The following is a 55,267-nucleotide window of genomic DNA, read 5'->3' as shown; positions in this document are numbered from 1 at the left end:
ATTGTTTTGGCGACTTTATTTGTTACTTTTCCGTTTATTGCCCGTGAGTTGATTCCTTTAATGCAAGCACAAGGCGACAGCGAAGAAGAGGCGGGGCTTAGTTTGGGGACGAATGGCTGGCAAGTGTTTTGGCACATTACCTTACCCAATATCAAATGGGCGTTATTGTACGGCATTATTTTAACCAATGCTCGGGCAATGGGCGAGTTTGGGGCGGTGTCGGTGGTGTCTGGGCATATTCGTGGGCAAACCAATACAATGCCACTTTTGATTGAAGTGGCTTATAACGATTATGCGTTTACTACCGCTTTTGCAATGAGTAGTTTATTAGCGTTATTGGCACTGGTTACTTTGGCAATTCAAACTTTGATGACCAAAAAGACCAAAAGTTAATATTTTTTAATTCTCAACAAATCCAAAACTTAATCGGAATTTGTAGGGGCGAATTAACTTAATACCAATTTTATCATTTTATGAATAAACTTTTTAATTTAAAAACTTAGTGAAAAAATATGAGCATTGACATTATTCAAATTAACAAACGCTTTAATCAATTTGTCGCCCTTGACAATATCAATATCAGCGTCCCCACAGGCAAATTAACCACGCTACTTGGGCCTTCTGGTTGTGGTAAAACGACTTTATTGCGTATCATTGCAGGGCTTGAAATTGCCGATAGTGGGCAAATTTTGTTTGACGGACAAGATGTAACCAATGTGCCTGTGCAAAAACGGGGGATCGGTTTTGTGTTTCAAAGTTATGCCCTGTTTCGCCACAAAACCGTTGCCCAAAACATTGCTTTTGGCTTGGAATTACAAAAAAAGGACAAGGCAAGCATTGAAAAACGGGTCAAAGAACTACTAGAAATGGTGCAACTGCCTGCCACTTATGGCAAATATCCGCACGAATTGTCAGGCGGACAACGCCAACGCATTGCTTTGGCACGGGCGATTGCAACTAGCCCCAAGCTACTTTTGCTTGATGAGCCGTTTGGGGCGTTGGACGCTAAGGTGCGAAAGGAACTGCGTGGTTCTTTAAAAGACATTCAGCACGAGCTTGGTGTCACCAGCATTATGGTAACGCACGATCAAGAAGAAGCGGCAGCGATTAGCGATGAAATTGTGGTGATGAATCACGGCGTGGTGGAGCAGGTTGGCACGCCTGTTGAGCTGGTGCGTAATCCGCAAAGTGCGTTTGTGAAAGAATTTTTGGAGATTGGGGCGGAAGATTGGCAGATTTAGTGATTATTAAATCATAAAATCGCCTCGTTTTAATTAGTTAAAACCGCTTATTCTAATTATGAATAAGCGGTTTTTTAATAAAATTGGCATTATTCATGTTAAATTATGGAATAACCTAATTCCATGTGTTTTTTTATGAAAAAATAGAATAATAAAAACCAAAAACAATATTTCATCAAGTTATTGTCATTTCCTATAATACATTTACCAACCCATTGCAAGGAAATAAAAATGACTCTAACCGTTACCCCCATTAAGCCTACCATTGGTGCGACCGTCTCTGGCGTGGATTTAAACCAGCTCACAGACAGCGATAACCAAGCGATTAAAGACGCTCTATTAAAGCACCAAGTGCTATTTTTTAAAGGGCAAAATCTGACCAGCGAGTCGCAAGTCGCCCTTGCCCGCACCTTTGGCGAACTGCACATTCACCCTGTGTTCCCCACCGTGCCTGATGTCAAAGAAGTGATTGTCCTTGACAGCCACCAAACCGACCTACGAGACAACGAGCTTTGGCACACCGATGTTACTTTTAGCAAAACGCCCCCGCTTGGCTGTGTCCTTCGTGCGGTCAAAATCCCACCTGTTGGGGGCGACACCTTGTGGGCGAGCCTAAGCTCAGCATTTGACGCCTTAGACGATGACACCAAAGACTTTTTGCGGGGCAAAACCGCCACCCACGACATTCGCCTATCCTTCCCTGCCGAACGCTTTGGACAAAGTCAGGCAGACGATGAAAAATTGCAAAAAGCCATTGCCAATAATCCACCCTTATCACACCCTGTCGTCCGCACCCACCCTGAGACGGGCAAAGAGTGCTTATTTGTTACCGAAGGCTTTACCAGCCACATTGACGGACTTAGTGAGAACGAAAGCCGTGAACTTTTGGACAAATTGTTCGCCCACAGTATCAAAGATGACTTTGTCGTCCGCCACAAATGGGCGGAAGGCGATGTGGTAATTTGGGACAATAGGGCGACTCAGCATAAGGCATTATTTGATTATGGCGATGCTCATCGTATTATGCACCGTGCAACGGTGATTGGCGATGAGCCGTTTTATAAAGAAAAAGTTGCATAAACAAAAACGCATGATTGTTTAAAAATGCCACTCATAACAGGGTGGTATTTTTACTTTTAAAATTCATTAAATTTTATGGTGGATTTTAATTAAATTATTTATGAATATTTTGCATAACCATGATAAAAACGGTTATTTATATATATACTAAAATTCAATTATAATTAAAAAATATTCAATAGTTAATGAGAGGTCAGCAAAATGCCAACCGATAATTTAATAGATAATCCATCAAATTATCCAAAAATGAAACGCCAATTACAAGCTCGACATTTGCAATTACTTTCTATTGGTGGGGTCATTGGAGCGGGATTTTTTCTTGGGGCAGGTAAAACAATCAGTCTTGCAGGTACTTCGGTATTAATTGTATATTCTTTGGTTGGGTTGTTTGTGTTTTTTGTCATGAGAGCGATGGGGGAATTATTGTTATCCAATTCAAATTTTCGCTCATTTATTGACGTGATTGAGCATTATTTAGGGAGATTGCCTGCATTTGTGGTGGGGTGGAGTTATTGGCTGTGCTGGCTCATTATCGCCATTGCCAATACAGTTGCCATTACTGGCTATGTGCAGTTTTGGTACCCTGATGTACCACTTTGGTTGCCTGCAACTTTTAATATCTGCTTAATTGTTTTTATTAACTGTCTTGCGGTCAAATGGTTTGGGGAGGCAGAAAGTTGGCTAACGTTAATTAAAGTGTTTACCATGATTGCCATTATTGTTACGGGCATAATTTTGGTGATTGCAGGCATAAAAGTTGGCGAAAATCCAGCAAGTATCACTCATTTATTTAAACCTGAAAATTTTATGCCACAAGGATTGGCTGGATTTTTTGCGGCATTTCAATTAGCGGTGCAGGCTAATGCAGGGGCAGAACTTGTTGGTACGGCAACCGCAGAAACTGACAATCCACAAAAGAATTTACCCAAAGCCATCAATCAAATCCCATTGCGAGTAGCGTTGTTTTTTGTAGGGGCATTGGCGGTGATTTTAATGACCATTCCACTGGGCGACATTAAAGTTGGGGTCAGTCCTTTTGTGCAGTTATTTGGATTATTGGGTTTTGGAGCGATTGCTGGCGTGATTAACTTTGTGGCATTATCGGCAGGCATTTCAAGTGCCAATAGCGGTCTATATTCATCGGCGAGAATGGCTTATGGTTTATCCATGCAAAAAAACGCCCCAAAAATACTAAGCAAATTAAATAAATTTGGTGTACCCATTAATGGCGTGATTTATTCATCGCTATATTTATCATTATCGTTTTTGTTATTATATGGTACAGATAGTGTGATGCAGGCTTTTGTATTCATTAGTACGGTATCATCGGTTTGTTTTTTATTAATTTGGGGATTGATTTTAATCACTTATCTTAAATACCGAAAAACAGCACCACAATTACACCAATCCTCAATTTATAAAATGCCTTTTGGTCAAGTGTTGTCTGTTTTAACCATCATTTTCTTTATTTGGGTTTTATATTTATTTTCCCAAAGTGAGGACACATTAAGAGGATTGCAGTTTGTTCCTGTGTGGGTGGCGATTTTGTGTGGTGTGTATTGGACTTTGTTTAAAAATAAGTAATGTAAAATGTAACATTGTCATTTTAATCACCATATTAAAATGACAATAATTTTTATTTTTATCGCATTTATCATCAAAATATGCTATGATTGTCCAAATATCAAAAGGTCAATTTCATGCTCACCCTCCACCATCTCAACCATTCTCGTTCTTTTCGTATTTTATGGTTATTGTGTGAATTAAAGGCTCGTTATGGTACGCCCTTTCAAGTCATTTCGCATAACCGCAACAAAAACCACCTTGCCCCCGATGAAATGCAGTCCATTCATCCGATGGGTAAAGCCCCCATTTTGGTGGACGAAGCTCGTGGGAAAACCTTAGTAGAATCAGGTTTTATCATTGAATATTTATTAAAATATTATGACACCGACCAGTATTTTTTGCCAAGCGATGAGCATTGGGAGGATTATGCGTTTTGGCTACATTTTGGCGAAAGTACGATGATGCCCCCCTTGGTAATGCGTCTTGTCATGAGTAAAGTCGCCACCAAATCCCCCCTTATCGTTCGCCCTGTCGCCAAAGCCATCGCTGATAAGGTAGAAAACTTAATGATTAAGGGCAATATCGCCCAAAGTTTTGGCGTATTGGACAATCATGTAAAAGACGAAGAATGGCTTGCAGGGGATTTTACAGGGGCGGACATTCAAGTTTATTTTGCGGTAAAAGCCCTACAAAGTCGGGGCGGTATTGATGCTTGGGCGAATGTGGAGCGGTGGCTCAATCGCTGTGAAGCTCGGACAGCCTTTAAAGAGGCGACAAAAAAGGGTGGAAGGTTATTTTCTTAGCTTAGGATGGGTGCTGACTGGCGGAGTAACGTGAGTTGGTTTTGGTTAATTAATCATGCATTTAAAAAAAATTATCGCAAAAATAAAATTTAACTCATTGAAAAATATATGTTTTTTTTAAAATTGAATTTTTTTCAACCAACTTTTAAAAAACTTCAATTTTTTTCATGTTAAAAATGTGATTTAATATATCCATCTTAAACAGAAGGAGAGATGTTCTCATGACTGCAAACTTCAAATGCAAAGTGCATACGCTGGATTTTAACGAAAATTATGAACCCGCCCAAAGCACTCGCCTAACCACCAACTTTGCCAACTTAGCTCGTGGCGAAAACCGCAAACAAAATTTATTAAATGCCATTGCGATGATTAACAACCGCTTTAATGATTTGGCACGTTGGGACAATCCAAATGCCGACCGCTATTCGGTCAAATTGGAAATTGTCTCCATTGATATTGACGTGGCAGGCAAGGGCGAATATTTTTCTGGTCTTGAATGGTTAAAAACTTATATTATTGATAATAAAACTGGCAAAAAAATTGACGGCATTATTGGTAATAGTTTTTCGTCATTTGTCCGTGATTATGATTTTAGTGTATTATTGCTTGATTATAATAAAGACAAACCAGAATTTACTGTACCAAAAGGCTATGGCGATTTGCACGGTAAATTATACAAATATTTGCTTGATTCGCCAGAATACAAAGCTCGTAATGAAAAGCCACCTGTATTATGCCTAAGTGTGGCGACCACTCGCACTTATCATCGCACCACCAACACCCACCCCATTTTAGGCGTGGAATATGTGCAAAATGATTATTCATTGACTGATGAATATTTTGCCAAAATGGGCTTAAAAGTGCGTTACTTTATGCCACAAGGTTCGGTTGCCCCTTATGCGTTTTATTATGATGAAACGGCAGATTTGTTAAACGATTATACCAATTTGGAACTTATCGGTACCATTGCAACTATGGAAGCTTTCCAAAAGATTTATCGTCCAGAGATTTATAATGCCAATTCGGTGGCAGGTCAAACTTATAAGGGTAGTTTGACTTATGATGATTATTCGCTAACTCGTGTTGAATATGACCGTGTTGAGCGTACTGAACTTGCTATCAAACAAGGCAAACTTACCCAAGAGCAATTTATTAAACCATACCAAGATATTTTAACCGCTTGGGTAAATGAATAATAGATTGCATTCATAAAATCAGCCGATGATAATAAGCTCGGCTGATTTAATTTTAGGACAAATTATATTTATTAAATTTAAAAAATATCTGTTAATTTTTAAATTTTTTGGATATAATAAGTAAGAATTTTAACATTAAATTTTCTATAAATAAATTTTTAAAACTTTTGTAGAAAATATTTTAAATTGGAATAAATTATGAGCAACATTTTACTTCCCACTTCTACCGCGGGCAGTTTGCCAAAACCGTCTTGGCTTGCCGAACCTGAAAAGTTATGGTCGCCTTGGAAATTTGAAGGCGAAGAATTATTACAAGCCAAACAAGATGCTCTTTTGGTCTCGCTTGCCGAGCAAGTGAATGCAGGTATTGACATTGTCAGTGACGGTGAGCAGACCCGTCAGCATTTTGTAACGACTTTTATTGAGCATTTGGACGGGGTGGACTTTAACAAACGAGAAACCGTCCGTATTCGCAACCGCTATGATGCGTCCGTGCCAAGCGTGGTAGGCGATGTCTCTCGTCCAAAATCAGTATTTGTGGACGATGCCAAATTTTTGCGTGGGCATACGGATAAACTCATCAAATGGGCGTTGCCTGGCCCGATGACAATGATTGACACGCTTTATGACGGACATTACAAAAGCCGTGAGAAGCTGGCGTGGGAATTTGCCAAAATTTTGAATGAAGAAGCCAAAGAACTAGAAGCGGTTGGCGTGGACATTATCCAGTTTGATGAGCCTGCCTTTAATGTGTTTTTTGATGAGCTAAACGATTGGGGTATTGCCGCCTTAGAGCGTGCGGTAGAAGGGTTAAAATGCCAAACCGCCGTACATATTTGCTATGGCTATGGCATTAAGGCAAATACTGATTGGAAACAAACGCTTGGCTCAGAGTGGCGTCAATACGAAGAGAGTTTCCCGCTCCTACAAAAATCCAAAATTGACATCATTTCGCTAGAATGCCAAAACTCCAAAGTGCCAATGGATTTGATTGAGCTGGTGCGTGGCAAAAAAGTCATGCTTGGGGCGATTGATGTGGCGACCAATGAAATCGAAACGCCAGAGCAAGTGGCGGACACTTTGCGTAAAGCACTCAAATTCGTGGACGCTGAAAATCTCTACCCTTGCACCAACTGCGGTATGGCTCCGCTATCTCGCACCGTGGCTCGCGGCAAATTGAATGCTCTTGCACAAGGAGCGAGCATTTTGCGTGCAGAACTTGGCAAATAATTGGGGCGGATATGGTAGAAATACAAGCGTTTAAGGACGCAATGGCACAGCTTGCCACCGCCGTCCACGTCGTAACCACCGATGGCGAGCATGGTCGTTATGGCTTTACCGCCTCTGCGGTGTGTAGCGTAACCGACTCACCGCCCACGCTTTTGGTATGTATGAATGCAGGCATTCGTTTTTATGACAATTTTGTCAAAAATGGCGTGCTTGCGGTCAATACACTAACCGCTGAGCAGTCCGAACTGTCCAATGCCTTTGCGTCGCCACTCACTTCCGAAGAGCGTTTTGCCAAAGCAAGCTGGACGACTTTGACGACAGGTTCGCCAATGCTAAGCAATGCCTTGATTGGCTTTGATTGTAAGATCTCAGACATTAAACAAGTCGGCACGCACGCCATTTTGATTTGTGAGATTGTCGGTATTCGTCAGGGTAATGATGAAAAGGCGTTGATTTATCGCAATCGTGGGTATCATAGTGTTTGATTGTTGGCGATTAAAGAATAAAACTCAGCTAAGGCTGGGTTTTGTTTTTTATTAAATCAACTTCCAAAAATCTGTAATGTTCTTTTTTTTGTTTTTGCCTTATGATATTAAATAATGGTGTAAACATCTATTTTAAAATAATTACCCAGTGGAAAGTCATGATGATTTTGTTTAAAAATTGGTAAAAATAAAAAAATACTGGTTGCGATGGGGAAAATTCTTGTGAAAAGCATTAGTGCAACTGTCAAATTTATCAAATATTGCAAGTCTATCATTCGATGATGGTCATTCATTATCCAGTGAGAATTCCTCAGAATACAAACTCCAATTAAGCTTAGTGCGACACGCCTGATAAAAATCCACGTCCAAAGGGTGCAGTAGGGTAAATGACTTGTCGTGTTTGGTAATAAGCAGGGTTTGGTTGCTGTCAAGGGGGACACTTGCTTCGCCATCGGCACTAACCATCGGTTGTGTGCGGTTGTCTTTGTGCACCTTGATGGCGATTTTGCTGGTGCCTGATACCACAATCGGTCGGCTAGATAGGGTGTGTGGGTGCATGGGAGCAAGGCAAATGGCATCAAGACTGGGATGAATGATAGGACCGCCAGCTGATAAGGAGTAGGCGGTCGAGCCTGTGGGTGTAGCAACAATCAATCCATCGGCGTGTTGTCGATACACATCGATGTCGTCAATTTGTAATTTAAAATCAATGGTATGCACAGATTTGCCAGCGTGTAGCACGACATCATTTAGGGCGTAGCTTTCGTGAAAAACGTGAGGGCTGCCATCGTGAGTATGACCGAGTATTTGCATTTTTAATAAAAAACGCTTATCGGCGTGAAATTCGCCCAAAAAAATCTCTGACAGCTCTACTTCTAGTTGGTCGGGATTGACATCGGCCAAAAACCCCAAGCGTCCACGATTGACACCGAGTACAGGCACGCCAGTTCCTGCCAGTAGTGACCCTGCTTGCAGGATAGAACCGTCGCCACCCACCACAATCATCAAATCACAATGCTCGCCCATGCGACTTCTGGGAATAACTTTAATGGTATCGCTGGCTTGGTCGGAATGTATATGCACCCCCTCAATACTGGCTGTACTGGTGTCAATGACAATGTCCAGTCCCCAGCGTAGTAGTAGGGCGATGAGGTCGTTTAGGGTGGTAATGATGCTTTTTTTGCCAGCACGCCCCATCAGCCCAATGCGTTTAAAGTGGCTTTTTTGGGGATTGAAGGGAACAGAGGAGATGATTGCTTGCGTCATGACTGGCGACAAATCCTGTGAGTTTTAAAGCATTCATGATACATAAAGTTGGTACGAACCGCAAGTAAAAAAACATCATGATAATAAATGATTGTTGGGACTTCATCACAAAATAAAATATGTCTGAGCAAAAATGTGATGATTTGTAAAGTTCTTAAAAAATACTTGATTTTTTTGGTGGGTTATAGTAAAAAGTCATGCTATATTTAACGAATTAACTAAGGAATACTATGGCAAATCCTATCGTAAGTCGTACCGAGCTAATGACGGGCGGTGTTCCCATGACGGTCGCTGGCGTGATAAAAAAGACGGCACTACTGCTCGGTCTTTCTGCGACGGCTGGTTTTGGGTTGTTTTTTTATGCTTTGCTTAGTGGCATGTCGGCAGGGGCTTTAATTGGGCTGTTTGTTGTGGCGATGCTTGCTACAATGGGCATTGGCTTGACGTGTGCCTTTAAGCCTCATTTGTCTAAGGCTCTTGCTGTGCCGTATGCTCTTTTGGAGGGCGTGGTTTTGGGCGTGGCTTCGGCATTTGCTTTTTATAAAGCGCCTAGTGTGCCATTACTGGCTCTGTCGGCGACCTTTGTTACGGCTGCGGTCATGCTGACGTTATACGTTACAGGTATTATCAAGGTTACGCAGAAGTTTCGCTCGTTGGTGGTGTCAGCTTCCATTGCTATTTTTGTGGTGTATGCTATTCAATGGATTATGAGACTGGTTTTTGGCAGTACCATTCCTTATTTATTCGATGGTGGCATGATTGCCATTGGGTTTAGTGTTTTTACCACGCTGATTGCTTCATTCTTTTTACTGATTGATTTTAAAAACATCGAAGATGGCGTGATGTATGGCGTAAACCAAGATTTTGAATGGAATTACGGCATTGGCGTACTTGCCACATTAGTGTGGATGTACATTGAGTTTTTGCGTTTGATTGGTTATCTGCAAGAATAATTCAAACACTTTGAGTGCTTATCTGTGATAATGCGTATGTGTTTGGTGCTGGCATGTGGGCTATTGACTGCGTGCCAGTTTTTGCCGTCTGTATCGCACTTGCCAAAAAGTGAGTTTTTAACCCAAAAAACTCAAAGCATACACCAGACCATCGACACTCATTCTGATGGCGTGTCAGGTTATTATACGCTTGCCACTGGGGCAGATGCACTCGCCTCTCGCAGTATATTAACGGATATGGCAAAGCACACCATTGATGTGCAGTATTATATTTGGCAGGACGATGAAGTGGGGCATCTTATGCTTCAAAGCCTATGGCAAGCGGCAGAGCGTGGCGTGTTGATTCGACTACTACTTGATGATTTAAATGGCAGCACCGCTTTGGATAAACATCTAAGTGCCTTTGCCAAACACCCAAACATCGCTGTGCGTGTGGTAAATCCTTTTACCTATCGTCGTTATAAGCCCATCAACTACCTCACTTCTCTTAGACGCATCAATATCCGCATGCATAACAAAAGCATGACCTTTGATAATCATACCAGCATCATCGGCGGTAGGAATATTGGTGATGAATACCTAAATAATTATCAAGATTTTCGTTTTATTGACTTAGATGTATTGCTCACAGGCGATGTGGTGGACGAAATTACCCAAAGCTTTAATGAATATTGGCAGTCTGCTCATGCTTATGACATTGAGGCTTTGTCGTCTTATGATGAGGGGGTGTTTGATGGCGAGCATGACACGACACGTCATCGTGAGCTGATGAATGGCAGTACCATCGTGGAGGCATTATCCCATCAAAACGTACCATACCGATTTGTGGCAATGAAGTTTTTGGTGGACGATGCCTCCAAACTGCATAAAAACAAAAAACGCCACAACAAACAAGGCTATCTGGTAAACCAACTGCGTGAGGAACTGGCTACGCCCAAAAAGCGTCTTAGTATCATCTCGCCTTATTTCGCCCCCACCAAAGAGGGTGTGCAAGCCTTGATGGCACTTGCCAATGATGGGGTTAGCATTAGCGTTTTAACCAACTCACTGGCGTCCACAGATGTCAAGATAGTGCATGCAGGCTATGGACATTGGCGAGAGGCGTTGTTGTCGGCAGGGATTAGGCTCTATGAACTAAATGCAGCCCAAACCCCTCCTCTGACAAGCAGTTTGCACGCCAAAGCCTTCGCCGTAGATGATGACAAGGTCTTTATTGGCTCGTACAACATCGACCCACGCTCTGCCAATATCAATACCGAGCTTGGCGTGGTTATTTACGATAAAGACTTGGCGTATCAACTTCATCACGCATTGGGCAATACCAGCGAGAGTGATGATGGACTGCTACGTCATGCTTATAGAGTGCATTTGGTGGACGGCAAACTACAATGGCACACACTCCAAGATGGCAGACTGGTCATTTTGGAGCGCGAGCCTAACACCAGCACCCTAAAAAAACTTAGCATTGATGTTGCCAGCCTACTTCCCATTGATGGATTTTTATAAGATTTTTGATGATTGCCTTGCCTTGATTTATTCTGTGAAAATTCTGCCATCTATATAAATAATACTTATGTCAAATACCTCCTCGCCCACGCACTATATTCGCCTAACCGTGATGACAACACTCATCAGTATGATGGCGTTTTTTGATTATGCACTTGTTTTTTATTTTAAAGAGCTGATTGTTCAAAACTTTTTTGGGGGTCGCCATTTGGCGTGGCTATCATTCATTCAGACGGTGGGGCTGTTTTTGGGGGCGTACATTGCCAATCCTGTGGGGGGATTTTTATTGGGGCAGTATGGCGACCTTTATGGGCGAAAAGCGGTCATGTTTTTGAGTTTGCTGGGGTTGACGGTATTTACGCTCATCATTGCGTTTTTGCCAGTATATGCAGACATTGGTGTGGTAGCACCGATTTTGTTTTTGATGGCACGCTTTGGACAGGGGTTGGCGTTTGGCGGTCAAATTCCTTCGGCGTTAGTACTGGTTACTGAGCAGTTGCCTAAGCGACATGTGGGTTTTGGTTGTGGTATTGTGGTGGCTGGGATTTTGGTAAGCGTGCTTTCCTTAAAGATGCTTACTGCGTTTTTTGAAAATTATCTTAGTCATGCTGTCATGTTGGATTATGGTTGGCGGATACCGTTTTTGGTGGGTGGCGTGCTGTCGGCGGGGCTTTTGATTTTATTTAAATTTTTTCAAAGATTGCCTATTTCTGCACATTCATACGCCCAAGAAGAATACGCCCAACATTCTGTCAATTTAAACGGTCTGACATCTAGACAAATACAGGATTTGGTGGAAAATAACATTTTTTATGATAATAATGTCAAACCGCCCATCAGTCAAATTATCAACAAAAACCACCTTGCCAGTATTGTGTTGGCGGTGGCGACCTCGTGGATAATGCTGAGTATTTTTGTGGTTATTGCCATGATTTTGCCAGATTTATTAAACGTTGGTTTTGTGGTTTCTGAGAGTATTTTAATCTTTGGATCGGGGATTAGTATATTTTTTATGATAATTGGTAGTTTGTTTTATGGATATTTGGTTGATAGGGTAAATGCTGGTAAAGTGATGATTGTTGGTGGGGTTTTGCTGATTTTTCAGACTTCACTATTTTTTGTAAAATTAAAATTTGGTAGCAATCTTATGCTACTTTGGTTTGCCTTACTTGGATTTTCTGGTGGTTTTATTGCTGCACTACCCACAATATTGATTCGTTTATTTCCAAGTAGAATTCGCCTGACAAGCATTGCCCTGACGCACAGCACGACTTATGTGCTGGTATCTGGTGGATTGCCAGCCATGTTGGGCTTTGCGACATTTTATTTTCCACTTGCCCCTGCACTTTATTTGCTGTGGGTGGGTCTAATGGCGATATTTTTAAGTTTTTATATTTATTATATCCCCAAAAACCATGATAATGACGAAAAATAAAAATGCCTCAAATTTTAATTTAGGTAGAAATTTCCATGCTATTTTGATGTTGCATTAATTTTTTGTATAAAAACAAACCAAACACCGCATTTAAAATACCTGTAATCAGAAATAAATGTGGAATGGATAATTGAAATACCGCCAAAATAACAATAGAGAAAATAGCAGAGCTTACCATAAACAGAGCATTGAAGATGTTATTGACCCCAACGATACGAGAGCGATGATTGATGGGGGAATAGGCTTGCATGCAGGCGTATAATGGTACGATATAAATACCGCCAGAAAGCCCTAATAAAAATAAATCAGCAAATACTCTGATACTGCCATCAATATTGATAAGTTGACTGATGTTATATGTCGTGCCATCGCTGGTGGCAGGGATATGAATGCCATTTAAGGATAAATACAAATCAATAGCAAAAATACTCAAACCAATCATGCCAATGGGTAGAAGTTTTAGGCTGATTTGATTTTTGGTAAGAGTCTTACAAAGTAGCGAGCCAATGGCTGTGCCTACCGAAAATAGGGTTAATAACAAAATAACCACAGATTCATTGCCATGTAAAATCACTTTACTAAATTCTGGGGTTTGGGTTAGAAATGTCGCCCCATAAAACCAAAACCAGCTGTTTCCCAAAATAATAAAGTACAATAATGGCAGGCTGTATAGATATTTAATCAGATTAAAGCTGGTTTGAAATATATTATAATTAATATTTAGATTGGGTGCATGCGGTGGTACGGTTGGTAAAAAGCAAGAGGCGATAAATCCCAAAACTGCAATCATCAATGTAATAAACGCAATCCACATCAAGGAATTATCCAGTTGGGTTAGTACACCTGCAAGCATCATGCCTGTTAAAATAGCAAGACTTGTACCCGTTTGAAATAATCCATTGGCACCCACCAGCTCATCTTTATGCATGACCTCTGGCAAATAGGCGTATTTAATCGGTCCAAAAAAAGTCGAATGTGTCCCCATTAAAAATAGCGCCACAAATAATAGCGTATAAACCTCAAAAATAAATCCAACTGCCGATAGCGTCATAATGATGATTTCAAGTAACTTAATGCCACGTGTCAGCCGTGATTTTTCGTATTTATCTGCAATTTGTCCTGCTAATGCCGAAAATAAAAAATAAGGCAAAATAAACAGCATGGCAGCAAGGTTGTTTAATAAACTCACTGATGCACCGATTTTGGCGGCAGCAGTATAAGTGAGTACTAAAATGAGTGCTTGCTTAAAGACGTTGTCATTAAACGCACCCAAAAACTGCGTGGCAAACATGGCACCAAATCGGCGTGTCTTAAATAAGGAGAATTGAGAGGACATGATAAAAGTAATGTTTTGAATTTTGATTATGATAGCAGTATTTGGTAAAAATGGCAAAAAACAATGGGAATATTTTTAAAAGATTTGTATAATAAGCGTGATTTTGAGTGAGTACTGTGATTTGTTATGTCTCAATTTGCCAAAACTGCGTTATCTTTGTGCTTGATGTCTGCGATGGGGGCTAGTACGCCTTTGTTCGCTGACGAGGCGATAACATATACACAATCGACTAACTTAGATGATTGGCAGGATATGACCGCCTCTGGCATGTCCACCATAGAGCGAATCGAGCAAAAATTAGAACAGGCTGATACAGATGGTTATTTTTATCAGGTTGCTGATGTAGAATACGATGACACTAGCCGAGAAGATGAATTTGCTAAGATTGAGCAGGGAAACATCGCCATCATCGATGGGGGGCAGACCCCAACAGGGCTTGATGAGGTGGCGTTGTCTAGCTTGCCTACTTATGAGCAGATGGTCGCCAAAATCGACGATGGGCAGGTTCAGACGCTTGATGTTGATGATTATTTACCAGATTATCAGTATGAAGAACAGCCTGTGCCAACTTCCACCAATCATGTGGTGGACGAGCTTAAACAGCCCAATCTTTTTAGGCGTGCGTATAATCATTTATTTAATGACGGCATGGCAGCTAGCGAGCGTCTAAAAGTGAATTTTTATCAAGGTGGTGAGCGATTAGACTGGGATACGGCGGTTAGCGACCTAGATGGGTTTGCAAAACTTCGTGCCAAGATGGAGCAAAAACAACAACAAAACCTCAAAGCGACCGACAACACCGAAAAAATCCCAAAATCCCTCCTAAATACCGAGCCTTTTGCCAACATTCGCAGCGCATTGCAAGAAATCGAAGCAGATAGCGTACTTGATTTTCGTGAGTCTGTGGCACGTCTTAGGCAGACGGTGCTTAGTGCAGCGAGGGCGGTTGGTTATTATGACATTAGTTTTAGCATTGAAAGAGAGGCGGCGGGGGAGATAAACCTTGTCATGCACGATGTGGGCAAGCCTGTGATGGTGGATATGTCGGTCATTGATGTGCGTGGACAGGGTGCTGACAATCTAGTATATACCAATGCCGTAGTAAATGCACCGCTTGGACAAGGAGGGGTTTTTCATCATGGCAAATACGAGGCGAATAAAAGCCTTATTGATGAGACTAGTGGCGAGCATGGCTATTTTGATGGGCGGTGGCTCAACCATTCGGTAGATGTGGTCTTGCCTGATAACGTGGCAGATGTGAGTTTGGTCTATGACACAGGCGAGCAGTATTTATTTGATGAAGTGGTGTTTTTTACCATTGACCCTGATACACGCCAACTGACCGCTGACCCTGATAAATTGCCTGTCAAGCCTGAGGTGTTGCGTAAATTGGTTACGTTTAATATGGGAGATGCTTATAATCGCACCGCTGTGCGTAACCTTAGTAACAACCTTTTGGCAACAGGGTATTTTAATGCGGTAAATACCGAAGTTGTATTCCCCAGTCAAAACGAAGAACGTATCACGTTTGAGAGCTTGCCTAGCGAGGCGGATACCGGCATGGCGGAGGTGGTGGATTTGGGAGAGGGCGTGGTTGCCACAATTGACCCTATTGATTTTACCACAAGTGAGTTAATCAGCGATAAGCTCTCGCTTGTCAAACAAAAAGCCGAACAGCTATACCAAGCCCCAGATGACCGCTTGCTTGTGGTGGATAGTAGTGCCAAATCAAAAAGCATTTTGGGGCGTATCTCCGATGCGGTTAGTAGTGTCGCCAAGATGATACTGCCTGATGAGTCAGGCGATGTGTTGCCAACTCTGGCAGACGGCGAAGAACCACCTGTGTTGGCAGGACGCAAGTTGGGCGAGGAGGTTTATCAGGATAAAAAAGTACCATTGTACATTTTTGTGCTGTCCGATAAACCAAGAGATGCCCAAATCGGTGTGGGTTGGGGGTCTGATAATGGGGCGAGACTTTTAACCAAAGTGGAGCATCATCTGCTTAATCGTGATGGCATGCAAGCAGGCATAGATACTAGCATCTCCCAAAAAACCAAAGGGGCGGAGGTATACATCACACGTCCGATGTCGCACCCATTAAATGACAAGTTAAAAGCCTCGCTGAGGTATTCTGACGAAAAAATCAATCAAGGCATTGGTAATTTTAAGCTATCTAGCCAGACCTTAGAGACGGGGATAAGCCGTAATATCATCAAAGAAAATGGCTGGAATCGCACTTATTCACTTCGTTATCGCTTGGATAAGCTCCAAACCCAAGCACCACGTGAGACATGGCAGGACTTGCCTGTCAAATTTGAAAGTGGTCGTCCCACCCAAGAGGCATTGCTTTTGGGCTATGCCATGAATAAAATCAAGGCAGATAACCTAGCAAACCCCATGCGAGGCTACCGCCAGTACTATTCTTTGGAGCTTGCCAAAGAAGGATTACTGACCGATACCAACATGGCGATTTTGCGAGCGGGGCTAAGTGGCGTGTACAGTTTTGGCGATAACGCCTATGGCAAAAATCGCAAACATCAGCTGATTGGTAGCATCAATATGGGCTATTTGTGGGCAGATGATTTTGGTGATGTGCCTTATAAACTGCGGTTTTTTGCAGGGGGCGACCAAAGCATTCGTGGCTACAATCACGACAGTCTATCACCTTTATCTGATAAGGGCTATTTGATGGGCGGTCAGGCTTTGGCGGTGGCAAGTGCTGAGTACAACTACGAGGTGTTGGAGGGGCTTAGGCTTGCTTTGTTTTCTGATGTGGGTAATGCCTATGATGAGAATTTTAAAAACGACACCAAAATCGGTGCAGGCGTGGGCGTGCGTTATGCCTCTCCTGTGGGGCAAGTGCGACTTGATGTGGCGACTGGCATTAATGAGCCTGATACTTCCATTAAGTTGCACTTTTTTATTGGTTCGCCATTTCGCTAATCATAAATTGAAAATCGGTGTGGAATGTGGTTTAATGTACCGCTTTGATAAATTTAAGATATACCTTATGATTGTCCAAAGACCTCAGATGTTTTAAGTCTGCTACTATCCTTAAACACATTCCAAACACACATAAAAAGACAGCTTTATCATGACAAATCAGCCACATAATCATCATGACGATGTCGCCAAAGCTGGTGGCAACGAGGCAGATTTGCCCTTAAATCCTCCTCAATCCACAAGGTTTGCACCACTAAGACGGTTTGTGCTTGGCGTGTTTTTGATGTTTGTGGTGGTGTTTTTGGGTGTGTGGGGCTTTATTGCCAGTGAAGCAGGTACGAGGTTTGTATTAGAAAAAATCATTAAAAGCACAGGCGTTACGCTAACTTATCAAGATGGCACACTTTATCGTGGCGTACAGGTTGCTGATGTTGTCATCGCACCAAATGAAGACATGCAGATTTTGGTGAATCATGCTGACATACAGCTTGGCTGGCGTTCGCTATTGGCAGGGCAGGTTCATTTATCAAAAGCTCACATTGACCGTCTTGATATTATCAACGAAAAACCACCTACGGACAGCCCTTTTGAGTACCCCACATTAAATATCCCCATGACGCTTCGCCTACAAAATATTAGGGCAAATGTCGTCAGCTACCAACAAATAGACCAAGAAGCCTTTTATTTATATGACATTGCCCTAGCAGACGGTAAGTGGTCAAAAACCCACGCAGAAGTCTCTGGGGTGTCGCTAGATGTCAATCGCATGGTGTCAATCAGCGGAGCTGATGGTAAGATTGATTTGCAGGGGGATTATCCGCTTAATGTTACCGCTGCCGTCCAAATCCCTGTCATTGAAAAGGCGTATTTTGATGTCTTGCACGCCAAAGCCTATGGCACTTTAAAACGCACCTATGGCACGGTTATTAGTCAATACAATAAACATGATATACATGGCGAGTTTAGCGTGCAAAGTTTGGATAAAGGCGTACCATTTAGTGCTAAGTTGTACGTGCCAAATGCAGTTTTGCCATATGCCAATGAGCAAAATATGACCATCACAGATGGGGTTATTACGGCTGATGGCGTGGTTTCACGGATTGAACTGCGTGTCAATACCGATTTGACAGGAAAATACATACCGACTGGTCGGTATTATGGTCGAGGTATCATCACTCATGATGGCATGGAGGTGGTGTCATTGACTGCTGATACTGCCAGCGGTCAGCTATATGCTCATGGGGATATGGATTGGTCTGATGAATTTGTACTGCACGCCAAAGCGGTGGGGGAGGGCGTTCATGTGCGTGATTTTATGCCTCGTGAGTACCGTGAATATCAAGCCTATTTGCCGCAGACGCTGACGGGTGCGTTGGATTTTCGTTATTTTTATTTGGATAAAGATAAAAACGAGACACGTTTAGAATTTGATTTGACCCAAAAAGACGGCGAACGTGTTTTGGCAGACCTATCCCAACATCAAGGAAAATCTCACGCCCCTTGGCATATTAATGCCAATTGGCAAAACCTTGTGCGAGAGGGTGTGCCTCATTTGGATGGTATTAACAGTCCGCATGGGTCGGCAAGCATCATCTTAGATAAGCAGACACGCATCGATGCTAAGGCAAATATTGATAAGCTCTCCACCGCCCCTAGTGGTGACTATCAGGTGCAGATGGTGGTTGATGGTCATAGAATTCATATTAATGATTTTGGTTATCAAGGCAAGATGGGTGATTTGTCAGGCAAGGGGCAAATTGACCTTGCTCATGCAAAAGAACCATTAACTTGGCAATTTGATGTGAGTAGTACAGGTGTTTTAACCAAGGATTATTTGAATGCGCCGATTGAGCTGATTGAAGGAAATGCACTGCTGACAGGGCGAATGCTAACCCAGACAACCCCCCAAAACCGCCAAAAACAACTCCACGACATTGAGGTGGTGCGTTCTGATTTGACAGCGACCCTAAGCAATGCACAAACCTCCAATACCATTTCTCTAAACGGACAAGCAAAAACCAAAGTTACCTTGCTTGATGCTGCATTAGATGGTTTTGAGATGAGTGTGCGTGGCAAGCTTAGGCAGGATTTTTTACCCAAACTTGGCGTCAGTGATGTGAATCTTGTGATGGGGGGCGATACCAACCATGTGGACATTAAGACACTTTCCTTGCATTCGCCCAATGGTAGATTGACAGGCGAAGGTAAGGTGGGCTTTGCTGGTGGAATTGACTGGGATATTGATGCCAATCTTGATGGACTAGATACGGTCATTTTTAGTGATAATCATGCCTTGCTTGCAAAAATCTCTGGCGACATCAAAAGCGTGGGTGCTTACAAAGATGATAAACTTACCAACATGACTGCCAACTTTAATGGCAAGGTGTCGCACGCCAAACTTCCAGAGGGTACACTGGTACTTGATTTGGCGGGAGAAAATCAACGATTTAAGCTTCACAACCTGACTTATGCTGGCACAACATCCGATGAACCTTCGTCTCTGTCTGTGTCAGGTCATCTTGATGCTCAACAAATGGCGTGGGATTTGGTGGCACAGACTAAGCATTTTGACTTGGGTGGGCTTGTGCAGGGCATGGACAGTGATTTGACGGGTAATTTTGCTACTGTGGGTGCGTGGGGAGATGATGTTCAGCAAGTTGCCATTAATGAGCTTGATATGTCAGGTCATCTGCGTGGACAAAAGGTGCTTGCCACAGGGTCGCTGTCAGCGAAGTTTAGTTTGCCGAAAGATTTTAGGGGGTATTTACACGGTCTAAAAAATACACCTGAGAGTTTTGATTTGCAAAGTTTGACGGATTTTCAAAAACAGCTTGATAAAAACACCCAAAAAACACGTCAATTTATCCATGAATTAAACGCCAATCGCGTGCAATTTCGCTTAGGCGATAACATCATGAACATGCATGGCACCGAAAAAAATCTAACCACCACCCTAAATTTGACAGATTTAAGCCAAATCATGCCAACCACACGTGGTGCTATCAAGGGGGGGTTGGTTTTGGTTGATGACCGTAGAGCACTGCCGACAATCTATGTGGACATTAATGCCAATGACGTGCGTACGGCAGATATCATCCTGCAAAAGGCAAATGTGGTGGGTAAAGTGGTTAATCTGGGAAATTCGCCCAGTCAGTTTCTTGTGGAAGTCTCTGATGTCATTGCGATGGGGCGTGTACTAAAATCAGCAAGGGTTGATTTTAAGGGTACTCAAAGTCAGCATGAACTTGCCATTACCACCAAAAATACCAATGTTGAAGTACGTGCCAAAGTAGCGGGGGGCTTTGACGAGAGGTTGGGGGTGTATGAGGGGGTGCTTGGCGAGGGTCGTATGGAGACACGTTTTGGGCTACTTTCCCAAAGACAGCCTACGCAGTTTAGTGTGGGCTTGGACAAAAGCCTAAAAATAGCACCGCACTGCTGGCAAACCACCCAAACTCGCATCAGCGATGTGGGAGTGGTGTGCTTGAACGATACATTCACTTATTTGCCCGATGAAAAAATACACGCCGATGTGGTTGTTCAAAACCTAGATACAGCCGTGCTATCTCCCGCCTTACCTACAGGTATTTTTTGGCGTTCCAAACTAAATGGTAAAGCCAAAGTCAGCCACAAAAAGGGCAATGCCTATCCTCAAATCCAAGCAGTATTGTATTCAGATAATGGGCGAGTTGGTTTATATGCCGATGACACAGGCTATGTGGAAGTGCCCTATGAGAGGGTTTCGCTCATCGCCCAAAGCACGCCAGCAGGTCTAAAACTTCGTGCCGATGTGGCAGGTGTTATCGGAGAGGGGTATGTTGATGTGATCGTCAATCCTTTTAAAGAAGATAAGCCTATATCAGGGGCAATGGTGGCAACCGATATTGATTTGTCTGTACTTAGACCGTTTTTGCCAAGTTTTAGTGCTTTATCGGGTATGGCGACCCTGCAAGGGGGGTTGGGGGGTACGCTTAGTCGCCCACTATTTTATGGCAATGCCGAGATGACAAATGGGCGAGTGGCTGTTAGGGGTGTACCGATGGATTTAACCAACATTGAGCTAGATGCTACCATTTCTGGCACGCAAGCGGATTTGGTGGGTCGCTTTATGGGAGGGCAAGGCACGGGTAAACTGACAGGTAAAATAGACTGGCAAAATGAACTTCAAGCTAAATTTGATATTTCTGCCAATGACTTAGCCATCAGTTCACCGCCAGTGATGGTTGCTCAAATCAGTCCTGAGGTTGAGGTGGTGGTCAAACCACTATCACGTTATGTGGACATCAAAGGTGTGCTTGCCGTTCCTAGTGCCATCATTCGTCCGCCACAAGCACAAGATGATGTAGTGGCAGAGTCTACTGATGTTTCGGTGCTTGACCGTGGTATGCTTGGCGATGCCTCAAAGGTTTTATCGGCATCTGCCCCATGGAGCATCAATGCAAATATTGGACTGGATTTGGGTGATGATGTGGTGTTTCGTGGTTTTGGGGCAAAGGTGCCATTGGCTGGGGCATTGTTTCTTACCCAAAGCGGGCAGGGTAGCATGCAGGCTCGTGGTGTGATACAGGTGTCTGAGCGCACCAAAATCGATGGTGTGGGACAAAATCTAGAAATTAACTACGCCCAAATCCGCTTTAATGGCGACCTGCTAAATCCACGCCTATCCATGGAGGCTCAAAAAGAAGTGGAGGGTCAAACGGTGGGGCTACGTATTAAGGGCGTGGCAAGCTCGCCAGAGATTAGCGTTTTTAATAATGCGGGACTGACCGAGCAACAAGCGATGAATGCCATTGTAACGGGTCGATTGGATCCCTCTGCGGATAGTCAAATCTCCGAGCAGGGTTTTCGCTCGCAGGTTGCTAACAATCTTGCAGCAGCAGGTCTAAGTCTAGGACTGTCAGGCACTCGTTCACTAACCAATCAAATTGGTAGTGCGTTGGGTCTAGAAAGTTTGACGGTAGATGCCTCCGGCAACTCAAATGACACGCATGTCAATATCACAGGTTATATTACGCCTGATTTGTACATTCGCTATGGGGTGGGTGTGTTTAACGCCAAAACTGAGCTGTCTATGCGGTATCAGCTCACTCGACGTGTGTATGTTGAGGCGGTATCAGCCACCGAAAAAATGGTGGATATGATTTATCGTTGGAAGTTTTGATGTGTGGTGCGATGCAACATTTGCCATAAAACCGAAGCGAAGTCTTAATAAACTCACCAAAAACAAAAGCACCCATATTAGGTGCTTTTTTGTGACGACGGGTTATTTGGTTAAAATTAAGCGGTTATTGCGAGTCAAACGCAAGCGGTACTCCTCTCCTTGATGTTCGATGCGGACTTCCTTAGTCAGGGCAAATAGGTTTTGTGAGTGCAAAGTTGGCAAGCGAGTTGCTTCACGGTTGCTAAAATAACGGGCAATGGTCATGGTCATGACGATATTCCTTGTGTTTGGACGGGATGCGGATATTTTTCCGAGCCGTCTAGCTGATAATAAATATTGGCTAAAAATGATAATTTTATGTAAATATAAAAAAATTACAAACAATAAAAATTATCATTTGATAATATGATAACAAATTTTATAAAGATTGCAAATATAAATTGCAAAATTTGGCAAAATTTACGTATTTTCAGACCAAAGGTATTTTTATGACGACAAAATCAACAAATACCCCCAAAATCGTCCCTGTGGCGGTGGCAGTCCTTCGCTATGGCGAACTTTTTTTGTTGGCGACACGCCTAGACCACCAACATCAAGGCGGTAAATTAGAATTTGTGGGCGGTAAAATCGAGCAGGGTGAAACCCCCAATCATGCCCTAATCCGAGAAGTGGGCGAGGAATTGGGGCTTGATATTTCTCACAATGTGGCAACCAAACTTGGGCGGATTGGTCATGATTATGGCGATAAAATCGTGCGGTTATTTGTCTATCAAATTTGGCTGAATGATGAGCAATATCTTGATTTTAAAGATAAAAAAGTAGGTAATGACGGTCAGCACATTGGTTTTTATGATAAGGGGATTTTAAGTCAAACTGAGCGTTTTCCCACCGCCAATGCCCCCATTTTAAACTGGCTTGCCTTGCCGTCTGTCATCACCATCAGTCGTCCATTGAGTGAATTTGAAAAACAAACCGACTGGTTGGATTTTTATTTATCTTTGCCCAAAGGACGTACGCTGATGGTGCGTACACAGGCAGACCACCAAACCAATGCCAAACTTATCCATACTTTGTCATCACAAAGAGCTGATTTAAGGTTGGTGGTGTCTTTACAAGACATTGTTGATAATTCCAGCATCACGGCGGTGCGATTGACCCAAAATGAGCTGATGACACTAGATTTATCATCGCAAACCTTACCTAATTTGCCAGTCATTGCCAGTTGTCATGATGAAAAAAGTATCCAAAAAATCAACGCATTGGCAAAAATTCACCCCGTCATGGCGGTGATGATTTCGCCTGTTTTGCCTACCCAAACGCACCCAAATGCACCACATTTGGGGTGGGAGGATTTTGCTCATTTGGCAGAAATTGCGGACGCGCCTGTGATTGCATTGGGTGGACTTAGTCCGTCTGATGTGGAGACAGCATACCAACATGGGGCGGTGGCGGTGGCAGGGATACGGGCGTTTTTGTGATGATAAGGGTGGTTGGTGAATATTTATTTATTTAAAAAATGGATATATTTTTTAATTTAATATAACTTGTCAAGACGTCTAATTTATTTTAAAATCTAGCCGTTTTATGGCTATTATTCCATCTTTTTATAAAAGGACATTACCATGAGTATCTATCAAAACCATCTTGCCAAACGTCAAGCAAGCGAAGCCGTTGCCACCGAGCTACTGGTTGCCCTTGCTAAATTATCTGCCCAAAACGTGAATGTCTTGTTTTTTGGCGAGCGTGTTTCTTTGTCGGTATCGGACATCTTGGCAAAGCATGCCAAAGCAGGGCTTGATGTGGCACAGACCTTGGCACTTGCCAAAGAGTTGACTGTGGCTAATACCACCGTTGATTTGGGTCAGGCAGTCAAAGCAGGCAAAAAAGCCAGCGATTTTGCCAGCGGTGCAGAAGTCCCTGCCACCGATGTGGTGCTCTATGGCTTTGGTCGTATTGGACGAATTTTGGCTCGCTTGCTCATGAGCCGTCCTGCCAGCGATAAGGGCTTACAGCTTAAAGCCATTGTCGTGCGTCCAGCAGGCGAAGGCGACCTTGCCAAGCGTGGTTCACTCTTAGAGCGTGATAGCGTGCATGGTTGGTTTGATGGTTCGGTGGAAATTGATAGTGCCAATAGTGGTATTATTGTCAACGGTCGTTTTATCAAGTTTATCTATGCCTCTGACCCATCGGAAGTGGACTACACCGCTCATGGTATTGATAACGCCATCGTGATTGACAATACTGGCAAATGGAAAGATGAAGCAGGACTTGGCAAGCATTTGGCAAGCAAAGGCGTGAAAAAAGTACTACTGACCGCCCCTGCCAAAGGCGACATCAAAAACGTGGTCTATGGTGTCAACCACGATACCATCGGTACGGACACCATCGTGTCAGCAGCAAGCTGTACCACCAACGCCATCACGCCAACACTTAAAGTCTTGCATGACACTTATGGTATTGAGAGTGGACACATGGAAACCGTCCACGCCTTTACCAACGACCAAAACTTGGTGGACAACCATCACAAATCCGACCGTCGTGGACGTGCTGCACCACTCAACATGGTCATGACTTCCACAGGGGCAGCCTCTGCGGTATCCAAAGCTATTCCTGAGCTCAAAGGCAAATTGACGGGTAATGCCATTCGTGTGCCAACACCGAACGTGTCATTGGCAATTTTGAATCTTAACTTTGAAAAAGCAGTGGGTTCAGCCGATGAGTTGAATGCCTTTATCAAAGCCAAATCACAAAGTATCGAGTGGCAAGAGCAAATTGACTACTCAGACAGTCCAGAAGCCGTTTCTACCGACTTTTTAGGTTCTGAAAAAGTGGCGATTTTTGATGCCAAAGCGACCATTGCTAGCGACAACCGTGCCACCCTTTATGTGTGGTATGATAACGAAATGGGGTATAGCACCCAAGTCATCAGAGTGGCGGAAGTGATGGCGAGTAACTGATTGACTGTTCGGGGTGCGTTCATTTGTGATTAAAACCAAGTAAATCATAGATTTTAAAGGAGTTAGCCTCAAATTACGCACCTGAACCCCTAACCTATTAAACCTTATAGGGGTTGTTTGGAGTATTTTGTTATAGCTGTGTTGGTTATTAGATGGGTTGCTTGCTGGCAATCTAACTAGGAGCTGACACAGCTTTGTTGTATTTGACTGTTTTCTGGTAAATGTCGCTTTTCTGCTTTGTCAAATTTTGCTATTAGATGTGCTACTACCCCTATATTTAGTGTTTCGTACAAAGCAATGATTTTGGCTTTTATTTGGCAGGCTTTTCTGTTATTTATTTGCTTTACTGATTGAGCCTTTATGCTACTTTTTAAATGGCGTGCTGATATTGATAAAAATTTAGAGAGTTTTTTGGTTGAACTTTAAACGAAAGACAGTATTTTCCCATGTGTTGATGGTAAATCATTGAGGTTTATTAATAGCACCCTACTCAGATTGGCTTGTAAGGCAATGGCATTATTGATTTTACTTTTTGGTATTATAAATTCTTGGGGTGCAAAATAGTGATGCCCGCCGCGAAAAATCTCGCTCATTTTTGCAATAAATCCCTTCATTAACTTCTTGCACTGGGTGCAACACCCTTTCATTTGTGGCTTAGGTAGGGTCAGATAATTTCTTTTATATTCCTACCTAACAACCAAATAATTCACAAACCCCATATTGTCCACATAGCTGACCGCACGAAAGCCCAATGTATCAGCTATTCTACCCCTTAACCGCCAAATTTCGCTGTCATACTCATTTTCATCACCAAAATATTCACCCCAATTTCTGATGTCCAGCTCAAAGTAACCACTCCGCCTGCCAAAGGCGAAAAAGCAGGACTTTTAACCATTGTCTTGGTGGGTACTTTGCAGGGTCATGCCTGATTTTGACCGATAAACCGATAAAAGCCGTCCTTTGGGGCGGTTTTTTATGCTATTGGCTAAATTTTATTGTTTTGCAAAATTCTCATCAATTCATCTTTGCCCATCATATTGATTAATGCTTGTAAGATGTCGCTTGGTTTTTCACGATATACGCCCTTGTAATGCGTTGTGTCCTTACCTCTTGCCAAGTCATCAATAATCCGCCCACGTCTGCATAAGTTCGCACCGCTTGGTGTACAAATCCGCTCGCATATAGGGATTATCCCCCTTGACTTGGTGTCCCAACATCATTTCTGTAATCAAATCGCTATAATCCAGCTCACCCATCAGAATGCTTTTGGCAGATGACCGAAATCCGTGCGACTGGTGTAATCCGCCGTAGCCCAAGCGTTTTAGGGCGGTGGAGGTCGCTCCATCTGATATATAGCCGTCTTTGGTGTCTTTGGCGAACACATGAGGTAAATGCCCTGTGAGTTCGTGCTGTTTTTGTAAAATTTTGATGACTTGACGGGATAGAGGGACGGTCATTTTTTCAACCATTTTTATCCCGCTATTACTTTGCCCCTTGATGGGGATAAGTTCCCATTTGCCGTTGTCCAAGTCTAAATCCACCCACTTCATCGCCCGAATATCGCCATTTCGCACAGCGGTGTAGGCAAGCAGTAGCATATTATGACGAGTGTGGCTGTCCATCGTATTATCATCAAAAATATCTTTGAGTAAGTGTGCAAATTCGGACGGCTTTACTAATGCTTTGCGATTACCGTATTTAACAACGGTAAGTACATGGCTAGTTTTGGCGTTGGCGATGTCGCTCATCGGATTTTGCTTGCAATAGCCGTGCAAGGTTGCCCACGCAAAAATGTCAATCAAATGCCCCCTGCACCTGTCTGCCATATCACTAGGTTTGGTGGGGTCGTTGCGTTGGCGGTGGGTGCGTTCTATGTCTTGCAATAAGTCTATCAAGTCGGCGGTGGTGATTTTGTCAATGGGCGTTTGCCCAAAACGTTCGTTAAATAAATTGAGGCGGTATTGTCGCCTTTTTGCTGTATTGTCTTTCCAGTTTTGTTTGTCTGCCCACGCCGCACAAATCCAACCAAAGGTGTTTTTTGCTAAGCGTTTTCGTTCTTTTTTCAATTGTCTGAAATGGGTTTTGGGGTCAATGTATTGAGCAAGTAACTTATGACAGTCTTGGCAAGCCTTGCGAGCGTCTGCAAGCGATAGGGTGGGGTAATCGCCCAATTTGTGCATTTGCGATTTTTGGTTGATGGGGTGCTTGTATTGCAAGTACCAGTATTTGCCCCCAGTCGGGGTGATGTTCAAGATAAGTCCACCGCCGTCATACAGGCGATAGAGTTTATCTTTGGGCTTGGCTTTGTCTATTTGAGTGCTTGTAAGGGGTAGGGTTTGGCGAGCCATAGAACAGCCTTTTCAATTAACAGTATGCAAAAATCTCATACTGTTAATTGTACTGTCATTATTTGCGGATTGCAACGAACTTTTGCGAACGAAAACGGAAAAATAAGGCATTAAAAAACCCCCTAAAATATTGATTTTTAGGGGTTTTGTGAACTTCCACGAACGTAAGCGGAAAAATAGATGGTACCAGTGGTCGGACTCGAACCGACACGCTTATTAGGCAACGGATTTTGAATCCGTCGTGTCTACCAATTTCACCACACTGGCATGAGTGGTTAGCATTGTTGCTTGCTATGGGTGCATATTATAGCTGATTTTAAAATTTAGTCAAGGGGTTTTTGCAATTTTTTTTAAATTTATGCTTTTTAAAATAAGCTTTGTTTGGCACGACTTAACTGAAAGCCTTTGCCTGCTTTGTTTACGCACCGCATGCCTACCTGCTGACTGGTGCAAGTCCAGCCCTTACCGTTGATGGACTTGCCGTAATGCAAGGTGGTAACTGGCTCATCATCATTTGAACCATCTGCACCGCATACTCGGCGAGCTTTGCTAGCACCGCTTTCAATAATGTAAGCACAACCATCATTGACGCCTTGATTGGTTTCAAAAATAAAGCACCCAACGCTACCGTTTCCACCTTCGCAATAAATATTACCAGATGGGCTTTGAAAGTACACTTGATTGGCGAGAGCTGAGAGTGGCAATAGGGCAAAAGTTACTATTGTTAAAAATTTCATCATATCATTATTCCGTGTTGCGTAAAACGTAAGTATGGGGACAAGCATCGTGCTGTCCCCATATGTTTTATTTATTCGCTAAGAACAACCAAGTATCCAACACTGTATCAGGGTTTAGCGATACTGAGCTGATGCCTTGTTCCATGAGCCATTTGGCAAGGTCTGGGTGGTCGGACGGCCCTTGACCGCAGATACCGACATACTTACCTTGCTTGCGGCACGCCTCAATCGCCATACCAAGCAGTTTTTTGACCGCAGGGTCTCGCTCATCAAATAGATGCGAGACAATACCACTATCACGGTCAAGACCAAGCGTCAATTGCGTTAGGTCGTTTGAGCCAATGGAGAAACCATCAAAGTATTGCAAAAATTCATCAGCCAAGAGAGCGTTGGTTGGCAATTCGCACATCATGATGATTTCTAAATCATTTTGTCCACGCTTTAAGCCATTTTTTTCAAGCAGTTCAATAACCGCTTTTGCCTCGCCTGTGGTACGCACAAAAGGAATCATAATTTTGACATTGGTCAGTCCCATGTCATCTCGGACATACTTCAACGCACGGCATTCAAGCTCAAAGCAATCACGGAAATTTTCCGAAATATAACGGCTCGCCCCACGGAAACCTAGCATGGGGTTTTCCTCGTGCGGTTCGTAGAGCTTACCACCGATGAGGTTGGCGTATTCATTGGATTTAAAATCACTCATGCGCACGATGACAGGCTTATCACGGAACGCCACCGCAAGGGTAGAAATACCTTCGATGAGTTTGTTGATATAAAATTCCACAGGCGAGTTATAACCTGCGATTCGTTCAAAGACTTGGGCTTTGGTTTCTTGGGGCAGGGTATCAACATTGAGTAGGGCTTTGGGGTGTACGCCAATCATGCGGTTAATGATAAATTCAAGGCGAGCCAAGCCCACGCCTTCGTTTGGAATTTGAGCAAAGTCAAAGGCGCGGTCAGGATTACCCACGTTCATCATCACTTTAAAGCCAAGCTCTGGCATGGTGGCGACAGAATTTTTTTGCACCTCAAAATCCAAAATGCCATCATAAATAAAGCCTGTATCGCCCTCAGCACAGGAGACGGTAACTTCTTGGCCGTCTGTGAGCAGTTCGGTGGCATTACCACAACCCACAATCGCAGGCACGCCAAGCTCACGAGCGATAATCGCCGCATGGCAGGTACGACCACCACGATTGGTAATGATGGCACTGGCTCGTTTCATCACAGGTTCCCAGTCTGGGTCGGTCATGTCGGACACCAGCACATCGCCCTCTTCTACCTTGCTCATTTCATTTAGATTGGTAACGATACGCACTTTGCCCGCTCCCACACGCTGACCAATAGAGCGACCCTCACAAAGGACTTTTGCTCCTTTACTATTGATGACATAACGCTCCATGCTGGTTTTGTCTTGGCGGGATTTGACCGTTTCTGGGCGAGCTTGGACGATAAAGAGTTCGCCTGTGTCGCCGTCTTTTGCCCATTCGATGTCCATCGGACAGCCGTAGTGTTTTTCGATGATGAGGGCTTGTTTGGCAAGACGAGTCAACTCATCGGTGGTCAGAGCAAACTGATTGCGGTCGGCTTTATCGACATCGACAATCTTGGTGGAGCGTTTGGTGCTACCTTCATCGCCATAGACCATTTTGATGTGTTTTGAACCAAGATTACGGCGAACCACCGCAGGGCGATTTTCGGCAAGGAGTTTTTTGGACAAATAAAATTCATCGGGATTGACCGCCCCTTGCACCACCATTTCGCCCAAACCGTAGCTTGCGGTGATAAATACCACTTCATTAAAGCCACTCTCAGTATCAAGCGTAAACATCACACCAGAGGTGCCCGTCTCTGAGCGTACCATTCGCTGAATGCCCGCTGAGAGTGCCACGCCTGCGTGTTCAAAGCCTTTATGAACACGATAGGCAATCGCACGGTCATTGTACAGACTGGCAAAGACTTCTTTAATGGCAATCAGCACATTGTCAATGCCACGAATGTTGAGGAATGTCTCTTGTTGACCTGCAAAAGACGCATCAGGCAAGTCCTCAGCAGTCGCAGACGAACGCACCGCCACCGCCACGTCTTGACCGCCTGTCAGCTCAGCATAAGCAGTGCGGATTTCATCTTCTAGGTCTTTGGGGAGTTCTTGGTCAACAACCCAGCCACGTACCTTAGCACCAACTTCGGCTAATTTTTCGACATCGTCCACATCAAGCCCTTTAAGCTCGGCATTGATTTTGTCAAGCAGTCCTGTTTCATTCAAAAAGCGGTTGAATGCTTCTGCGGTAGTCGCAAAACCATTTGGCACGGACACGCCCACATTTGCCAAATTACTAATCATCTCGCCAAGAGATGAGTTTTTACCACCGACAATCTCTACATCATGTTTGCCAAGTTTGCTAAATGGAATGACTTGTGCCATAAAACACCCTTATTAATGTGAAAAATTTGCTAAATTATAACGGCTAATTTACCAATACTCAATTTTATTTTATAAAAAAATGGGTATATTTTTTAAATAAATACACCCATTTTGCAATACTCAAAAATATAAACCGCTGTTGTGAGGTTATTTCGCTCTTTCAATGCGGATAAAACCCCTGCCTTGCCCATTAGCGTTAGCATGAGAAGTGGACGTGCTTTGGGTTTGTCCGATATTGTACGTGATGGGGGCGTTTTGTGTTTGTAAAGAGAGCAAATCATTGGCAAGTTGATATCCCAATCTTTGGTAGCCAGATTTGGAGAAATGTACGCCGTCTTTATTGGCAAGTCCTTGATTTATCCAGGATTTCATGGTGCATGATCCACCCATAGCAGATTGCCAATCCCAGTATAGGGTACGTTCGTTTTGGGCGACTTGTTGTTGGGCGATTTGTATTTCAGATAGATGAGTAGGGCGTGTACCACAACCGCCATTGGTGCTTTTTAGGGATTCAGGAGCACCCAAAATCATGATGGCTGAACGTGGGCTTGCGGTGCGGACTTGACGAACTTTTTCGGTAAGTGTTGTGCGTACGATGTCGACGGATACATTATTGTATGCTTCGTTTGTGCCGTAGGCGAGGATAATGAGATTGGGGCTGATGATGGCAAGTTCGTTTTTCCATGCATTTGTATTCCAGCGACTCCAATGTGATAATTCTGCTCCGTTAATGCCTAATGCTGATACGACTGCACCACGTCCGCTTGGATTGAACGCCCACCAGCCACCGATGGCGGAATTTGTGGCATTTTCGCTATAAATGGTAAAAGGAGGCATGGCATCTACAACAACCATTTGCCAGCTGTTGTTTTTGTGGGGGGCTTCTAGGATAAATTGATGGCCTCGTGCGTCCACCCCTGTGAAACGACCATCATTGGGGCTTTGGCGGATACTTACCCAAATTTTTTGGGTGGGTTCATTGCCTTTTTTGGGTTTTAGGGTGAGGCTTGCTCCATTTGTTTGGGGTGTGGCGACAAGTCCTCCTAGTGTGTAGCTGATACTTTGGTTGGTGCGACTAGAAATGGGGGAAAAATCCACATTGTCATAGCTAAATCTTGCCATTCGCTGACCGCTAAAATACATTGGCATCGCCCAGCCCATGCCGCCATCGCCCATCACGCCTTGCAATCTATCTCGTAGTGCGTCCGTCATGGTGTCGCCTGCGGTGTGGCTGTCGCCTAGTTGTACGACATGCACCGAATGGTTGGTCATGGCTTGTGTGAGCGTGTGTGTATTTGGGTCGCCAAAGTTGGTAAGGTTGGCATGAGCAAAGGTGCTTAGACAGGACAAAAACAGTATGCTGGAGGAAGTTTTATTAAATAATGTCATGATTTGCCTCTTTTGAATTAATTAATTAATGATTAAGTAAGACTGTACTTCTTTGGCAAGAATGCGTTGTCCCTCAGGCGAAAAATGAATGCCATCGGCACTACGCACTTTAATCTTTTTACCATCTTTTTCAAGATAATCATTGTAATGATTGTTGCTGCCACCCATAATTGGACGTGAATCAATAATTTGGATATTGTGTTTATTTAACTCTGAAACCATCACGTCATTGAGATGAATCATTTGGTGGTTTAATTTGTCTTTTTTCATGTTTGGTGGGGTAATCCAGATAATTCCAACATGACGATTTTTGGAGAACTCAATGATGTCTCTCATACGCATTTGATATTCAGCTATCCATTCATCGCTTTCAAATTTTAGGTATTTGCCATTTTTGGCTGGCATGTCCCATGGGTCGTTTGCTCCGAGCATAATAATTAATACTTTGATATTTTCATCAGATTCTAAGGTTTTTTTAATGGTGTTGTTCCAATCAAAAAACTTTGGATAGGATAATCCTGTGCTTTGCTTACTAAGGTTGATGGAATCTATTCCCAAGCCTTGTAAATATTTTTGCATGTGTGGGGCAATTCCTTGCATAAGAGAATCCCCTGCAAAAAATACTTTTTGGGTTTTGTTGATGGTTAAAGATTGGGTCAATTCCGATTGTTTTTGGTCAGCAAGGATTTTTTGGTCAAGAAGTTCTTTTTCTTTTTGGAGGCGTATTTTTTCTTTTATTTCATTTTCCAATAACTGTGCTTTATATACTGATGTATAAGCATAATTATCATTAAAATTGTTAATGATGTTTTGGTTAAATTGTTCAATGTAATTGACAGCATTATCATGATAACGATATAAGCCATCGCCAATTCTTTCGCCCATTTGCCACCATGAGTGGTTTATTTTACTCAAAGGACTGGGCGTATGATAAGTTTGTAAATAATAGTTATTGATAGATTTTTGCATTATCCAAACACCTGCTGTGATGGATAGTAGTAAAAATAATACCGCACTCATCAATGATGATTTAAAGTCATCATAATCCATTTCGTTTTCATTATCGTCGTCATAACTGGCATCATTTTTTTTATGTTCATTGTGGGTTTGCATGACAAATTCCTTTAAAAATTAGCATAAATAAATCCGGGTATGCCAGATGGTGCTAAAATAACCACTGTCATAAATAATAAAAAACATACCGCATAAAACCAAAGAGATGGCATTTGATTGATTGTCTGAGCGATGTGCATTCTGCGTCGATAAAATATGGGATAAAGCAGCCAAGATAATCCTAATATCGCTAGTAAATACAAAGGGTTATTTGTCCATAAAACATTGGTGTGGTTAAATATCAAAGCATTAAAGATTAATATGGCTTCATTGAGAGTGGTCGCCCTAAAAAATACAAAAGCAAATACTACAAAGTGTATGGTTGCAATCACGCCTATTGTTTTCCCAGTTTTTCCAGTATTAGTCAAGAAATTTCTCTCTGTGGAATGCTTTATTTTTTGGCAGATTAAATCCCCTGTATTTAGAAGGGCGATGGCAATGGCATGCAAAAGACCCCAAAAGAAGAAATTTAATGTTGAGCCATGCCAAATACCTGATATCACCATCGCAATAATGAGGTTTAGTTGCGTGATAAGAAAGCCCTTTCTGCTTCCACCTAATGGAATATAAATATAATCTCGTATCCATGTAGATAAGCTAATATGCCATCTATCCCAAAAATTCCTGATATTATGTGCCAATAAAGGGGCATTAAAATTCATTGGCAATCGAAATCCAAGCAATAGCCCAAATGCCACCATCATTTCGCTATATCCAGAAAAATCCAAAAACAACTGCAAAGTATAACCATAAATCGCCGCCAAAATTTCTAGACTGTGAAACCCTGTGGGATTGGCAAAAACAGGATTAACCCAATTATCCGCCAAGTAGCCTGAAAGCCACCATTTTTTGGCAAGAGCAACTAAAATGAGTGCAAAAGCAATTTTGGGGTATAATAAATCACGTTGGTAGGGTGTATTTAATTGTTCGTACATGCCATATTTATTGCCTTCGATGTCATGTAATCCTTTTGTTGGGTTTACTCGACTGATGGGTCCTGATGAGATGGTGGCAAAAAATGAAAAATAAGTCAGGGTTTGCCAAAATGATAATTGAGGAATCTCATCATATTCCAAGATTGGTTTTTTGTTGTATTGGTACAATGTTACCAAATAGCTAATGGCTTGAAATGAATAATAAGAAATCCCTAATGGAAAAATAATATTTGCCAATAAACCACTTTCATCCATGCTAAGTGATTGCATGACATGGCTGATATTGTTTCTAAAAAAGTCGTAATACTTAAAGACGGATAAATTAGCAAGTGTAATGATAATACCAGTGATTAACCATGATTTTTTGTAATTTGATGTGATGATAAATTTGGCAATGATAAAAATGAGTACACTAAATAGTGATAATACGGATATGGCAACAATTCCTGCCATCAAATAAATGATAAAATAACTTGCAAATAACAAAATGATGTTTTGAATGTCAGGTCTTTTTCTAAATGACCAATACACCAAAAAGAATACAAAGAAAAATAAAGCAAACTCTACGGATAAAAAAGAAAACATGTGGCTTCCTAGCTTTTTGGTGATTAGACAATGTTTATAAAACGCTAAATTTTAACAAATTTTATGCAAATTGCAAGCTGATTATGGGTTTGATAGGCATACAAATTTACCTACAAAGTTCGCTATTTTTGTGCTATACTGCAAGGAATTTATGTGATGATGAAAACGATAAGGGATAGTCATGTACGTTCACAATCCATCGCCCACCGAGCAAGTACATTCTACCTTGCAGGGTAATTCTACCATGCTTCGCAGTGCGTTTTTTATCTCTGATGGTACCGCCATTACCGCTGAGACACTGGGACGCTCGTTGCTTAGTCAGTTTGGCAATGTCAAATTTGATATTAAAATCATTCCTTATGTTGATACCGATGAGCTGGCACGTGAGGCGGTTAAACGCATCAATGAAGCACATCAGGCATCAGGTTTAAAGCCACTAGTTTTTGATACCATCGTTAGTGATGAGATTCGCAATATCATCAATGAAGCGGACGCAACCAATCTGGATATCTATGAAGGGTTAATCGCACGCATTGCAGGCGAAATCGGCGAAGAGCCAAATCCTCATGCGGGCATGGCACATGGGCGTGTGGATAGTGATGATTATAAGGCTCGTATTGATGCGGTGCATTTTGCCTTAGATAATGACGATGGGGCGAGAACCACGCATTACGATGGGGCGGACATCATCTTGGTGGGGTTGTCTCGCTCTGGCAAGACGCCAACCAGTCTGTATTTGGCATTGCAATTTGGCATTCGAGCGGCGAATTATCCATTGACCGAAGATGACTTGGATAGTAGCAACCTTCCGAAGGCATTACAACCGTATCGTCATAAGTTGTTTGGGCTTACCATCGATACCGAACGATTGGTACGCATTCGCCAAGAAAGAAAAGCGGGCAGTCGCTATGCTTCGCTCGCTCAATGTCAAGAAGAACAGCGAGCCATTCAAGCCATTTATACCGCCCAAAAAATCCCCAACCTTAACGTCTCTGAGATGAGTATTGAGGAAATTGCCACTCGTATTTTGCAGATTACAGGGCTGGCACGGCGGATTGGTTAGTTAAATTGTGAGAGAGTATGAAAATTTTAAGAATATTGCCTGTGGTGTTGGCGATGGGTCTTGTAGCTTGTCAAAGTACGCCTCCTAAGCCACAGCCACGTTATATTCCTGATGTGGCATTACAGCCAAGCGAGATATTGGAAGTGTTGCCTTATCGTGGTGCTTGCAATTCAGCAAGTCCGATGCAGTGTCTGCTTGTCAAAAAAGCAGGGGGAGCTGATGATGAAATTTTTGGGATTGGCTATAACGATATCCTAGGCTTTGAAGCAAAAGTTGGTGTATCTTACCAAATTAAAGTTCGCCAACAAATCGACCGAAATACAAATACTCCCACAGGATTTTGGCAATTAGAAGAGATATTAGTACAGCAAAAATAGGATGTCCTATTTATTGATAATAAGGTAAAATTGAAATGACTAAAACCACCGAAAAACCCGCCCAAAAAGCACCTGAGGTTGCGGCAGATGCACCAAGTGCCACAAAAGAAGCTGTGAAGCCTCACCACGATGAGCATGATACAAGCCATTTGCTCATCAGTCCACTAGATGGTCAGCGTATTGCCATCAATTCCCTAAAACGCAAATCAAGACACGGTTTTGAGTATGATGCGGTAGTACTCGGTGCTGGTCCTGCTGGCGAAGCGGCCGCCATGAAACTTGCCAAATCAGGTCTAAAAGTGGCGGTGATTGACCCCAGAGACCAAGTGGGGGGCAACTGTGCCCATGTGGGTACCATCCCTAGTAAGGCACTGCGTCAATCGGTATTTAACATCATTGCCATGCGTCGAGACCCACTATTTAGCTCATTTACGGATAATTTTCAAGTTCCTCTAAATAAAGTGCTAAGTAAAGCCAGACGTGTGATTACCAGTCAAGTAAACACCCATAAGCTATTTTATGAGCGTAACCGTGTGGAAATTATTCAAGGCTGGGGACGTTTTGTTGATAAAAACACGCTAGAAGTCGAGCAAGTGCATGGCGAAGGCGCAAAAACCGTTACCTTTGAAAAGGCTGTGATTGCGGTGGGTTCACGCCCTTATCGTCCAGATTCTTTGGATTTTGACCACCCTCGTGTCTTTGACTCGGATAAAATTTTGCAAATGGATTATGTGGCTCGAAAAATCATCATTTATGGGGCAGGCGTGATTGGTTGTGAATACGCCTCCATCTTTGCAGGGCTTGGCTATGTGGTGGATTTAATCAACGGCAAAGACCAGCTTTTAAGCTATCTGGATAATGAAATTTCAGATGCACTCTCCCATGACTTTCGTCAATTTGGCGTGCGTATTCGCAATAACGAAGAAATTGAACGTTTAGAAACATTTGACGATTGTGTGATTTTACACTTAAAGAGTGGTAAAAAAATCAAATCCGATGCGATTTTATGGTGCAATGGTCGTTCGGGCAACACAGATGGTCTAAATCTAGAAGCGGTGGGCTTGACAGCGACCAGTCGTGGACAGCTTGAGGTGGATAAGACTTACCGCACAAAAGCCGAGCATATTTATGCGGTGGGCGATGTGATTGGTTGGCCATCTTTGGCGTCAGCCGCCTATGATCAGGGGCGAAACGCCGCAGGATTTATGGTGGGGGATAAACACGCTGAATTTGTCAGTAGCGTACCCACAGGGATTTATACCATTCCTGAGATTTCAAGTATTGGGGCAACCGAAGAGGACTTGACCAGAGATAAAATTCCTTATGAAGTGGGTCAGGCATTCTTTAAGCATTTGGCACGTTCACAAATCATTGGCGAGCGTTCGGGTGTTCTAAAAATCCTATTTCATCGTGAAACTTTGGAAATTTTGGGTATTCACTGTTATGGCAACCACGCCTCAGAGATTATCCACATCGGTCAAGCGGTCATGAAGTGCGGTCATACACTTGAATATTTTGTGAATACCACTTTTAACTATCCTACGATGGCAGAGGCGTATCGTGTGGCGGCGTTAAATGGTCTAAACAGAATATTTTAATTAATCAAGGCATGCCACAAGGCATGCTTTTTTAATCGGTGCTTTGATTATATTCTTTTGGGATTATCCAAGGGTGTGTTTTTCACAAAAATCAAAGTAAAAATCCGCCAAATATGATATGATAACAATTTAATTTGTGATTGATGTGATTTGACCATGCCATACCATGTCTCAAAAACCCCCAATGCTGATATTGATTTTATTGCGATGGGGTTAGAAGCCGTTTGCACCGAACAAGAAGCATTGGAATTATTAAAGTGTGAGATTGATGAGAGATTTACGCAAGCGTGTCGCACCATTTTGGCGTGTCAGGGGCGTGTGGTGGTTACAGGCATGGGTAAAAGCGGACACATCGGTCGTAAGATTTCGGCGACTTTTGCCAGTACGGGTACGCCATCGTTTTTTATGCACCCCGGCGAGGCAGGGCATGGCGATTTGGGTATGCTGGTATCGGGCGATGTCTTGATTGCCATCTCAAACTCTGGGGAGTCTGATGAGATTCGCATGCTTATCCCTGTGGTAAAACAGCTTGGCATTCCGCTCATCAGTATTAGTCGTGACAGACGAGGATTTTTGCCAAAATCCGCTGACATCGCCTTGACGTTGGGTAATTTTGAGGAGGCTTGTCCTTTGGGGCTTGCACCCACATCGAGCACGACAGCGACATTAGCATTAGGAGATGCATTGGCGGTGGCGTTGGTGCATGCACGGGGATTTAGTAGTAATGATTTTGCTTTATCTCACCCAGCAGGAGCGTTAGGGCGTAAGTTATTGACACGCGTCAAAGATGTCATGCACACCGAAAATCTGCCGATAGTTAGGGTGGATACCAGCCTAAATGATGCCCTGCTAGTCATGACAGGTGGGCGGTTGGGTCTTGCGGTGGTGGTTGATGGCAAGGATAAAGTGGTGGGGATTTTTACCGATGGGGATTTACGCCGTAAGCTGGCAGATGAAGTAAAACTAACCATCCAAATGAGTGAGTTGATGACCAAAAGTCCTAAGCACACCACCGCTGATATGCGGGCTTCTGATGCTTTGACGCTTATGAATGAAAAGTCCATTAGTCAGCTGTTGGTGCTAGATGATTGTAATAAGTTAGCAGGGATTATCAGCATTCATGATGTACTAAAAGCAGGGGTAAAGTAGGAGATGGCGATGAATTTAACCCAAAAACTACAAGGCATTAAACTCTTTGTGATGGACGTTGATGGTATCTTATCCGATGGACAAATCATCTACGGTTCTGATGGCGTGGAGGTTAAGGCGTTTTATGTGCAAGATGGTGTGGGCTTAAAGGCGGTCAAGGAGATTTTGGGTGTGTCTTTGGCAATCATTACAGGCAGAAGCTCTCCGATGGTACAGAGACGTGCCAAAGAGCTTGGGGTTGAGTATGTGGTTCAAGGTCGAGACGATAAATTGACAGCATTGTCCGATTTGGCAAATGAGCTCAACTTGACTCTTGATGAGTGTATGTACATGGGCGATGATTTGCCTGATTTAAAAGCGGTGCGTGAGGCTGGTGTGGGCGTGTGTGTGCCAAATGGCTGTGTCGAAACACAAAATGTAGCGGACATAATTACCACAAGATATGGTGGTCATGGTGCGGTGCGTGAGGTTTGCGAGCTTTTATTGAAAAGCAAAGGTGGTTATGAAAAGTTCATCGCACAATTTTCATAAGATAATGACTTTATGAATACAAAAGTTTTAAGCGTATTGGGCGTGATGATGCTCATGGTTGGTGTATGGTTTTTTTATAAAGAAAATGTCAAGATTGAACCTGCCATACCAACTGCTCCTACGGCTTCTTATGAAGTAAAAGACATTAGGGCGGTACAGACCAATCCTGACACAGGGGAGGTTGAATACATGCTGACGGCGGACGGACTGACCAAAAATGAGCTGGGTGTAGATGAGATGACTAACATCAAGATGGAGTGGACACCACCTAATGGCGAGACTTATCATCTAAGCTCATCTTTGGCACAGCTGGCGGAGCAATCTGGGGATTTGGTACTAAAAGAGGGTTTTAGCTTGACAAGAAAGGGCGATGAGAGCAAGCCTGACATGCTCATTCAAGGCAAACTACTGACAGGAAACACCAAAACTCGTCAGCTACGCAGCCCAGAATCAGTTGTCGTTGTGCAGGGCGAGGATAGTTTTGTGGCACAGGGATTTGTGGCGGATTTGCAGACGGGCGAGTATGAATTTCATCGTGTTCAAGTGCAGTTTGCTCCGCCAGTACGTCAAGATAAACCACTGTTTTAATTAGCTTTTTATTTGTCGGGGTTTTAAAGTAAAACTGCCTGATGACCACAATAAAACACCGCCCAACCATTGGGGTTTGTCAGAGTGGTTTGGTGCGTGGCTAATAAATTTAAAATTCAATCACGGATAATTTTATGAAAATCTCTCATGTCTTTGTATCTTGTGTGTGCGTGGCGGTAGGTGCTGTGGCGTTGCCTGCACACGCCCTGCTATCAGATGCCTCGCAACCCATTCGCTTGCTTGCTGATAAAGCAACATATAGTGAGCGTACAGGTGTTACCACGTATTCTGGTAATGTCATCATTGAGCAAGGCACGCTGAAAATCACGGCTGATAACATCACGCTAAATCTTGATGAAAAACGCAGTATTCGTACGGCACTTGCCACAGGTCGCCCTGCCACCATGCAACAGATTGTAACCCAAGAAAAGGGGCTGGCAAAGGGTCAAGCAAATAAGATTGATTATAATGCTGTAACAGGGATTATTACGCTAACGGGTAATGCTAAACTCACACAAGCAGGGGCAAGTTTTGCGGGCAACACCATTCGCTACAGCCTAAAATTGGGCGATGTTGAGGCGAGTGCTGGTGGAGGTCAGCGTGTCGAGTTGGTGTTCCCACCCAGCGACTCAAACAGCCAAACAGGGATTCGTCCATGACGGTATTATCAATGAGTCATTTGGGTAAACGCTATGGACAGCGTTGGGTGGTTAAAGATGTCTCTTTTGAAATTCATGAAGGGCAAGTGGTGGGTATTCTTGGTCCAAATGGTGCTGGCAAAACCACCAGCTTTTATATGGTGGTGGGGTTGGTCGCCATGGATAAAGGTCAGGTCATGCTCGGCGATGTGGATTTATCCAAAAAAGCCATGCATGAGAGAGCCAAAGCAGGCATTGGATATTTGCCCCAAGAAGCTTCTATTTTTCGCAAATTAACCATCGAACAAAATATCCTAGCTATTCTACAAACTCGAAAGGACCTAACCAAAACCGAACAGCTTGCCGAATTAGAAAAACTCATGGGTGAGTTTCATTTGGAGCATGTCCGTCATTCTTTGGGTATGAGTGTCTCAGGCGGCGAACGTCGTCGTTGTGAGATTGCACGAGCCTTAGCCAGTAACCCAAAATTCATCTTGCTTGATGAGCCTTTTGCAGGGGTTGACCCCATTTCGGTAGGGGATATCAAAGACGTGATTACCGCTTTGAAGATGCGTGGTATTGGTGTGCTTATCACAGACCACAATGTGCGTGAAACCCTCTCTATTTGTGAAAAAGCGTACATTGTTTCGGAGGGTACTATCATTGCTCAGGGTTCGCCACAGGATATTTTGCAAAATGAGCTGGTGCAAACGGTGTATTTGGGTCGAGATTTTGTGGTGTAATCAAAATACCCCAGTCATTTGTGATCGGGGTATTTGATATGACGGAGCAATCAGTCTTTTTTGGCGGCTTCTATTTGAATGTCAATGCGTACGTTTTTGCTGACACCCACATCTACCAGATAGTCCATGCCCCATTTGGTGCGGTCAATGGTGGTACTAAAATCGCCACCGCAGACTTCTGTTTTTAGCATTGGGCTGTCATAGCAGTTGAATTTGTTGGCTTTTAGGCGGACAGGGTGGGTCTGTCCAAGTAGGGTTAGGTTGCCTTCTACTGCGATGAGTTTACGCATTTTACCCTTGCCGATGACATGAAACTTGGTGGACTTAAAGCTCATGTTTGGGTATTTTTCGGCGTGGAATAGGTCGGCTGATTTTAGGTGGTCAGTAAAATGCTCAGAGCCTGTTTGTAGGCTTGTGATGGGAATGGTAACATCAAGACTGCCTGTGTAGCTGTCTTTATCAAAGCTGACTTGACCTGTCAAATTATAAAAGCCACCCACGTTGGTGCTGGTGTTAAAATGGTCAATGGCAAAACGTGCATTGGCATGATAAGGATCAATCTCATAAGTGGCGGCGTGAGCAGTACCACATGCCACTAAGGCAATAAGAGCGAGTTTTTTCATAAAATCTCCGAAAAACAACCTAATATTCTACTGTATGCATTATATCACACTGTCAAGACAGATAAGTCATTAATTACATAACTTTACAAAGCCAAGCCAGCTAAATTAGACTGCGTTAAGTTTTGGGTTGTTTGGGGGTTGATGTTGGCAGATATTGAGGCTTGATGAGGGCATGAAGTTCATCATCAAATGGCAGGGTCAGTTCAACAAAACCTTGCTCGACCTTTGCAAGTTCATTAGGCTGATAAGTAAGCACCAACCCTTTATCACTTAAATAAAAATTTTTGGATAAGAAAAATTGCCAATCTTGTTCGTATTTCTTGATTTCTTTTTGGGATTTTAGGTTAAGAGTTTCTTTGAGGTATTTTTTAAAATGACGATGAGCCAATTCATAAAATTCGTTTTCTTTATTAATGATAATAATGTCATATAAAGAAATTTGACTTTGTAAATCCATGTCAAAAATCAAATACTGACGATGTGGTCTAATACGCACGGCATGAGTATCGTAGGCAGAATCAATAACAACCTGTGCCACTTGATTAAAGCTAGGTAGCATTTTTGGAGATATATCCCAATGTTTGATTTGGGGTTTGGTTTTGGTTTGGGTGTATTTGATGATAGCATTATCAAGGGTTTGTTTGAATTTAATGAGTTTATGGCTATCATCATTTGTGATGGTTTTATTAATAATCTGCTCTATCCATTTGGGTTCAACTTGGGTTAGCTCAATGCCAATCTTGGCACAAAAATCCATCATTTGGTGGGTGCCATCATCAGATGATGGATTTTGAGCATGGCAATAGTCATTTAACTCATCAGGCATTTGATAGGTATAAGCATGGGTGTGAAATTTAATTTCTGCAACGCTCAATTCTTTATGTGTTGGCGAGAGTTTTTCATCAAGTGCTACCACGTCTATTTTTGTGGAAATGGGTTTTTGTTTTATTTGCGTCTCTTCCAAAACAGATTGATTTTCTTGATGACAAGCAGTTAATAGGGGTAATAATAACAATACGTAGCGTTTTTTCATGTGATTTTCCTATTTTAGTCATTAAAAAACTTATTTAAGTGTGGTTATTGTAAATTAATAAAGATGATGTTTGACATAAACTGGTCAAAAAAATAACCCATTTTAAAATGAGTTATTTTAATGTCAAATCAAGAGATTACACCAATCTCTTAACCTCTTCTGCTTGCAATCCCTTATCGCTTTGGGTAACGACAAATTCCACCATCTCGCCATCTCTTAGTGAGCGATAGCCATCACCAATGATGGAACGAAAATGCACAAACACGTCCTCGCCACTGGCACGTTGGATAAACCCAAAGCCTTTGGCGTTATTGAACCATTTAACCTGACCTTGTTCACGAACAGACATAACATATCCTTTAAAGCTGACATTGCACCATCGTGCAACGCATAGATTAACAACAAGCAAGCTGATGAAAATTCATCAGGCTTACCGTGCAGTATAACATGTTTTTTAACATGTGTAAACGAATGTAATCGCCCATGTTGTTTGTTGGGTTGTTTTGGGGTGTAAGCGGTGACTAAAAGATGATAAGGGCGTGCTGGCATTTTAAATCGTTAGCATATCATTTAGAAAGAATACAAATGTTCTAAAATACCCATGCAAGACCAAATTAAAACTGACACGAATACAAAAAATCATCAAATAGCCCCTTAATTTTGTTATAATAGAAGTTTTAATGATGGATCTATCTCATGACACATCAAAGTACATTAAATCGCAAATTATTGCTTATTAATGGAGCGAATTTACATCTTTTGGGTAAGCGTGAGCCTCATATTTATGGCACGACCACGCTTGAAGATATAGTTCGTCGTTTATCGGATACCGCTCATCTGCATGGGGTGGAGTTGATTAGTATCCAATCCAATCACGAAGGGCAGATTGTGGATATTATTGGTGAGCTTGGAGTGCTTGCTGATGATGATAAAAAATTCGATGGGGTTATCATTAATCCTGCGGCTTTTACTCATACTTCGGTGGCGATTCGTGACGCTTTATCGGCAACAGATAAGCCTTTTATTGAGGTTCATTTATCAAATGTCCATGCTCGTGAACCTTTTCGCTCGCATTCTTACTTTTCTGATAAGGCAGTGGGTGTGATTTGTGGGCTTGGGGATATGGGCTACGACATGGCGTTGGCGTGGTTTTTAAGAAATTTATATCAAATCAAAGAGTAATATGACAAACAATATTATCGCCTATACCGATGGGGCGTGCAAGGGAAATGGTCAATCAGAGGTTAGTGCAGGTGGCTTTGGGGTGCATGTCATCTACCCCAATGGCGATGTGCTAGAAGTATGGGGTGGAGACCCTGATACTACCAATAACCGCATGGAATTGATGGCTGCCATCACTGCTTTGGAGCGTACGCCACCTGATGTCTCTATACAGATTTGGACGGATTCTGCTTATGTCCAACGAGGGGTTAGTGAGTGGCTGGCGGGCTGGAAAAAAAGAGGCTGGAAAAAATCCGACGGTAAGCCTGTGCTAAATCAGGATTTATGGATTCGCCTAGATGAGCTGGTGCAATCTCGTCAAATCGATTGGCAATGGGTAAAGGGTCATGCTGGACATGCTGGCAATGAGCGAGCAGACGCATTGGCGAATTTAGGGGTGGGAGAGTCTGGGGAGGCGTTTATATCCAAATCCCCTCTTGATGCCCCTGTTGACCCAAATCTTGCCAACTTTACATCAAATGATACGATGGATAATGCCACAGAAACGATGAATGACTTAGATGATTATTATTATGAGATGGCGAACATGGCTGATGATACCGAAGTTTTTGATGAGCATGATGTGAATCAAGTGTATTTGCAAGATAATGTCGATGCTACCGTTCCTGCCCCCAAAAAGAAAAAATCATCGTCATCTACTAAGCTTGTTCGTCATGACCATCAAAACCCTGATTATGATGGACGAACCGATGAGATTCGTGAACCGTTTTGGGCGGTGTTGCCTGACCCTGTTAATCAAAATCAGCCAGAGCGTCAGCTTATCATGGATACCGAAACCACAGGTTTTGACCCAAATACTGGCGATAGAGTGGTGGAGATTGGTATTGTGGAGATGGTAAAGCGTAAACCGACAGGCGTTCAGTTGCACGTTTATCTCAATCCCGATAAGGTCATGGACGATGATGTCATCAGCGTTCACGGCATTCATAACGAATTTTTGGTGGATAAGCCCAGATTTGCCGATGTCGCCCCCTATGTGTATGAGTTCATGAAAGGGGCGGAGATTATCGCTCATAATGCTCCTTTTGATATGAAATTTTTGAGTAGTGAATTTAATAAAGTGGGTTTGGGAGACTTTGCCGATGTGGTGCAAGTTACTGACTCATTGATGATTGCTCGAAAAATGTATCCAGGGCAAAAAAACACACTTGATGCTCTCTCTAAGCGTCTAGATGTCGGACAAGAGATTGACCGTTCGTATCATGGAGCTTTAAAGGACTCTCAAATTCTCTTGGAGGTCTATCTTGCCATGACCAGCGGTCAGGTGGCGATGGATATGGAGGAGGAGCAAATCGTCAGCGATGAGGGGGCAGGAGAGATTGTGTTTGAGGATTTGCGTGCTTTGGCAGGACAAATCATTTGCTCAAAAGACAACTGGTCTGCCGATGAAGAATGGCGTAAACAGGTGCTTGGGTAAGTGTTTGTTTGAGGTGATTTGGTGTGACCAAAAACACGCTGGCATAATGCACCAAATCACGATGCGGCAATTTTTATTATGATGGTAAAATTTTGATGGTTTATCAGATATTTGGTGGGTATTTTCATAATCTACTTGCTAATTTTTGCTAAACATGATTAAATGTACGGCTACTAATAGACTTATAAAATGAGTAGGGCTTTTATGACTCAATCAGCTAAAACTGCAACCAATTTTGACTTGTCATCACTTCATATTTTGCACAATGAAATCAATTCGGTGCTAAAAGATGCCGAGGTGCATTTGCGTGAGTTTTATGATGACCCTGACCAAGCACCACTGCTTTTGGACTCGGCAAATAACCTAACACAGCTCTCTGCTGTCTTTAAGCTTATCTCTTTTAATGGTGCCAGTTTGTTGGCAGAATATTTATCTAAGGCTTATACCACGCTTCACGCCAATGCAGATGGCGATGAAGACGAAAATGAAGTGCTGATGACGGACATCTCAGAGGCGGTCATGCTACTTGACCGTTATGTGGAATTTGTTTTGTTAAAAGAAACACCCGAACCTGCCTTGCTGTTGCCTATCATTAATAAACTAGGCGAGCATTTGGGGCAGCCTGCAATGGACGCAACCACCCTCAAACAAAACATCAATAGCGTCATCATCTCTGACCCTAAGGCAAATTATACTTCTTTGAATTCGTTATCACTAAACAGTCGAGCTCTCACTCAGGCGTATCGTGCGGGTCTGTCTGTGATATTGGAGTATGAAAATGCCCTCTCTGAGGCAGACCGCCAAAAGCTTGATGGCATGGCAAAGGCATGTGCATTGATTGCAGAACATTCTGATACCCTATTTTGGCAATCAGCAAAAACCATCACGCATAATGTAGCAAGTGAACTGCCATTGTCGCACGCCAAAAAACGTATTTTGGTGTATCTAGAACAGCAGTTCTCTGATTACCTACCCATCGAGGATCGCCGTTTTGCGGAAATGGTAAGTTTTGCTTGCAACAAAGATAAAGAATTTGCCATCTTAGCAAATCAAAAGTATGCCTTAAATAAAGTCAGCGATGCTAAATTTGGCGAAATGCAACGTTTCTTATTCGGTCCAAACCGTGAGATTATTGATACACTTAATGAGCTTATCCAAGAACAAATAGAAGAAATCAAACAAAAAGTAGATCAGTTCGTGCGTGCCATTAATGGTGTGGGCGAAATTGGTGAGTCAGTCAGCATTGGCGACATCTCTACCGAATTAGACATGCTGTCTAAAACCATGTTTTTGCTGGAATTAACTGACGCAAGCCAAGCCTTAACTGAGGCTTCGGCACAAGTTGCTGATTGGCAAAATCCAACGCTTGAAGAGCTAGATATGTTCCTAGATAAGCTATTGGTGGCAGAAAATGCCTCCATCTTCCTAGCAAAAAGCCATACACCTGGTGCGGTTAAGTTGCCACTACATAACCGTGAGATTTCTTTGCACCAACTAGATACTTCTTATGAGACGCTAGTCAAAGAAGCCAGAAGCAATCTTACCGCAGCGACGTTAGCACTCACAGATTATTTGGCGGATGAAAATCGTGATGCTTTGCACTTGCAAAATACTGCTGAAATGATTCGTCAGGTGGCAGGTGCGGCAGCGTTCTTACGTTTATCAGCAACGGCATCTCAGCTGTATCTGTTGGCACGTCGCTTGGATAATGGATTGCTTGATAAAATCAGAACTTCGCCTGACAGTGAGCTTGTCAGAATCAGTAACGCATGGGCTGATGTGTTGGTGTCGGCAGATTATGAATTTGAGAATTTTGAAGAAAATCGCCCAAGTAACGAGCAAAGCATTCTGATTAGCCAAAACAGCTTAAATCAGCTGGTTGCATAAGGCGCTGCTTTGAATCATAAAAATACGCCACCATCAAGTACACCTAAGATTTGGGTGTTAGATGGTGAGCGTGTTTTTTGTTTTCATGGTAAGCCCCATGCCTTTGATGGTAGTGCGTTGGATTGGTCGGTACTAGATGGACAGCTGGGTGTAGTTAGGCTTCATCATTTTGATGATGAGTATCATCACATTAGGGCGGTAGATAGGCGTTTGGTGGGAGAGCTGATTTGTGATGGGGGCGAGTTTGTTCCTTATCGTCATGCCATTACGTCCATGAGTTGGCAAGAGGCTCATGAAATTTCATCAGGCATTCAACTTCTGCTTTGGCAAAAGACTCATCAGTTTTGTGGCGTATGTGGGACAAGAACCTATGTCCATCATCATGAGCATGCCATGATTTGTCCTGCGTGCCAATTACGTTTTTATCCACAAATTCAGCCTTGCGTGATTGTTGCGATAACTCGTCTTTGTCCTCAAACAGGCAAAACACAAATCCTGCTCGCCAAACATCGTCGCCATCTTTCATCTGGTATGTATGGGCTGATTGCGGGTTTTATGGAGGCGGGCGAGAGTGTGGAGATGGCGATACATCGAGAAGTGATGGAGGAGACAGGTCTAAGAGTGGGCGGTCTTCGCTATATCCAAAGTCAAGCGTGGCCTTATCCCACCAATCTTATGTTGGGGTTTTTGGCACAGTATGAGTCAGGAGAAATCATGATAGATGAAAAGGAGCTTGTTCATGCTAGATTCTTTGATTGTGATGATTTACCTGCTATCCCTAAGAAGGGTACGATTGCTTTTTCTCTGATTTGTAAAGCACTACAAAAAGATGTGTCTGCACCAAAAGACTTACGCATTTAAAATGGTCTTGGCAACACAAACCAGCACAAGGCAACATAGATATGATATATTTTATTTTGGAATGATTATGCATAAACTACGTCAAAAAACATTTGTCCTGCTTGCTGTGCTAGGCATATCAGGTGTGGCACATTCGGCATTGGTGCTATCAGCTGATGAAGAAATTAGACAAGAAGAAATCGCAGGTATCTGCATGCTTGCCAGTAGTGGCGTGTATGAGATGGCGATTGACCGTCAAAATGGCGTGGACAAAGAAAAGGCCAAAAAAAATCTTGCCAAAGAACTCAAAAAAATCGAAAAAAATTTTAAGGATCAAGATTTGGTGGCGTTTATTGATGAGACTTGGAATAATGGACTAAGCGTCATCTACAAAATGCCTGTCTATGACGACCGAGAAGATAAAGAGAGCTTTATCAGTCAAGCGGTCAATGCTTCCTTTTTGTCGTGCTTTAATGATTTGGATAACTGACTAATATTTCTTGCTCAATTTGATATCTAACACTCATAGGATTATCCCTTGACTCAGCAATTTACCAAATTTGACGACTTGCCATTATCAACCTCTGTTCAAAAAGCTGTTTTGGCACTGGGGTTCGGAGAGCTGACCCCCATTCAGGCACAGATTTTGCCACATACGCTGGCAGGTCAAGATGCCATCGGACAGGCACAAACAGGCACAGGAAAGACGGCAACCTTTTTAATTACCATCATTGAGCGTCTTTTAAGTTACCCTTTTGCACATGATGAGGTGCGGTATTTGGGCGAGCCACGAGCGTTGATTTTGGCACCGACACGAGAGCTGGCACAGCAGATTCACAGTGATTGTCGAGAGTTGATTCGGTTTAGTGATTTGCATGCCATCTGCATGACAGGCGGTGCAGACTATGACAAGCAAGAACGTGAACTTACTCGTCGTCCGCTTGATATTTTAATTGGTACACCTGGTCGGATCATTGATTGGGTGCAAAAAGGCGTGCTATTTTTAGATAGGGTGGAAGTGTTGGTGCTTGATGAGGCTGACAGAATGCTTGATATGGGCTTTATTCCTGATGTCAAACGCCTAATTCGCAAAATGCCACCCAACACTCATCGTCAAAGTCTGCTATTTTCGGCGACATTTAATGCCGATGTGATGAATTTGGCGTATCGTTGGCTATATCAACCGACTTTTGTGGAAATCGCCCCAGAAACTCGCACCAACCAAAACATCACACAAAAATTCTACTTACTGACCAATCGCCAAAAATTAACTGCCATTAAGCAAATTTTGGGGGATAAGGACGTTAAAAAAGTCATCATTTTTGCCAATCGCAAAGACCAAGTAAGACGCTTGTATGATAATCTGCATAAGCATTTTGAGCTGACCATGTTATCAGGCGATGTGGCACAAGCCAAAAGAGAGCGTTACCTAAAACGCTTTAAGGCGGGCGAGGTAAATATCCTTGTGGCGACAGATGTGGCAGGGCGTGGCATACATGTCGATGATGTTTCGCATGTCATTAATTACACCTTGCCAGAGATTCCAGATGATTATGTTCATCGCATTGGTCGAACAGGTAGGGCAGGGCAAACTGGCGTGTCTATCAGCTTAGTGGGTGAGGACGATGCCTTTAATCTACCCTTGATTGAAAAGCACTTGGGTGTGAAGTTTGACCTAGTACAATTTGACGAAAATAGCACATCGCCCAATGAATGAACATAATTTAGTGCTTGACCCCAAAAACATACCGTTGTCGTTGTATGTTCATATTCCGTGGTGTGTCAAAAAATGCGATTACTGTGATTTTAATTCACATACCCTGCCTACTCACGTCCCCTTTGCCGAGTATGTAAAGGCACTACTTGCTGATGCTAAGTCTCAGGTGGGTTTTGTGCAAGGCAGGGCTATTCAAAGTATTTTTATCGGTGGGGGAACGCCATCACTACTGCCTGTGCATGAGTATCGTGTGCTGTTTGCAGGACTGCGTGATATTTTTGAGTTTGTTTCTGATATTGAGATTACCATAGAGGCCAATCCTGGTACGCTAGAACATGCCCCCTTTGATGAATATTTATCGCTTGGTATCAACCGTTTATCGCTGGGTGTGCAGTCATTTGACAATCAAGCACTATCACGACTTGGTAGGGTGCATGGTACTGATGAGGCAATGAATGCTATTTGTCATGCCAAAAGTGCTGGGTTTGAGCGTATCAATGTCGACCTAATGCATGGACTACCCATGCAGACCCATCAGATGGCAAGACGTGATATTGAGACGGCATTGTCTTTGGGGGCTAGTCATATTTCGTGGTATCAGCTAACCATCGAGCCAAATACGGCATTTTATCGCAGTCCGCCTGATTTACCCAGCGAAGATGAACTTGAAAAAATCGAACATGTGGGGCGTGAATGCTTGATACAGGCAGGCTTTACCAATTATGAAGTGTCGGCATGGGTGGGAGCAGATGATAAGCCATGTCGCCATAACATGAATTATTGGCAGTTTGGCGACTATTTGGCAATCGGTGCGGGCGGACATGGCAAAATCACACTGCTCAATCACGATGAGCATGCTGATGGGGTGTATCGTTATGCCAAGTCACGCCTCCCCAAAGATTATTTATCTTATGACAAAACACCAAAGATGGTACAATTTCATCGGATTGCCGAAGAGGATTTGCCGTTTGAATTCATGATGAATGCACTACGTCTGGCAGATGGGGTAAGCACGACCACTTTTGAGGAGCGGACAGGATTGCTTGTTAGTACCATCGATAATGAGCTACTTCCTCTACAACATCAAGGGTTTATGGTATTTCGCCCTGATATTTTGGCACCGACTAAGATGGGGTTTCGTTATGTGAATCATCTGGTGCGTGCGTTTTTATAATTAGATTTTAGACCCATGAAGCAAATCCACATCGTTCTATATACCCCAAAAATTCCCAACAATACTGGCAATGCCATTCGTCTATGTGCCAATACTGGGGCGAAGTTACATCTTGTTAAGCCACTGGCGTTTGATTTGGACGACAAAAAATTAAAACGTGCAGGACTGGATTATCATGAATACGCTGACATGCAGGTTCATGAAAATTGGCAGGCGTGCCGTGCGTACTTGGCTGTGCAGGGGGTGAAGACCATCGTGGCGATGACCACCAAATTTAGCAAGCCGTTTTATGATTATGATTTTAATGCAGTAGACGGCTCGGTGGCACTGGTGTTTGGCTCGGAGACGGACGGTTTGCCTAGCGATGTGCGTGATGATATTGGAGCGGATAACTGGCTAAGACTTCCCATGCTTTTTGATTCTCGCAGTCTAAACCTGTCAAACAGTGTAGCAATTTGCCTATATGAGGTATGGCGACAGCTTGGTTTTGTGGGAGATGTGGGGGAGAGCGTTGGTTATCATCGTTTGTCTAGTCGCTCAGAATAATGCCTAGATTGTCATACCTGCCATCTGTATTGAGAAATTTATGTCATTAAAACAGCTGTCATTTATAAAAATATCTGCCCTTTTGTCGGTATCAATATTGTGTCTTGTTGTTGGTGCGTGTAGTCGTGCTACCAATACAAATGTTGATGAGGCCAATGTGGGGGATACGGCTCATTTTGAAGGGTGTTATACCATTGATAAAACAGCACTTGCTCAAATTAAGATTAGCCAGCAAGATGGTCGTTTTGTCATGCAAATGAAAGAGCCGAGCACGGCAAGCACGACATGGGACGCACCTGAAATGCTCGATGAGATAAGTGTGGATAAGGCGTGGGAGTATTTTGGGGTCAATGCTCTGTCGCTGGATAAGTCAGACATAGAACATGTGTTATCTCGTCAAGATGGCCTGATGGTGCTGGCTAAGGTCAAGAGTGCAAGCCATCACATCAATCCGCTTTTGGATAGTCCCTACGTGGTCTATATTTTTCGGGGAGCAAATACCATCTATCAAGTAGCGTGTGATGATACGCCACTTGATATTGTTGGTGGTTAGTTTTTGTTAAATAGATTATTTATCCACCCACCGATGTCTTTAATCTGCTGGATACATACTTGATGAGCCATGTCATACGTGTGAAATTCTGGGGTTAACCCCAAGCTGATGAGTTTTTCTTTGGCTTGCATGCCCAAGATGGACGGTACGACGTCATCAAAATTGCCATGATTGATATTGATGGAGATGGCGTGATTGGTGGGGATTTGGGTAATCTCTTGTGCGGTGGCAAGATAGGTGGAGAGTGCCAACAGCCCTGCCAGCGGACGAGTGTTGGTTAGGGCATTGTGATAAGCGATAGCACCACCTTGTGAAAACCCTGCGATGATGATGTTTTGGCTGGGAATGCCTTGTGCGATTTGGTCATCAATTAAGTCATTAATGCGTTCGCTTGATGCGTGGATTTGGTCGATGTCTACTTTGCGGTCGAGGTTCATCTCCAAGATGTCATACCATGCAGGCATGACATAGCCTCCATTGACAGTAACAGCAATGGACGGAGCGTGTGGAAAAATAAACCGCACCGCAAGCTCGTCAGATAGACCTAACTCTGGTACAATGGGTACAAAATCATGTCCATTTGCCCCCAAGCCATGCAGCCAAATGACGGCGTGGGTAATGGGCTTGTTTTTTGGATTGTGAATGACGGTCTCAAAAGGTAGCAGTGAATCCATATTAGCTCCGTATGGGTGTGTGATGTTGGTTTGGCTTATCATTATACATAACTTTTGGTGAGTGCTGACTGGTTTTTTGTCATTTTTATAAAAAATAGCTATTTTGGCTTATATTTTGCCAGCGGTAGGCTATGGTGCGTGATGGTCTTTGGTTTTGGATTTGTTAATTTTAGTGTGAGGTAATTATGCAATGGCGTGGTCGTAGACAAAGTACCAATGTAGAGGACCGCCGTGGTGGTGGCATGAAAAAAACGGGTGGTATTAGCATTGGTGGTATTATTTTGGCGTTGGTGCTGTGGAAGGTGTTTGGTATCAACCCTCAGACGACACTTGGAGTAACCCAGCAAATCCAAAGTACTCAGCAGCCCACATCTTCTACAAAGACGGCTGACCAAATTGAAAGTCATGATTTTGTCGCAACGGTGCTTGCCGATACCGAAGATGTGTGGACGCCGATTTTTGCCAAACTAGGCGGCACATATCAACCACCTAAGCTTGTCATGTTTACTCGTTCGGTGCAGTCTGCCTGTGGGTCGGCAACCTCTGCCAGCGGACCTTTTTATTGCCCTGCTGACCAAAAAATCTACCTAGATACACAATTTTTTGTGGACATGAAGCGACAAATGGGTATCAGTGGCGAAAAAGGCAACAGCACGCAACTATCTAGCAGGGAGCAAGCGGGGGACTTTGCACAAGCGTACGTCATCGCTCATGAGGTGGGGCATCATGTGCAGACTTTGCTTGGCATATCAAGTCAAGTTCGCAAGGCTCAGGCGGGTATCGACCAAGCCTCAGCCAATCGTCTATCGGTACGCCAAGAACTGCAAGCAGACTGCTTTGCAGGCATGTGGGCAAGAAAAAACCATGAGCGTACTGGCTTTTTGCAATCAGGAGATATTGAGGAAGCACTGGACGCTGCCGAAAAAATCGGTGATGACTATCTACAACACAAAGCACATGGTCATAGCGTACCTGATAGTTTCACGCATGGCACCAGTGAGCAACGCAAACGTTGGTTTTATCGAGGTTTTGAATCTGGGGATATCCAATCTTGTGATACTTTTGCTGTGAATAATATTTAAAATGCCATCAACCCCAAGTGGATATGCGATGATTTCTAAGATTGCTGAACTATTGCTCGGCAATCTCTTTTATTAATGTGCTGACACGACAAGCGAGAGATTTCGTTTGTGGTGTTTTTGTATTTTGGTGGGTCTATGCAAGGTCTTATCACGCTGTTTTTGATTCTCATGCCGATGTTTGTGGGATTTTTCTTGCCAAATAGCCAAAAATCCACCCATCTTGCAGAGCGTGGCTTGGGCTATTTGGTGTTTGTGATTTTGGCGGTCATTGGTTTGGAGCTGGGTTTGGTAGAAAACCTACACACACAGCTGACGAACATCGCCTTATATCTGGCGGTGCTGATGGTGCTAAACATTGGCTCTGGATTGGCGTTGCTGTGGGTCTTTGATGGATTATCGCCTTTTTCGTATCGTCCCAAAAACAGCACAGCGACCAAAACCCACGTCAGCATTCACGGCAGTCTTATTCAGATGACGTGTTTGGCGGTGGGTTTTGTGCTTGCGAAATTTTTGCCGTCAGCATATCATCCTCCCAAGATAACCATCACAATACTGCTGATGGTATTGCTATTTTTGGTGGGGATTTCACTTAGGGGGTCTGGGGTCAGCTTACGCCAAGCACTACTAAACCGCAGAGGTCTGCATATTAGTGTGATTTTTGTGGTGGCGACCCTGCTATCTGGGGTGGTGTTTGCACTACTGTTTGATGGCGTGTCAATCAGTCAGGGATTGGCATTGTCATCGGGTTTTGGTTGGTATTCTTTGTCTGGTACCATCATGACAGATGCCTATGGAGCGGTGTGGGGTAGCGTGGCATTGCTAAATGATTTGGGCAGGGAAATCTTGGCACTATTGTTTATTCCGTTTATCATGAAACATTCGCCATCGGCAGCGATAGGACTTGGCGGAGTTACCAGCCTTGATTTTACATTGCCGACGCTGACGCAGGCAGGGGGCGTATCCATCGTGCCGTTAGTGATTAGTTTTGGGTTTATTACCAATCTTATCTCGCCGATATTGATGGTGTTTTTTGTGAGTTTATCCTAGGGCGTGTTGAACTTTTGTATTTGCAATTAAAAATGAGATAAATCGCACGATT

At 43.1% G+C, this 55,267-nt stretch carries 48 protein-coding genes and 1 tRNA gene; 34 read left to right on the top strand and 15 right to left on the bottom strand.

Annotated elements, in window-relative coordinates; translation table 11 throughout:
* From Q4B79_RS05525 to Q4B79_RS05490, 8 genes are all read left to right on the top strand, one after another.
* Positions 1–393, top strand: a 393-nt coding sequence (locus tag Q4B79_RS05525; RefSeq protein WP_303085431.1) for an ABC transporter permease subunit, incomplete at its 5' end; no start/stop codon positions are given.
* A 119-nt stretch (positions 394–512) separates the two neighbouring features.
* Positions 513–1,241: a sulfate/molybdate ABC transporter ATP-binding protein gene (locus Q4B79_RS05520; RefSeq protein ID WP_303085430.1), complete on the top strand. Its 729-nt coding sequence runs from the start codon at positions 513–515 to the stop codon at positions 1,239–1,241.
* 231 nt (positions 1,242–1,472) lie between these two features.
* Positions 1,473–2,321 (top strand): taurine dioxygenase, encoded by an 849-nt coding sequence (tauD, locus tag Q4B79_RS05515; protein ID WP_303085429.1) that lies wholly within the window; start codon positions 1,473–1,475, stop codon positions 2,319–2,321.
* Between the two features lie 201 nt (positions 2,322–2,522).
* On the top strand, positions 2,523–3,905 hold the full coding sequence (locus Q4B79_RS05510) for an amino acid permease (RefSeq protein ID WP_303085428.1): 1,383 nt from the start codon (positions 2,523–2,525) through the stop codon (positions 3,903–3,905).
* A 116-nt stretch (positions 3,906–4,021) separates the two neighbouring features.
* Positions 4,022–4,690 carry a glutathione S-transferase family protein gene (locus Q4B79_RS05505; protein ID WP_303085427.1) on the top strand — a complete coding sequence of 223 codons (669 nt, stop codon included), beginning with the start codon at positions 4,022–4,024 and terminating at the stop codon, positions 4,688–4,690.
* 221 nt (positions 4,691–4,911) lie between these two features.
* Positions 4,912–5,886 carry a putative oxygenase MesX gene (locus tag Q4B79_RS05500; RefSeq protein ID WP_303085426.1) on the top strand — a complete coding sequence of 325 codons (975 nt, stop codon included), beginning with the start codon at positions 4,912–4,914 and terminating at the stop codon, positions 5,884–5,886.
* 198 nt (positions 5,887–6,084) lie between these two features.
* Positions 6,085–7,116, top strand: coding sequence for a methionine synthase (locus tag Q4B79_RS05495; RefSeq protein ID WP_303085425.1), 1,032 nt, complete (start codon positions 6,085–6,087; stop codon positions 7,114–7,116).
* Positions 7,117–7,127: 11 nt separating this feature from the next.
* Positions 7,128–7,601 (top strand): flavin reductase, encoded by a 474-nt coding sequence (locus Q4B79_RS05490; protein WP_303085424.1) that lies wholly within the window; start codon positions 7,128–7,130, stop codon positions 7,599–7,601.
* A gap of 285 nt (positions 7,602–7,886) precedes the next feature.
* Here the strand turns inward: Q4B79_RS05490 and Q4B79_RS05485 are convergent, their stop codons facing one another.
* Positions 7,887–8,852 carry an NAD(+) kinase gene (locus Q4B79_RS05485; RefSeq protein ID WP_303085434.1) on the bottom strand — a complete coding sequence of 322 codons (966 nt, stop codon included), beginning with the start codon at positions 8,850–8,852 and terminating at the stop codon, positions 7,887–7,889.
* Positions 8,853–9,097: 245 nt separating this feature from the next.
* Between Q4B79_RS05485 and Q4B79_RS05480 the strand changes: the two genes are divergently transcribed.
* The 3 genes from Q4B79_RS05480 (at position 9,098) to Q4B79_RS05470 (ending at position 12,761) form a co-directional block, all read left to right on the top strand.
* Positions 9,098–9,820 (top strand): Bax inhibitor-1/YccA family protein, encoded by a 723-nt coding sequence (locus Q4B79_RS05480; RefSeq protein ID WP_303085423.1) that lies wholly within the window; start codon positions 9,098–9,100, stop codon positions 9,818–9,820.
* A 30-nt stretch (positions 9,821–9,850) separates the two neighbouring features.
* Complete coding sequence (locus Q4B79_RS05475) at positions 9,851–11,326, top strand: phosphatidylserine/phosphatidylglycerophosphate/cardiolipin synthase family protein (RefSeq protein ID WP_303085422.1); 1,476 nt, start codon at positions 9,851–9,853, stop codon at positions 11,324–11,326.
* 67 nt (positions 11,327–11,393) lie between these two features.
* Positions 11,394–12,761, top strand: coding sequence for an MFS transporter (locus Q4B79_RS05470; protein WP_303085421.1), 1,368 nt, complete (start codon positions 11,394–11,396; stop codon positions 12,759–12,761).
* Between the two features lie 19 nt (positions 12,762–12,780).
* Here the strand turns inward: Q4B79_RS05470 and Q4B79_RS05465 are convergent, their stop codons facing one another.
* Complete coding sequence (locus tag Q4B79_RS05465; RefSeq protein ID WP_303085420.1) at positions 12,781–14,097, bottom strand: MFS transporter; 1,317 nt, start codon at positions 14,095–14,097, stop codon at positions 12,781–12,783.
* Between the two features lie 126 nt (positions 14,098–14,223).
* Here Q4B79_RS05465 and Q4B79_RS05460 point away from each other — a divergent pair, with 126 nt between their 5' ends.
* Entirely contained in the window at positions 14,224–17,040 is a 2,817-nt protein-coding gene (locus Q4B79_RS05460) for an autotransporter assembly complex family protein (RefSeq protein ID WP_303085419.1), read from the top strand.
* 151 nt (positions 17,041–17,191) lie between these two features.
* Complete coding sequence (locus tag Q4B79_RS05455; protein WP_303085418.1) at positions 17,192–22,201, top strand: translocation/assembly module TamB domain-containing protein; 5,010 nt, start codon at positions 17,192–17,194, stop codon at positions 22,199–22,201.
* Between the two features lie 102 nt (positions 22,202–22,303).
* On the opposite strand, the gene hemP is transcribed toward Q4B79_RS05455, so the two are convergent.
* Positions 22,304–22,465, bottom strand: coding sequence for a hemin uptake protein HemP (hemP, locus tag Q4B79_RS05450; RefSeq protein WP_249100859.1), 162 nt, complete (start codon positions 22,463–22,465; stop codon positions 22,304–22,306).
* A 224-nt stretch (positions 22,466–22,689) separates the two neighbouring features.
* On the opposite strand from hemP, the gene Q4B79_RS05445 reads away from it, so the two are divergent.
* Together Q4B79_RS05445 and Q4B79_RS05440 are read left to right on the top strand one after the other, a co-directional pair.
* A complete protein-coding gene (locus Q4B79_RS05445) occupies positions 22,690–23,679 on the top strand; it encodes a thiamine phosphate synthase (RefSeq protein WP_303085417.1) in 990 nt (329 codons plus the stop codon).
* A 144-nt stretch (positions 23,680–23,823) separates the two neighbouring features.
* On the top strand, positions 23,824–25,158 hold the full coding sequence (locus tag Q4B79_RS05440; RefSeq protein ID WP_303085416.1) for a glyceraldehyde-3-phosphate dehydrogenase: 1,335 nt from the start codon (positions 23,824–23,826) through the stop codon (positions 25,156–25,158).
* A 772-nt stretch (positions 25,159–25,930) separates the two neighbouring features.
* Here Q4B79_RS05440 and Q4B79_RS05435 read toward each other — a convergent pair.
* The 8 genes from Q4B79_RS05435 to Q4B79_RS05400 all read right to left on the bottom strand — a co-directional run bounded on the left by Q4B79_RS05435 (position 25,931) and on the right by Q4B79_RS05400 (position 34,693).
* Complete coding sequence (locus tag Q4B79_RS05435) at positions 25,931–26,053, bottom strand: hypothetical protein (RefSeq protein WP_303085415.1); 123 nt, start codon at positions 26,051–26,053, stop codon at positions 25,931–25,933.
* Between the two features lie 226 nt (positions 26,054–26,279).
* Positions 26,280–27,506: an integrase arm-type DNA-binding domain-containing protein gene (locus tag Q4B79_RS05430; protein ID WP_303085414.1), complete on the bottom strand. Its 1,227-nt coding sequence runs from the start codon at positions 27,504–27,506 to the stop codon at positions 26,280–26,282.
* A gap of 181 nt (positions 27,507–27,687) precedes the next feature.
* Positions 27,688–27,773, bottom strand: a tRNA-Leu gene (locus tag Q4B79_RS05425).
* A 98-nt stretch (positions 27,774–27,871) separates the two neighbouring features.
* The gene (locus Q4B79_RS05420; RefSeq protein ID WP_303085413.1) at positions 27,872–28,246 is read right to left on the bottom strand and encodes a DUF6636 domain-containing protein; all 375 of its coding nucleotides are present in this window, start codon (positions 28,244–28,246) and stop codon (positions 27,872–27,874) included.
* 64 nt (positions 28,247–28,310) lie between these two features.
* Positions 28,311–30,671, bottom strand: coding sequence for a phosphoenolpyruvate synthase (gene ppsA / locus Q4B79_RS05415; RefSeq protein WP_303085412.1), 2,361 nt, complete (start codon positions 30,669–30,671; stop codon positions 28,311–28,313).
* Positions 30,672–30,818: 147 nt separating this feature from the next.
* Complete coding sequence (locus Q4B79_RS05410) at positions 30,819–32,060, bottom strand: GDSL-type esterase/lipase family protein (protein ID WP_303085411.1); 1,242 nt, start codon at positions 32,058–32,060, stop codon at positions 30,819–30,821.
* Positions 32,061–32,081: 21 nt separating this feature from the next.
* Complete coding sequence (locus tag Q4B79_RS05405) at positions 32,082–33,173, bottom strand: DUF459 domain-containing protein (RefSeq protein WP_303085410.1); 1,092 nt, start codon at positions 33,171–33,173, stop codon at positions 32,082–32,084.
* Positions 33,174–33,184: 11 nt separating this feature from the next.
* Positions 33,185–34,693, bottom strand: a complete 1,509-nt coding sequence (locus Q4B79_RS05400) for an MBOAT family protein (RefSeq protein ID WP_303085409.1) — start codon at positions 34,691–34,693, stop codon at positions 33,185–33,187.
* Between the two features lie 226 nt (positions 34,694–34,919).
* On the opposite strand from Q4B79_RS05400, the gene Q4B79_RS05395 reads away from it, so the two are divergent.
* The 8 genes from Q4B79_RS05395 to lptB all read left to right on the top strand — a co-directional run bounded on the left by Q4B79_RS05395 (position 34,920) and on the right by lptB (position 41,380).
* Entirely contained in the window at positions 34,920–35,756 is an 837-nt protein-coding gene (locus Q4B79_RS05395) for a pyruvate, water dikinase regulatory protein (protein ID WP_303085433.1), read from the top strand.
* Between the two features lie 17 nt (positions 35,757–35,773).
* Positions 35,774–36,133 carry a DUF4377 domain-containing protein gene (locus tag Q4B79_RS05390; RefSeq protein ID WP_303085408.1) on the top strand — a complete coding sequence of 120 codons (360 nt, stop codon included), beginning with the start codon at positions 35,774–35,776 and terminating at the stop codon, positions 36,131–36,133.
* A 35-nt stretch (positions 36,134–36,168) separates the two neighbouring features.
* Positions 36,169–37,731 carry a Si-specific NAD(P)(+) transhydrogenase gene (gene sthA, locus Q4B79_RS05385; protein WP_303085407.1) on the top strand — a complete coding sequence of 521 codons (1,563 nt, stop codon included), beginning with the start codon at positions 36,169–36,171 and terminating at the stop codon, positions 37,729–37,731.
* A 156-nt stretch (positions 37,732–37,887) separates the two neighbouring features.
* Positions 37,888–38,880, top strand: coding sequence for an SIS domain-containing protein (locus tag Q4B79_RS05380; RefSeq protein ID WP_303085406.1), 993 nt, complete (start codon positions 37,888–37,890; stop codon positions 38,878–38,880).
* A gap of 9 nt (positions 38,881–38,889) precedes the next feature.
* Entirely contained in the window at positions 38,890–39,411 is a 522-nt protein-coding gene (locus Q4B79_RS05375; protein WP_303085405.1) for an HAD family hydrolase, read from the top strand.
* A gap of 12 nt (positions 39,412–39,423) precedes the next feature.
* Complete coding sequence (gene lptC / locus Q4B79_RS05370) at positions 39,424–39,999, top strand: LPS export ABC transporter periplasmic protein LptC (protein ID WP_303085404.1); 576 nt, start codon at positions 39,424–39,426, stop codon at positions 39,997–39,999.
* 119 nt (positions 40,000–40,118) lie between these two features.
* Complete coding sequence (gene lptA, locus Q4B79_RS05365) at positions 40,119–40,658, top strand: lipopolysaccharide transport periplasmic protein LptA (RefSeq protein ID WP_303085432.1); 540 nt, start codon at positions 40,119–40,121, stop codon at positions 40,656–40,658.
* Positions 40,655–41,380: an LPS export ABC transporter ATP-binding protein gene (gene lptB, locus Q4B79_RS05360; protein WP_303085403.1), complete on the top strand. Its 726-nt coding sequence runs from the start codon at positions 40,655–40,657 to the stop codon at positions 41,378–41,380. The genes lptA and lptB overlap by 4 nt, the downstream gene beginning before the upstream one ends.
* Positions 41,381–41,430: 50 nt before the next feature.
* Here lptB and Q4B79_RS05355 read toward each other — a convergent pair whose 3' ends face one another.
* From Q4B79_RS05355 to Q4B79_RS05345, 3 genes are all read right to left on the bottom strand, one after another.
* The gene (locus tag Q4B79_RS05355; RefSeq protein ID WP_303085402.1) at positions 41,431–42,003 is read right to left on the bottom strand and encodes a YceI family protein; all 573 of its coding nucleotides are present in this window, start codon (positions 42,001–42,003) and stop codon (positions 41,431–41,433) included.
* A gap of 115 nt (positions 42,004–42,118) precedes the next feature.
* Positions 42,119–43,036 (bottom strand): RsiV family protein, encoded by a 918-nt coding sequence (locus Q4B79_RS05350; protein WP_303085401.1) that lies wholly within the window; start codon positions 43,034–43,036, stop codon positions 42,119–42,121.
* Positions 43,037–43,172: 136 nt separating this feature from the next.
* Positions 43,173–43,385, bottom strand: coding sequence for a cold-shock protein (locus Q4B79_RS05345; protein WP_303085400.1), 213 nt, complete (start codon positions 43,383–43,385; stop codon positions 43,173–43,175).
* A gap of 347 nt (positions 43,386–43,732) precedes the next feature.
* Between Q4B79_RS05345 and aroQ the strand changes: the two genes are divergently transcribed.
* The 9 genes from aroQ to Q4B79_RS05300 all read left to right on the top strand — a co-directional run bounded on the left by aroQ (position 43,733) and on the right by Q4B79_RS05300 (position 52,412).
* Positions 43,733–44,218, top strand: coding sequence for a type II 3-dehydroquinate dehydratase (gene aroQ, locus Q4B79_RS05340; protein ID WP_303085399.1), 486 nt, complete (start codon positions 43,733–43,735; stop codon positions 44,216–44,218).
* 1 nt (position 44,219) lies between these two features.
* On the top strand, positions 44,220–45,695 hold the full coding sequence (gene dnaQ, locus Q4B79_RS05335) for a DNA polymerase III subunit epsilon (RefSeq protein WP_303085398.1): 1,476 nt from the start codon (positions 44,220–44,222) through the stop codon (positions 45,693–45,695).
* A gap of 204 nt (positions 45,696–45,899) precedes the next feature.
* A complete protein-coding gene (locus tag Q4B79_RS05330) occupies positions 45,900–47,582 on the top strand; it encodes a hypothetical protein (protein ID WP_303085397.1) in 1,683 nt (560 codons plus the stop codon).
* A 9-nt stretch (positions 47,583–47,591) separates the two neighbouring features.
* A complete protein-coding gene (gene nudC / locus Q4B79_RS05325) occupies positions 47,592–48,443 on the top strand; it encodes an NAD(+) diphosphatase (protein ID WP_303085396.1) in 852 nt (283 codons plus the stop codon).
* Positions 48,444–48,510: 67 nt separating this feature from the next.
* On the top strand, positions 48,511–48,912 hold the full coding sequence (locus Q4B79_RS05320; RefSeq protein ID WP_303085395.1) for a hypothetical protein: 402 nt from the start codon (positions 48,511–48,513) through the stop codon (positions 48,910–48,912).
* A gap of 48 nt (positions 48,913–48,960) precedes the next feature.
* Positions 48,961–50,139: a DEAD/DEAH box helicase gene (locus Q4B79_RS05315; RefSeq protein ID WP_303085394.1), complete on the top strand. Its 1,179-nt coding sequence runs from the start codon at positions 48,961–48,963 to the stop codon at positions 50,137–50,139.
* Positions 50,132–51,313 carry a radical SAM family heme chaperone HemW gene (hemW, locus tag Q4B79_RS05310; protein WP_303085393.1) on the top strand — a complete coding sequence of 394 codons (1,182 nt, stop codon included), beginning with the start codon at positions 50,132–50,134 and terminating at the stop codon, positions 51,311–51,313. Before Q4B79_RS05315 ends, hemW begins: the two co-directional genes overlap by 8 nt.
* 15 nt (positions 51,314–51,328) lie before the next feature.
* Entirely contained in the window at positions 51,329–51,859 is a 531-nt protein-coding gene (locus tag Q4B79_RS05305; protein WP_303085392.1) for a tRNA (cytidine(34)-2'-O)-methyltransferase, read from the top strand.
* Positions 51,860–51,899: 40 nt separating this feature from the next.
* Positions 51,900–52,412 carry a hypothetical protein gene (locus Q4B79_RS05300; protein WP_303085391.1) on the top strand — a complete coding sequence of 171 codons (513 nt, stop codon included), beginning with the start codon at positions 51,900–51,902 and terminating at the stop codon, positions 52,410–52,412.
* Here the strand turns inward: Q4B79_RS05300 and Q4B79_RS05295 are convergent.
* On the bottom strand, positions 52,409–53,086 hold the full coding sequence (locus tag Q4B79_RS05295) for an alpha/beta hydrolase (protein WP_303085390.1): 678 nt from the start codon (positions 53,084–53,086) through the stop codon (positions 52,409–52,411). The two genes, Q4B79_RS05300 and Q4B79_RS05295, sit on opposite strands and share 4 nt — an antisense overlap.
* 185 nt (positions 53,087–53,271) lie before the next feature.
* Between Q4B79_RS05295 and Q4B79_RS05290 the strand changes: the two genes are divergently transcribed.
* Entirely contained in the window at positions 53,272–54,168 is an 897-nt protein-coding gene (locus Q4B79_RS05290; protein WP_303085389.1) for a neutral zinc metallopeptidase, read from the top strand.
* A 135-nt stretch (positions 54,169–54,303) separates the two neighbouring features.
* Positions 54,304–55,215, top strand: a complete 912-nt coding sequence (locus Q4B79_RS05285) for a lysine exporter LysO family protein (RefSeq protein ID WP_303085388.1) — start codon at positions 54,304–54,306, stop codon at positions 55,213–55,215.
* Positions 55,216–55,267 lie beyond the last annotated feature (52 nt).

The sequence above is a fragment of the Moraxella sp. genome (assembly GCF_030525845.1).
In the GTDB taxonomy this organism is placed as follows: domain Bacteria; phylum Pseudomonadota; class Gammaproteobacteria; order Pseudomonadales; family Moraxellaceae; genus Moraxella.
Note: the sequence above shows the minus strand (reverse complement) of the source record. Positions and strands in the feature narration are given on the sequence as shown.

What these genes read in the sequence shown, in the direction of transcription:
- Q4B79_RS05520 (WP_303085430.1), top strand. Translation starts at nt 513, where the DNA reads ATGAGCATTGACATTATTCAAATTAACAAACGCTTTAATCAATTTGTC.
- tauD (WP_303085429.1), top strand. Translation starts at nt 1,473, where the DNA reads ATGACTCTAACCGTTACCCCCATTAAGCCTACCATTGGTGCGACCGTC.
- Q4B79_RS05510 (WP_303085428.1), top strand. Translation starts at nt 2,523, where the DNA reads ATGCCAACCGATAATTTAATAGATAATCCATCAAATTATCCAAAAATG.
- Q4B79_RS05505 (WP_303085427.1), top strand. Translation starts at nt 4,022, where the DNA reads ATGCTCACCCTCCACCATCTCAACCATTCTCGTTCTTTTCGTATTTTA.
- Q4B79_RS05500 (WP_303085426.1), top strand. Translation starts at nt 4,912, where the DNA reads ATGACTGCAAACTTCAAATGCAAAGTGCATACGCTGGATTTTAACGAA.
- Q4B79_RS05495 (WP_303085425.1), top strand. Translation starts at nt 6,085, where the DNA reads ATGAGCAACATTTTACTTCCCACTTCTACCGCGGGCAGTTTGCCAAAA.
- Q4B79_RS05490 (WP_303085424.1), top strand. Translation starts at nt 7,128, where the DNA reads ATGGTAGAAATACAAGCGTTTAAGGACGCAATGGCACAGCTTGCCACC.
- Q4B79_RS05480 (WP_303085423.1), top strand. Translation starts at nt 9,098, where the DNA reads ATGGCAAATCCTATCGTAAGTCGTACCGAGCTAATGACGGGCGGTGTT.
- Q4B79_RS05475 (WP_303085422.1), top strand. Translation starts at nt 9,851, where the DNA reads ATGCGTATGTGTTTGGTGCTGGCATGTGGGCTATTGACTGCGTGCCAG.
- Q4B79_RS05470 (WP_303085421.1), top strand. Translation starts at nt 11,394, where the DNA reads ATGTCAAATACCTCCTCGCCCACGCACTATATTCGCCTAACCGTGATG.
- Q4B79_RS05465 (WP_303085420.1), bottom strand. Translation starts at nt 14,097, where the DNA reads ATGTCCTCTCAATTCTCCTTATTTAAGACACGCCGATTTGGTGCCATG.
- Q4B79_RS05460 (WP_303085419.1), top strand. Translation starts at nt 14,224, where the DNA reads ATGTCTCAATTTGCCAAAACTGCGTTATCTTTGTGCTTGATGTCTGCG.
- Q4B79_RS05455 (WP_303085418.1), top strand. Translation starts at nt 17,192, where the DNA reads ATGACAAATCAGCCACATAATCATCATGACGATGTCGCCAAAGCTGGT.
- hemP (WP_249100859.1), bottom strand. Translation starts at nt 22,465, where the DNA reads ATGACCATTGCCCGTTATTTTAGCAACCGTGAAGCAACTCGCTTGCCA.
- Q4B79_RS05445 (WP_303085417.1), top strand. Translation starts at nt 22,690, where the DNA reads ATGACGACAAAATCAACAAATACCCCCAAAATCGTCCCTGTGGCGGTG.
- Q4B79_RS05440 (WP_303085416.1), top strand. Translation starts at nt 23,824, where the DNA reads ATGAGTATCTATCAAAACCATCTTGCCAAACGTCAAGCAAGCGAAGCC.
- Q4B79_RS05435 (WP_303085415.1), bottom strand. Translation starts at nt 26,053, where the DNA reads ATGGTTAAAAGTCCTGCTTTTTCGCCTTTGGCAGGCGGAGTGGTTACT.
- Q4B79_RS05430 (WP_303085414.1), bottom strand. Translation starts at nt 27,506, where the DNA reads ATGGCTCGCCAAACCCTACCCCTTACAAGCACTCAAATAGACAAAGCC.
- Q4B79_RS05420 (WP_303085413.1), bottom strand. Translation starts at nt 28,246, where the DNA reads ATGATGAAATTTTTAACAATAGTAACTTTTGCCCTATTGCCACTCTCA.
- ppsA (WP_303085412.1), bottom strand. Translation starts at nt 30,671, where the DNA reads ATGGCACAAGTCATTCCATTTAGCAAACTTGGCAAACATGATGTAGAG.
- Q4B79_RS05410 (WP_303085411.1), bottom strand. Translation starts at nt 32,060, where the DNA reads ATGACATTATTTAATAAAACTTCCTCCAGCATACTGTTTTTGTCCTGT.
- Q4B79_RS05405 (WP_303085410.1), bottom strand. Translation starts at nt 33,173, where the DNA reads ATGCAAACCCACAATGAACATAAAAAAAATGATGCCAGTTATGACGAC.
- Q4B79_RS05400 (WP_303085409.1), bottom strand. Translation starts at nt 34,693, where the DNA reads ATGTTTTCTTTTTTATCCGTAGAGTTTGCTTTATTTTTCTTTGTATTC.
- Q4B79_RS05390 (WP_303085408.1), top strand. Translation starts at nt 35,774, where the DNA reads ATGAAAATTTTAAGAATATTGCCTGTGGTGTTGGCGATGGGTCTTGTA.
- sthA (WP_303085407.1), top strand. Translation starts at nt 36,169, where the DNA reads ATGACTAAAACCACCGAAAAACCCGCCCAAAAAGCACCTGAGGTTGCG.
- Q4B79_RS05380 (WP_303085406.1), top strand. Translation starts at nt 37,888, where the DNA reads ATGCCATACCATGTCTCAAAAACCCCCAATGCTGATATTGATTTTATT.
- Q4B79_RS05375 (WP_303085405.1), top strand. Translation starts at nt 38,890, where the DNA reads ATGAATTTAACCCAAAAACTACAAGGCATTAAACTCTTTGTGATGGAC.
- lptC (WP_303085404.1), top strand. Translation starts at nt 39,424, where the DNA reads ATGAATACAAAAGTTTTAAGCGTATTGGGCGTGATGATGCTCATGGTT.
- lptB (WP_303085403.1), top strand. Translation starts at nt 40,655, where the DNA reads ATGACGGTATTATCAATGAGTCATTTGGGTAAACGCTATGGACAGCGT.
- Q4B79_RS05355 (WP_303085402.1), bottom strand. Translation starts at nt 42,003, where the DNA reads ATGAAAAAACTCGCTCTTATTGCCTTAGTGGCATGTGGTACTGCTCAC.
- Q4B79_RS05350 (WP_303085401.1), bottom strand. Translation starts at nt 43,036, where the DNA reads ATGAAAAAACGCTACGTATTGTTATTATTACCCCTATTAACTGCTTGT.
- Q4B79_RS05345 (WP_303085400.1), bottom strand. Translation starts at nt 43,385, where the DNA reads ATGTCTGTTCGTGAACAAGGTCAGGTTAAATGGTTCAATAACGCCAAA.
- aroQ (WP_303085399.1), top strand. Translation starts at nt 43,733, where the DNA reads ATGACACATCAAAGTACATTAAATCGCAAATTATTGCTTATTAATGGA.
- dnaQ (WP_303085398.1), top strand. Translation starts at nt 44,220, where the DNA reads ATGACAAACAATATTATCGCCTATACCGATGGGGCGTGCAAGGGAAAT.
- Q4B79_RS05330 (WP_303085397.1), top strand. Translation starts at nt 45,900, where the DNA reads ATGACTCAATCAGCTAAAACTGCAACCAATTTTGACTTGTCATCACTT.
- Q4B79_RS05320 (WP_303085395.1), top strand. Translation starts at nt 48,511, where the DNA reads ATGCATAAACTACGTCAAAAAACATTTGTCCTGCTTGCTGTGCTAGGC.
- hemW (WP_303085393.1), top strand. Translation starts at nt 50,132, where the DNA reads ATGAATGAACATAATTTAGTGCTTGACCCCAAAAACATACCGTTGTCG.
- Q4B79_RS05305 (WP_303085392.1), top strand. Translation starts at nt 51,329, where the DNA reads ATGAAGCAAATCCACATCGTTCTATATACCCCAAAAATTCCCAACAAT.
- Q4B79_RS05300 (WP_303085391.1), top strand. Translation starts at nt 51,900, where the DNA reads ATGTCATTAAAACAGCTGTCATTTATAAAAATATCTGCCCTTTTGTCG.
- Q4B79_RS05295 (WP_303085390.1), bottom strand. Translation starts at nt 53,086, where the DNA reads ATGGATTCACTGCTACCTTTTGAGACCGTCATTCACAATCCAAAAAAC.
- Q4B79_RS05290 (WP_303085389.1), top strand. Translation starts at nt 53,272, where the DNA reads ATGCAATGGCGTGGTCGTAGACAAAGTACCAATGTAGAGGACCGCCGT.
- Q4B79_RS05285 (WP_303085388.1), top strand. Translation starts at nt 54,304, where the DNA reads ATGCAAGGTCTTATCACGCTGTTTTTGATTCTCATGCCGATGTTTGTG.